The 57,671-nt window shown below is 43.1% G+C and carries 47 protein-coding genes (1 of these 47 running past the window's edge); 36 read left to right on the top strand and 11 right to left on the bottom strand.

Features of this window, described 5'->3' with window-relative positions:
- Positions 1 to 1,778 carry the 5' portion of an efflux RND transporter permease subunit gene (locus tag CXF86_RS10740; protein WP_102038953.1) on the bottom strand. Its footprint begins 1,312 nt before the window's first position, so only the first 1,778 of its 3,090 coding nucleotides appear in the window; the start codon lies at positions 1,776 to 1,778; the stop codon falls past the left edge of the window.
- A 5-nt stretch (positions 1,779 to 1,783) separates the two neighbouring features.
- Positions 1,784 to 2,896, bottom strand: coding sequence for an efflux RND transporter periplasmic adaptor subunit (locus CXF86_RS10735; RefSeq protein WP_101093324.1), 1,113 nt, complete (start codon positions 2,894 to 2,896; stop codon positions 1,784 to 1,786).
- A 162-nt stretch (positions 2,897 to 3,058) separates the two neighbouring features.
- Here CXF86_RS10735 and CXF86_RS10730 point away from each other — a divergent pair, with 162 nt between their 5' ends.
- Positions 3,059 to 3,673, top strand: a complete 615-nt coding sequence (locus CXF86_RS10730) for a TetR/AcrR family transcriptional regulator (RefSeq protein WP_101093381.1) — start codon at positions 3,059 to 3,061, stop codon at positions 3,671 to 3,673.
- A gap of 166 nt (positions 3,674 to 3,839) precedes the next feature.
- Positions 3,840 to 4,724, top strand: coding sequence for a DUF6268 family outer membrane beta-barrel protein (locus CXF86_RS10725; protein ID WP_102038952.1), 885 nt, complete (start codon positions 3,840 to 3,842; stop codon positions 4,722 to 4,724).
- Positions 4,725 to 4,739: 15 nt separating this feature from the next.
- Here CXF86_RS10725 and CXF86_RS10720 read toward each other — a convergent pair whose 3' ends face one another.
- Both CXF86_RS10720 and CXF86_RS10715 read right to left on the bottom strand, forming a co-directional pair.
- On the bottom strand, positions 4,740 to 5,297 hold the full coding sequence (locus CXF86_RS10720; RefSeq protein WP_101093320.1) for a chalcone isomerase family protein: 558 nt from the start codon (positions 5,295 to 5,297) through the stop codon (positions 4,740 to 4,742).
- Positions 5,298 to 5,325: 28 nt separating this feature from the next.
- Positions 5,326 to 5,805 (bottom strand): DUF2947 domain-containing protein, encoded by a 480-nt coding sequence (locus CXF86_RS10715; protein WP_102038951.1) that lies wholly within the window; start codon positions 5,803 to 5,805, stop codon positions 5,326 to 5,328.
- Between the two features lie 68 nt (positions 5,806 to 5,873).
- On the opposite strand from CXF86_RS10715, the gene CXF86_RS22720 reads away from it, so the two are divergent.
- The 9 genes from CXF86_RS22720 to CXF86_RS10670 all read left to right on the top strand — a co-directional run bounded on the left by CXF86_RS22720 (position 5,874) and on the right by CXF86_RS10670 (position 16,667).
- The gene (locus tag CXF86_RS22720; protein ID WP_180961052.1) at positions 5,874 to 6,038 is read left to right on the top strand and encodes a hypothetical protein; all 165 of its coding nucleotides are present in this window, start codon (positions 5,874 to 5,876) and stop codon (positions 6,036 to 6,038) included.
- A 230-nt stretch (positions 6,039 to 6,268) separates the two neighbouring features.
- On the top strand, positions 6,269 to 7,339 hold the full coding sequence (locus tag CXF86_RS10710) for a hypothetical protein (protein WP_102038950.1): 1,071 nt from the start codon (positions 6,269 to 6,271) through the stop codon (positions 7,337 to 7,339).
- Positions 7,339 to 9,936 (top strand): hypothetical protein, encoded by a 2,598-nt coding sequence (locus tag CXF86_RS10705; protein WP_102038949.1) that lies wholly within the window; start codon positions 7,339 to 7,341, stop codon positions 9,934 to 9,936. The genes CXF86_RS10710 and CXF86_RS10705 overlap by 1 nt, the downstream gene beginning before the upstream one ends.
- Positions 9,933 to 10,118 carry a hypothetical protein gene (locus CXF86_RS10700; protein WP_102038948.1) on the top strand — a complete coding sequence of 62 codons (186 nt, stop codon included), beginning with the start codon at positions 9,933 to 9,935 and terminating at the stop codon, positions 10,116 to 10,118. The genes CXF86_RS10705 and CXF86_RS10700 overlap by 4 nt, the downstream gene beginning before the upstream one ends.
- Before the next feature lie 2 nt (positions 10,119 to 10,120).
- A complete protein-coding gene (locus CXF86_RS10695) occupies positions 10,121 to 10,423 on the top strand; it encodes a hypothetical protein (protein WP_102038947.1) in 303 nt (100 codons plus the stop codon).
- 817 nt (positions 10,424 to 11,240) lie between these two features.
- Positions 11,241 to 12,059 (top strand): HNH endonuclease signature motif containing protein, encoded by an 819-nt coding sequence (locus CXF86_RS10690; RefSeq protein WP_101093308.1) that lies wholly within the window; start codon positions 11,241 to 11,243, stop codon positions 12,057 to 12,059.
- Positions 12,060 to 12,770: 711 nt separating this feature from the next.
- Positions 12,771 to 14,492, top strand: a complete 1,722-nt coding sequence (locus CXF86_RS10685; RefSeq protein ID WP_102038946.1) for a methyl-accepting chemotaxis protein — start codon at positions 12,771 to 12,773, stop codon at positions 14,490 to 14,492.
- A gap of 865 nt (positions 14,493 to 15,357) precedes the next feature.
- On the top strand, positions 15,358 to 15,687 hold the full coding sequence (locus CXF86_RS10675) for a hypothetical protein (protein WP_102038945.1): 330 nt from the start codon (positions 15,358 to 15,360) through the stop codon (positions 15,685 to 15,687).
- Positions 15,688 to 15,800: 113 nt separating this feature from the next.
- Complete coding sequence (locus CXF86_RS10670; protein WP_101093302.1) at positions 15,801 to 16,667, top strand: sensor domain-containing diguanylate cyclase; 867 nt, start codon at positions 15,801 to 15,803, stop codon at positions 16,665 to 16,667.
- An 88-nt stretch (positions 16,668 to 16,755) separates the two neighbouring features.
- Here the strand turns inward: CXF86_RS10670 and CXF86_RS10665 are convergent, their stop codons facing one another.
- Entirely contained in the window at positions 16,756 to 17,256 is a 501-nt protein-coding gene (locus CXF86_RS10665) for a glycine cleavage system transcriptional repressor (RefSeq protein ID WP_102038944.1), read from the bottom strand.
- Positions 17,257 to 17,436: 180 nt separating this feature from the next.
- Here CXF86_RS10665 and CXF86_RS10660 point away from each other — a divergent pair, with 180 nt between their 5' ends.
- The 6 genes from CXF86_RS10660 (at position 17,437) to CXF86_RS10635 (ending at position 26,086) form a co-directional block, all read left to right on the top strand.
- The gene (locus CXF86_RS10660; protein WP_101093298.1) at positions 17,437 to 19,692 is read left to right on the top strand and encodes an ABC transporter permease subunit; all 2,256 of its coding nucleotides are present in this window, start codon (positions 17,437 to 17,439) and stop codon (positions 19,690 to 19,692) included.
- An 85-nt stretch (positions 19,693 to 19,777) separates the two neighbouring features.
- Positions 19,778 to 21,430, top strand: coding sequence for a phosphate ABC transporter permease PstA (gene pstA / locus CXF86_RS10655; protein ID WP_101093295.1), 1,653 nt, complete (start codon positions 19,778 to 19,780; stop codon positions 21,428 to 21,430).
- 31 nt (positions 21,431 to 21,461) lie between these two features.
- Complete coding sequence (gene pstB, locus CXF86_RS10650) at positions 21,462 to 22,280, top strand: phosphate ABC transporter ATP-binding protein PstB (protein ID WP_101093294.1); 819 nt, start codon at positions 21,462 to 21,464, stop codon at positions 22,278 to 22,280.
- A 25-nt stretch (positions 22,281 to 22,305) separates the two neighbouring features.
- Complete coding sequence (phoU, locus tag CXF86_RS10645) at positions 22,306 to 23,016, top strand: phosphate signaling complex protein PhoU (RefSeq protein ID WP_101093292.1); 711 nt, start codon at positions 22,306 to 22,308, stop codon at positions 23,014 to 23,016.
- 502 nt (positions 23,017 to 23,518) lie between these two features.
- Entirely contained in the window at positions 23,519 to 25,495 is a 1,977-nt protein-coding gene (locus CXF86_RS10640) for a BCCT family transporter (RefSeq protein ID WP_101093290.1), read from the top strand.
- Positions 25,496 to 25,720: 225 nt separating this feature from the next.
- Positions 25,721 to 26,086: a YajD family HNH nuclease gene (locus CXF86_RS10635; RefSeq protein WP_101093288.1), complete on the top strand. Its 366-nt coding sequence runs from the start codon at positions 25,721 to 25,723 to the stop codon at positions 26,084 to 26,086.
- Between the two features lie 73 nt (positions 26,087 to 26,159).
- Here CXF86_RS10635 and CXF86_RS10630 read toward each other — a convergent pair whose 3' ends face one another.
- The gene (locus tag CXF86_RS10630; RefSeq protein WP_101093286.1) at positions 26,160 to 26,405 is read right to left on the bottom strand and encodes a DUF1289 domain-containing protein; all 246 of its coding nucleotides are present in this window, start codon (positions 26,403 to 26,405) and stop codon (positions 26,160 to 26,162) included.
- Positions 26,406 to 26,916: 511 nt separating this feature from the next.
- Here CXF86_RS10630 and CXF86_RS10625 point away from each other — a divergent pair.
- From CXF86_RS10625 to CXF86_RS10585, 9 genes are all read left to right on the top strand, one after another.
- Positions 26,917 to 28,077: a chemotaxis protein gene (locus tag CXF86_RS10625; protein ID WP_102038943.1), complete on the top strand. Its 1,161-nt coding sequence runs from the start codon at positions 26,917 to 26,919 to the stop codon at positions 28,075 to 28,077.
- A 129-nt stretch (positions 28,078 to 28,206) separates the two neighbouring features.
- Positions 28,207 to 29,520: a methyltransferase gene (locus CXF86_RS10620; protein WP_102038942.1), complete on the top strand. Its 1,314-nt coding sequence runs from the start codon at positions 28,207 to 28,209 to the stop codon at positions 29,518 to 29,520.
- Positions 29,521 to 29,780: 260 nt separating this feature from the next.
- Positions 29,781 to 30,830 (top strand): 3-oxoacyl-ACP synthase III, encoded by a 1,050-nt coding sequence (locus tag CXF86_RS10615; RefSeq protein ID WP_101093280.1) that lies wholly within the window; start codon positions 29,781 to 29,783, stop codon positions 30,828 to 30,830.
- A 79-nt stretch (positions 30,831 to 30,909) separates the two neighbouring features.
- Positions 30,910 to 31,815 (top strand): alpha/beta fold hydrolase, encoded by a 906-nt coding sequence (locus CXF86_RS10610; RefSeq protein WP_102038941.1) that lies wholly within the window; start codon positions 30,910 to 30,912, stop codon positions 31,813 to 31,815.
- 5 nt (positions 31,816 to 31,820) lie between these two features.
- Positions 31,821 to 33,524: an olefin beta-lactone synthetase gene (oleC, locus tag CXF86_RS10605; RefSeq protein WP_102038940.1), complete on the top strand. Its 1,704-nt coding sequence runs from the start codon at positions 31,821 to 31,823 to the stop codon at positions 33,522 to 33,524.
- Positions 33,525 to 33,530: 6 nt separating this feature from the next.
- Positions 33,531 to 34,637, top strand: coding sequence for a 2-alkyl-3-oxoalkanoate reductase (gene oleD, locus CXF86_RS10600; RefSeq protein WP_102039009.1), 1,107 nt, complete (start codon positions 33,531 to 33,533; stop codon positions 34,635 to 34,637).
- Between the two features lie 109 nt (positions 34,638 to 34,746).
- Positions 34,747 to 35,151, top strand: a complete 405-nt coding sequence (locus CXF86_RS10595; RefSeq protein ID WP_101093275.1) for a GFA family protein — start codon at positions 34,747 to 34,749, stop codon at positions 35,149 to 35,151.
- A gap of 52 nt (positions 35,152 to 35,203) precedes the next feature.
- The gene (locus CXF86_RS10590; protein ID WP_102038939.1) at positions 35,204 to 35,647 is read left to right on the top strand and encodes a hypothetical protein; all 444 of its coding nucleotides are present in this window, start codon (positions 35,204 to 35,206) and stop codon (positions 35,645 to 35,647) included.
- 50 nt (positions 35,648 to 35,697) lie between these two features.
- A complete protein-coding gene (locus CXF86_RS10585; protein WP_101093271.1) occupies positions 35,698 to 35,922 on the top strand; it encodes an amphi-Trp domain-containing protein in 225 nt (74 codons plus the stop codon).
- 266 nt (positions 35,923 to 36,188) lie between these two features.
- Here CXF86_RS10585 and CXF86_RS10580 read toward each other — a convergent pair whose 3' ends face one another.
- Complete coding sequence (locus tag CXF86_RS10580) at positions 36,189 to 38,072, bottom strand: alpha/beta fold hydrolase (RefSeq protein ID WP_102038938.1); 1,884 nt, start codon at positions 38,070 to 38,072, stop codon at positions 36,189 to 36,191.
- 960 nt (positions 38,073 to 39,032) lie between these two features.
- Between CXF86_RS10580 and CXF86_RS10570 the strand changes: the two genes are divergently transcribed.
- Positions 39,033 to 40,040, top strand: coding sequence for a DUF1254 domain-containing protein (locus CXF86_RS10570; RefSeq protein WP_101093265.1), 1,008 nt, complete (start codon positions 39,033 to 39,035; stop codon positions 40,038 to 40,040).
- 128 nt (positions 40,041 to 40,168) lie between these two features.
- Here the strand turns inward: CXF86_RS10570 and CXF86_RS10565 are convergent, their stop codons facing one another.
- On the bottom strand, positions 40,169 to 41,071 hold the full coding sequence (locus CXF86_RS10565; RefSeq protein WP_102038936.1) for a mechanosensitive ion channel family protein: 903 nt from the start codon (positions 41,069 to 41,071) through the stop codon (positions 40,169 to 40,171).
- 320 nt (positions 41,072 to 41,391) lie between these two features.
- A complete protein-coding gene (locus CXF86_RS10560) occupies positions 41,392 to 43,701 on the bottom strand; it encodes a peptidase U32 family protein (protein WP_102038935.1) in 2,310 nt (769 codons plus the stop codon).
- Positions 43,702 to 43,813: 112 nt separating this feature from the next.
- Here CXF86_RS10560 and CXF86_RS10555 point away from each other — a divergent pair, with 112 nt between their 5' ends.
- The 4 genes from CXF86_RS10555 (at position 43,814) to CXF86_RS10540 (ending at position 46,415) form a co-directional block, all read left to right on the top strand.
- On the top strand, positions 43,814 to 44,479 hold the full coding sequence (locus CXF86_RS10555) for a glutathione S-transferase (protein WP_180961051.1): 666 nt from the start codon (positions 43,814 to 43,816) through the stop codon (positions 44,477 to 44,479).
- A 51-nt stretch (positions 44,480 to 44,530) separates the two neighbouring features.
- A complete protein-coding gene (locus CXF86_RS10550) occupies positions 44,531 to 45,172 on the top strand; it encodes a Vat family streptogramin A O-acetyltransferase (protein WP_102038934.1) in 642 nt (213 codons plus the stop codon).
- Between the two features lie 203 nt (positions 45,173 to 45,375).
- Positions 45,376 to 45,783, top strand: coding sequence for a GFA family protein (locus tag CXF86_RS10545; RefSeq protein ID WP_101093257.1), 408 nt, complete (start codon positions 45,376 to 45,378; stop codon positions 45,781 to 45,783).
- A gap of 32 nt (positions 45,784 to 45,815) precedes the next feature.
- A complete protein-coding gene (locus tag CXF86_RS10540) occupies positions 45,816 to 46,415 on the top strand; it encodes a GNAT family N-acetyltransferase (protein WP_101093255.1) in 600 nt (199 codons plus the stop codon).
- A gap of 176 nt (positions 46,416 to 46,591) precedes the next feature.
- Here the strand turns inward: CXF86_RS10540 and CXF86_RS10535 are convergent, their stop codons facing one another.
- On the bottom strand, positions 46,592 to 48,664 hold the full coding sequence (locus CXF86_RS10535; RefSeq protein ID WP_102038933.1) for a TonB-dependent siderophore receptor: 2,073 nt from the start codon (positions 48,662 to 48,664) through the stop codon (positions 46,592 to 46,594).
- A 521-nt stretch (positions 48,665 to 49,185) separates the two neighbouring features.
- On the opposite strand from CXF86_RS10535, the gene CXF86_RS10530 reads away from it, so the two are divergent.
- Positions 49,186 to 49,935 (top strand): cytochrome b/b6 domain-containing protein, encoded by a 750-nt coding sequence (locus CXF86_RS10530; RefSeq protein WP_102038932.1) that lies wholly within the window; start codon positions 49,186 to 49,188, stop codon positions 49,933 to 49,935.
- Between the two features lie 116 nt (positions 49,936 to 50,051).
- Here CXF86_RS10530 and CXF86_RS10525 read toward each other — a convergent pair whose 3' ends face one another.
- Positions 50,052 to 50,888 (bottom strand): pseudouridine synthase family protein, encoded by an 837-nt coding sequence (locus CXF86_RS10525; RefSeq protein ID WP_101093250.1) that lies wholly within the window; start codon positions 50,886 to 50,888, stop codon positions 50,052 to 50,054.
- Positions 50,889 to 51,198: 310 nt separating this feature from the next.
- Between CXF86_RS10525 and CXF86_RS10520 the strand changes: the two genes are divergently transcribed.
- The 4 genes from CXF86_RS10520 to CXF86_RS22915 form a co-directional block, all read left to right on the top strand.
- On the top strand, positions 51,199 to 52,920 hold the full coding sequence (locus tag CXF86_RS10520; protein WP_101093248.1) for a phospho-sugar mutase: 1,722 nt from the start codon (positions 51,199 to 51,201) through the stop codon (positions 52,918 to 52,920).
- Between the two features lie 1,456 nt (positions 52,921 to 54,376).
- The gene (locus CXF86_RS10510; protein ID WP_102038930.1) at positions 54,377 to 55,324 is read left to right on the top strand and encodes a LysR family transcriptional regulator; all 948 of its coding nucleotides are present in this window, start codon (positions 54,377 to 54,379) and stop codon (positions 55,322 to 55,324) included.
- A 428-nt stretch (positions 55,325 to 55,752) separates the two neighbouring features.
- A complete protein-coding gene (locus CXF86_RS10505) occupies positions 55,753 to 56,532 on the top strand; it encodes a nucleoside phosphorylase (RefSeq protein ID WP_102038929.1) in 780 nt (259 codons plus the stop codon).
- Between the two features lie 875 nt (positions 56,533 to 57,407).
- On the top strand, positions 57,408 to 57,671 hold a 264-nt coding region (locus CXF86_RS22915), incomplete at its 3' end, for a hypothetical protein (protein ID WP_219622728.1).

Raw genomic sequence — 57,671 nt, 5'->3', positions numbered from 1 at the left:
TCAATACGGGTTATTCCTTGAGTTTTTCGCAGTTCCTTATCCATTTTTTCAACTTGGATACGGGTATTATCAACGCTCACGTGAGGTGCTAGATAGACCTCTATTTGAAACATATCTCTGTCTGATGGTGGAAAAAACTGTTCGGTCATTTTGCCGGCGGCAATAAAGCCCATCACGGGTAATACGCCAATGACCACGGCTGACAATAAAGGACGAGACAAGGCAAAAGACAAGCTGCGTTTAAAGGCATTGCTCATCATAGGTAGCTTTATACCATGATGATACCAATGGGTGCCTTTACCATCGACACCAAATCGACCCGCAAGTCCGGCGATAATGGTGTGCGAGATAATAAATGAACCGAGCAGGGCAAACATCACTGAGATAGCAATGCCGCCAACAAATTCTCCTGCAGCACCTGGCATCAACACAATAGGCGCAAACGCCAACATGGTGGTAATTGTTGAACCAGCCAAGGGTAGCCACAAATGTTGCAAGGTCTCTGTCACCGCTTGGATCTTGCCTTTGCCTTGCTGTCTGCGTTGAGAAATCGCGTCCACAATCACAATGGCGTTATCGACCATGATACCTAACGCGACTACTAACCCCGTGACGGACATTTGGTGAATAGGCAAGCCGATGTATTTCATACACGCTAGTGTAAATAAGGCGGTTAATGGCAGTGATAAGGACACAATCACGGCGTTTCTTATTCCGAGTGTGAGCATTAGCACGGCAAGAATAATGATAAAGCCGAGCAACAGGCTACCGACTAATCCGCTTAATCTGTCTGTGGTGTAATGCTCTTGGTCAAACAGCCATTCGATTTCGATATTGGCAGGGATCCCGGCTTGCATCTCATCAACCACAACACGTACTTTTTCAAGCCAAAGATCAACGCGGGTATTGTTAAGCATGCGAGCTGCAACCATGACTCCTTGCTGCTGCTCAACCAATGCAATACTGGTGGCGGGCATCTTAGGTTGTCGAGTGATCTTGGCCAGATCGCCTAAGCGAATAATCTGTCCATCGCTGGTCACTTTTAACGGGACTTGGCGTATACGTGCAATCGAATCCAGTTCACCAGAGACTTCAACCAGCGCTCTAAAATCATCATTATTAATTTCACCCGCAGAGACTTTTGCGTCAGCATTTTGCAGGATCTGGGCTATTGTCTTTGATGTTAACTGCAGTTGATTGACTTTATGGCCATCAAGTTGCACTAAGATTTCTTCAGTTGGTTGGCCATAAAGTTTGACAAAATTAGTGCCATTTAGCAGTCGCAGTCGACTCTGCAGCTCTTTTGCATAGCGGTTGAGCATGTCGGTACGCACTTCGCCGCCACCGCGCCAAGCAATACCTAAAATGGCGGTGTTGGCGTAACCCACTTTGTCATCTAAGATGGTATTTTGCGCCGAAGCTGGGAGTAATCCAGAGGCGTCGGCAATCATATCTCTGGCGCGAGACCAAACAGGAGCCGTTTCTAAAACGTTGTCTTTGAGCTCAAGCTGAATAACCGAAATGCCAGGGCGAGACGTTGACTGCACCAGCTTTAGCTCTTCTAAACGTCTTAATTCACTTTCGAGTACTTCAGTCACAAGGGCTTCAACGCGCTCGGCGGATGCCCCTGGGTAGTGGGTGATAACCGATGAAAAACGATTGGTAATATCGGGGTCTTCCATGCGTGGAAGGCTTGAAATAGCCCCTAAACCAGCGACCAGTAATAAGGCAATGACTAAGCTAATTAAGCGGCCATTTTCAACTAATGCTTTAACCATCGTTATTACCTCGTTGCCAAGTTAGTTTGGCGAGTCACTATTTGGCCTGCAACCAACTTATGTAAGCCTTGGTCGACATAGGCTTCATTAGCTTTAACCGCGCCATTGATGAAGGCTTTGTCTTTTAAGGTGTAGATGATTTCAACATCTCGACGCTCAATGCGGAAACGTTGTTCACTGTCTTGGGTTAACACATAGATATTCCACAGACCGCGGATACCATCGGTAAGCGCAGATATTGGCACCCAATAGCCAGCCGAATCAATCGCATGTTGGTAAGTGAGGTAACTCAGCTCGCCATTAATAACGTCGGCATCAGAGGGCAGGGTCACTCTTAGTTCGACGGTGCGTGTCACGGGATCTAATTGTGCGCCGATACCCGCAATATTGGCTTGGTAGTCTTTGTCTCTAACGCGTAAGTTCACCGTTTGACCTGTGGTTAAGGTACTAGACACCTCTACTGGCACGCCGATATAAGCTTGCACATTATTGTCTTGGATTAAGGTAAACACTGGGCTACCTAGGGCGATAACTTCGCCCAGATTACGGCTTCGTTTACTAATGGTGCCATTGAACGGGGCGAGTAGATCTGACTTTTCAATTTTAAGCTGATTAGCCTGAATTGAGGCATTAAAACGACTTTTAGCGGCCAGTAAACTGTTGAGTTGACCTTTTAACTCATCTAGCTGCTGCTCTGAAACATAACCTTGCTTTTTAAGCTCAAGACTACGATTTAATGTTGCTGTAGCAAGATCAACATCGGCTTTATTTTGCGCTAAACTCGCTACTAGTTCATTTTTTTCAGCCTGTAAAAGTCGAGTATCGAGTCGGGCTAAGAGCTGACCTTCGACAACGCTCTCACCACTGTCGACGGTGAGTGCATTAATTTTACCGGCTAACTCAAAACCGACACCTGTGGTGTTACCGGCGCGGATGGTGCCTGAAAACTCTTGGGAGTAGGGGTACGATGACTCTGCAATTAACTCACTGCTGCTGACGGATTGATAGTTGGGTAACTCGGGGGCTTCGATGGGTGCATCTTGGCATGCAGAAAGAAAACTTACGGCAACTAAGCTTGTAAGCAGCATACGGCGAGTCACAGCCCTTTTAATATTCATTTTATAAAATCCGTTTGAGTTAAGTTAATGGTTAACACAATGTATGAAAAACGTTAAACTAGACTGCACAGTCTATTTCTAAAGAACTAGACTGTCTAGTCTAGTTCGTGATTAAATAGTTAATTGAACTATTTCAGCCCCCTAGAAAGAGCGTAAATGCCAATGGATGCACCTGTGATGAGTCGTAGCGAGCAAAAAAGAGAGCAAATATTACTGGCTGCAAAAGAACTTTTTTGCGGACAAGGTTTCCCGCATACCAGTATGGATGAGGTTGCTAAGCTGGCAGGGGTTTCAAAACAAACGGTGTACTCACACTTTGGCTGTAAAGATGATCTGTTTGTCGCTTCAATAGAATCTAAATGCCTTATTCATGGTGTAAACCAAGAAATGCTGTCTGATCCATCGACTCCAGAAGACAATTTAGCCTTGTTTGCCAAGCACTTCGCTGAGGTTATCACCAGTGCTGAAGCGATAACGGTGTTTAAAGCCTGCGTATCGCAAGCCGACACTCATCCAGAAATTTCTAAATTATTTTACAGTGCGGGGCCAGAAAATATACTGCGCATATTGAGTGACTACTTTATTAACGTCACCAAAGTAGGGACTTATAAGTTCGATAATCCACATCACTGCGCGGTCAGATTTTGCTTAATGACGTTTGGTGAAATGAGAATGAAGCTAGAACTCGGCTTAGATGTCTCAGATCTTGTAGAAGACAGAGTGGAATATATCAGCGGCAGTGTAAGCATGTTTTTAAATGCCTATCGGGCTAGGTAAGCCCAATATTTGCCTTGAGCAGTTAATATCTGCTCTTTTTTACAAACATTAATCACCGACGGCGCCGGCCCTGATGTTACAAAGTGATCCTATTTTATTTAACAAACGTAATATACAGTCACAACTATAACGATAAGTCGTCTCCTTTTCTGCTAATGGAGTTAGCATGCACATAAAACCAATTTTCATGACCTCAATGGTCCTTTCAGCTGTGGCATTTTCCTCTTTCACTCATGCAAAACCGAGCAAACCCTATTCGCCATTGAGTGTGAGTGTGTCGCGAATAGCGAGCGGAACTGCGGCCGTCGGCGAGCAAGGTAACGAATTACAACGCGACCAGTGGATGTTCGATGTTAAGACCGGAATGCGGCTCAATAAGCAGTGGTCTATCGGGGCTAAGTTAGGTTACGACAATCTCGATTATGACTGGTCTTCAACCAGTATTAGTGGTCAGCAGACATGGGACAAGATTGAGCGTTATCGTGCTAGCTTATCATTGTCGTATCGTCCCGATCAGCATTGGATGTTTATGCTGGCGCCCAAATTACAGTATGCAGCGTCCGACAATGCATCATTAAGTAATGCGCAAAGCTATGGTGCTTTTCTATCGGCAATGTACCGCTTTAGCTCAGGCAATATGATTGGCTTTGGCGTAGGTTATCTCAACGATATTGATGAAGTCAGAACGGTGCCATTTATCGCGGTCAATTGGCAAATCACCGAACAGCTTAAATTGGGTAACCCATTCTCAGCAGGATTTAGTGGACCTGCAGGTTTAGAGTTGAGTTATACCTTGAACCCTGATTGGGACTTTGGTGTTGGTACCTCTAAAAGAACTAATCGATTTTTGATTGCTAATGATGAAGAAACGGCAGAAATTGATGAGTGGGTGAGCTTTGCGCGCGTAGGCTGGAAAATAAACTCCTCCTTTAGCGTTAATGGTTATGCCGGTTACTTCTTCAATGGCGAGCTTGAACTGAACCCACAAAACAGCAAAGAAGATATTGAAAACCAAGGCGCATTGGCCTTGGATTTTACCTACAATTTTTAAGCTGGAAAATGGATATTACTGGCCCAACATGGCTTCTTTTAAGCTGTTTTGGGCCGGTTCGTCACCTAACCAGATCTTGAGTAATGCCTGACGGAATGGCTCACTGGTGATGGTCGCTTGCGCTTCACCATTTTTAAACGCCGTGACGCCAGAGGTTTTACTTGCCAGTAAAGTAAACTGATCGCCGTCGACAATCTCTGCGCTAAAGAGCTGCATAAATTGTGCTATTTGCGTTTGAATTCCCGCGGTGTTTCCATCCGTTGCATCATCGAAGCCGTCATTGATGGCTTCTTTCATCTTATCGGCAGTAATCATACCCGAGGTAATGTTTAGTCTCACAGCAACGTTGTCAGCAGCTAATACCGCAGCGGTGTTATCGAGTACGGTCGGTACATATAAGCTACCGACATAGAGGTCGATAAAAAATTTACTGCGCACACCCGCGCCATTAAGCACTAGCGGCTGCTCGTTGAGCGTTAACGTCTTATTAAGCTCAACACCCGAGATCTCTTTAGCCTGTAAAGAGAGTGGCAGCAGTGCAGCAGCAATAACAATAGAACAGATAAACTTCATAAAAACCTCAAATAGAAAGGGACAGGGCTTAGCCACGCGTACCCAATTGATACTCGCCACTTTGTAGAAACATAATCGCTTGCTTTTGCTTCGGTGAAATAAGCAATGGACCATCGTCAAAAAACAGAAAGCATTTCCAGTTTCTAACAAATACATCCCAACGGGTTTCAATCACTTGATACTTTTCATAGCAAAAATATATCTTGGCGGCATCCTGCCAATTAATATGTTCGGCTATAGGCTCGGGTAGAGCGGGTTCTTCACTGTCCCAGGCACTTTGCCACGGCTCTGGTAATGCCCAAGCGTCTTGTTTGGCTGCCCAATCGCCTTTACCAAATTGCTCGGCGCAGCTACTTTTATTGCTTATCCATTTATTCCAAACTTCCATCGACGCCTTTTGAGAAAGTGGCTTAATTAGCGCTTTATCTTCATCGGTCACCGGCAGATCTTTATGATTAAAAATCCACTTACGTTTGTATTGTTCTAATGGAATATAGGTATCTGACACGCGACCTCTCTGTTGAATTTAATTAGCTTAAAACGCAGTGGTCAGCATTATATACGCAAGGGGCATAGATGGGGATATTTTTAATGAGTGTACTTGGTCATGGTTTGCAGTCGCGCGTGATAGGCCATTTTGATAATAACCCTAGAGCTGTCATGGTCGTTGCGCTACGTCACTGCCGTAAAGTGTGTTTTAAGATGACCACGTTAACAAACGCAATATCTCTTATTTTATGAAACCATTATCAGCCGCTTAGACTGTATTCCACACATTCAGCCATTTTAAAACCAAGCACTATGACAACACGTAGCAGGGGAGTTGATAAGTGTAACGACTTGAATTGGGTAAACCTATCCCTTGTAAGCGCACAATTCTAACACTTAAATGACGCATTTAATTACAACACGTTGCATTTATGTTGTAGGTGTATTATTTTGCCACCGATAATAATAAAGAAGGATTTTGTGTGTTGTTACTAAGGACTATCTCGCTATATTTTTTGCTGATTTTTTTGCTTTGGGGCTGCGCGGTAGATAAAAGACCTGATCATTATATCTCAGCTATTCCTGTCAGCCGCTCATTGGCTGCGCATGCAAGCCATCTTCCACAGCACAGTCAATTACAAAATGCGCTAAAGCAGCGAAACCTCATCATCTCAGAGACGGGTGAAATACTGCCTATTAACCAAAGTGTTTGTAATGGGGCGCTGTTTTATCGCGTTACTGACGCTACTTTTCCACAATATGTCGGTAAACATCAAGACTTACTCTCGGGGTTTTATATTGATGTTATAAGAGTTAATAACGACTGGGTAGTCGTTGATACTGACAATGATTTTACTCAGAGCCAAAGGCGGCTCACTTTACCTGCATTGGCGCTAGCGTTAACGCCAAAGCTTATGAGGCATGATGCGATCATCATTAGGCCTGAACCTGAGACAAGGCTCTCAGATCTAAAACAGTTGCTTCAATCAGCTAAAGCCCAATTTCCACAGCATTCATTGCAATTTGTGGTAGCAGAAAAGTATGTAGTGCAAGTCGAAAAGTCTGGCGTTAAAGGCGTATCAGACAGCCCTGCTCAATCTCATCCCTATCTTGCGGCAACATCGCTGACTTCAAATGCGCGTAAGCGAGTGCTCATGACCGTCGATAGTTTTGATGTCGCCGAGCCAATCGCCATCATCGTTGACACCCAGCCATTAACAGCCTGCATGCAGGCCAATAAAAGTGTGGTACTTGCACCAACACAAAAAATTATAGCGCCGCCATTGACTGTGGATGCGGTGTTACTTGCCAACGTATTGCCGTCTAATGCCGATTTTAACCGTCTCGATGAGCAACAACGGCTACTGAGTGACGGCCAATATTTAACGATTGATAACCAGCAGCAAAGTTATCCGCTGAGCAATAAAATAGACACCAATCGCTGTCGCCAGTTAACGCCCGGCGATGAGCTTTATCAATACTGCATAGATAGACAACAAGATGGCGACACAGCCGTTACCACTCAAAAATACATCATGAAGAAACAACAATAATGAACTCAAGCAAGTTTTCAAACCATGTAAAAATAGTGCTGTTACTGTTGCTCTTTGTGGTTTATGTCTGTTTAGAGTTATCGCTAAACATCTTACTCATCGATATGTACGCCCAACCTATTCAAGCGGTCTTTGGCGAGCATAGAATCACTGCGGAGAGGTTAGAGTTATTTGGTCGAACCCTTTCTGGATTTGGCTTAGCACTGGCTGTGGCCACCTTTATCCCGGCGACGTTGTTTAATCGACTTATTCGCGATGAAACAAAAAAGGTAGAAGCGGGTAAAACACTGGACCCCAAAACCGCTCAGCTTATCAATGGGGTTTTCCGCCCGTTGATACTGGTATTGGTCTGGGCCATAATTATCCCTTGCTTGAGGATCGCGGTTGATGGCGTTGTCGATACCACGTCAAATGATAAAAAGCTCAGTGCAGTCAGAGCCATTGTTTATAAAGAAGCCTATTTAGCAGAAACGGTCGCGATTGAAGGTTTCCCCGAGTTTGATGACATTGTTAGCGACCCTAAACGCAAAGATTTAATGGTGGCATTAATTCCCTCTCTGGCTTACTTCTCAGCAGGATTCAATAAGTTGATTGAATCTAACCTCGAAAATATGGCCGACCAATTTCTACTTAATCGTCAAGAAGTGGCTTTTATCACTGAGGCCATTCCGCGTATTAGGCAGTTTGACCGTACCTATAAACAAGAGTTGGCTCGCTATCAAAAAGCCAATAAAGCGTATTTAGTGGCGCTCAAGAAAGAGAATAACTACAGCCTGATTGAGCAAGAGCGGGTGGCGTTACTGAACCAGGCAAATGACAGTATTACCAATCATTGGAAAAGCTATTCGCAAGCGCTGCTCGACGCCGATAATTACCGTAAGGATGTGGCTGAAGATGCTAATAATCCGATAAGAAAGGGCTATAGCTCAGTCAAAGATGACTATTTTAGCTCAAGCTGTAAATCAGATTGCCGCCAACAACTTAAAGTCGACTTTGCTAAGTATCTAAGCACACTGAAATACGACACTGGAGAATCCTTTGGTGTTTACCTGACGGCAGATGATATCACCGTTGCCAAAATGCTTAAGTCAAAGTACTACCTTATGTCGATGTTCGAGCGTGGGCGAATTAAGTACATACACCGGCTGTATGGTATTCCTGAAGAGATGGAGTACGAGCAATATAATGACTCACCGCAAGCGTTAACGGTGGCGGTTGATGTCTTTAACAAGCAGGGCGTTAAGGTGGCTAACGATTGGACATTGAGTGACCAAAGAGGATTACATCAAGCCATTGAAGCCAAATATAAAGGCCGCGCCAAAGCGTTGTGGAATGAGTACCGCAAAAACGCTCGTTTTTCTGTCGCAAAACCGCGTCTAGACCGAGTTGGATTTGCCCGTTTACCGCAGGTGACTAAGTACGCTAAAAAAACACTGGGTAACTACTATTTAGCCGAATTCACCCCCAGTATTTCAGAGCGAAAATACAAGAAGCTGTGGCTCGCTAAGCAAGATAACATCTCCTTTATCAAAATGGTGACCTCTACGGCGGCCACTGCGGCTTTCTCACCTGGTGGCAGTATGTTCATGCTGGGTAAAGACGCTGTTAAGCTCGCGGTTATTCCGCCAATGAGCATAGCTGCAAGTTTATTGGCTATCTTTTTGTTATTTATCAAACTGGGTGTGTATTTGTGGTCAAAAAGCAAAAGCTATCTCACTCTAGCGATGCTTGCTGGTGCGATTGCTTTTGGGGTTCCGGTGGGCGCCTCTGTGACGGACAAAAATGCTTATCACGTTATGATGGGGAATTTTGCTGAAGCCTTCAGTACTGTTGACCCTTTCGATCGATTTTTCACTCTTGGTTTTGGTTATGTGCTGGATGTTGAAAATGGCATATTCCAAACTTATCGGGATCTTAGTGTGGTAAGGCTGGTGGGCCAAATCATCAAATATCGCCCGCCTTATCAACCGCAAGAGTCAAATCAACCGGTTGAGACAATTGCGCTTGAACATGAGCAATATTTTTTAAGAGCTTATGACGATCTTGCTTATGCGTGGTTATCATTTCTGCCTAAGCATTACGGCTTTGGTGAAGTGATAAAACCGTTCGACACCAACATTACGGTACTGAAGCAAGATATGAATGTTGGTGCTTATATTGGGGTTCGATTGGAAAATGAAAAAGTGGCAGCAGTTAATATGCCTAACTTTTTACAAAACTCTGATATTGGCTTGCTCGCAGAGCAAAAGTTTTTCTATAAACCGGATGTGGTTGGACTGGTTTCTGAGTTTGCTTCTAATTTTGACGATCCTCAATATTGGCTTCAACTAGGCCAAGGTGATGTTGGCAAAGAGTCGTTAATACAGAAGCTTGAAGTTAACATGACCGCTTATCTTAATCATCAGCCATCCACGTTATCGCTGCTGAATACACTGCATAAAAAGGGTCAAAATAATTTAATCTTACTTGAGCTTAAACGTACCAAGAAATACCGCTGCTTTGTACTTGGGGTCGTTGATGCCCAGATGATCAGTGACTCGATTAACGTTAATTTCTTCGATTATGAAGAGCTGCCTAAATGTAAGGCCATCCTATGATAAAAAGTATTACTATTTCGATTGTTGAATGGCTGGCAGAAAACCTAGTGCTGCTGCTCCTTGTCGGTGTTTTATTTATTGTCATTCAATTTTTTAACTTACAAGAACATCAAGCAATAAGTGATGCGGCTAAGCACGCTGAGATTATAAAAATTAAACTTTCACTGATTACGGAACAATAACCATGACCACGGAAACTAAGCCTAAACGGTTCTCTTTCAAGTTTGATGTCTTTAGTCTAATGACGTTGGGAGTGGTGTTATATATGGCCTTTAGCGCGCATACGACCAACATGAAGAACGCAGAGAAGTTAAATGGGTTACTGAGCAAATATGAGCAAACGCTAGATGCGGCCATTGCTAACGATAAAGTGACATTGGATCGCTACCAAAAAAACGTGAAAAAAGCAGTGCAGTCATTGTCGCCAAAAGAGCGTCAGTTGATGTTAGCCTTACTTGAAATTGAACGGAAGAAAGAAGCACTTTAAGCATTAAAGACAAGGTGTCGATGACGCCTTGTTCTTGCTAGCCGGCAAACGTGAGCGTGCACTCACGACTGTGCAACCGCTATTTGATATGCTTGAACTTCAGTTCGTCAACCAAGCAGGTGATAGTTAGTTGGTGAAAAATTAATCAAGCGATATTCAAACCAGCTGTTAAGTCTATTTATCAGCCAGAATGACTCGTGTGTCGACAGGCTGCATTCACGCTATTGAGGTTAATCGCCAGCTTAACAAGCTCACTTATCAATCTGTCTCTGTTCGAAGTTCACTGCTCATATTAATGAATTTGATGTTCGCTAAGCAGCAGAATAAGTTCTTTTTGTCATTTTAAATAACTGGCAGACAGATAATACGAACCTAAAAATCTCGAGGTCAAACGACAGAAGGTGTACGTCTTTTCCGCTAGTTACCCCTTCCACATAACAGAAAAGTCGAGTTAGGTGAGTTTATGCTGGCATATTAACCGATTGAGTCGGCTTAGAGCTGTACGCATTAGGGCAAAAGTGTCACTATCGATCATCTAAGCTGAACGATTGCCCGTTAGAGCGTCATGGGTGGGTATATTTTATATTAAGATGCAAATCGCGAGTAAGCTATTGGGCCACACCCACCTGTCGATAGACAGAGCTCTTAACAATAGCCTGTATCACTGCAAGCAACTATTTCTACTTAAATGTCAGGGACTGATATTTAAGTATCTAAAGTGCTAAGTTAGTAAAGGAGATAGCACTGCTTTCAGATTAAGACTGGCAAAAGATGTTTAATCGTTTATTTATTAATAATAAAAATTACAAGGAACAATATGTTACAGCTAACTAATTCTGTTTGCGAAGCCCTTATTTGTGGTGTTTGGCGTTTAATCCCAGTGGAATCAATTCATGGGGTTAATAACGTAATGCGTAGATGTCCAGAGTGTCACGCATCTATCAAGTTAATGAAGGGAAAAGAAGGACAACGTGCGTATTTTGAGCATGAAAAAAGAAACCCTGATTGCAGCCTTGTGACGTCAAAAGGGAAAAAAACTCTGTATGTTCATGCGTCAGTTAAAGTATCGGAAAAGGATAGAGAAGATAGTGAGAAACTTGAAGATCTATTATCCCTTTGTATCGGTAATGACCAAGTGATCAACGACGGTGACATTGGTGAAGATCTTATCGATGCGTGTGATTCGCCTTTATCTGCTCTAGAAAAAAGACATGAAATAAATGCTCGCGTAGGCCAAGGTCAATTTAAAGAAGAAGTGATCAAGGTATGGGGCAGTGAAACCTGCGCATTAACACTGACGCCTGTAAAAGAGATACTGGTTGCTTCACATATTAAAGCTTGGCGCAATTGTGAAAATACCGCTGAGCATTTAGAAGGTGCAAATGGCATTTTGTTGTGTGCTCATATTGATAAGTTATTCGCTAAACATCGCATCACCTTTAAAAATGTTGGGCGTGAATTTAGATTGAAACTGGCTGATGATTTAGACAGATCACTGATGACTCAATTGGGTATCAATGAAGGCGATGCACTCGCCACTGGCAGAATGAATGCCGCAGACCTTGAAAAGTTTGAAGATTATTTATCTCAACACCAAAAGATTTTTAATCTGTTAAATGAAAATAATATTGTTTAGACCCAATAAATAGCACAACAGTTACTTTAAGTTGGTCTATTTGTTGTTTTACCTACAACCGAGTTGATAAGCAGTCAAATGAATAGGCCGGTCATGATAGCGGCCTGAGTTTTTGAAGCTTGGTTATGGTTAAACCTGCTATTTTGGATGTTTGAGGATGCTCATCAAGCTTTTGTCGATGATGCCATTGCCTGAACCTAGTTCAACATACGCTGGTCTTGAAATACGCCCTTTTATCACTGTGTTAGTCACACAGTGAGGAGGGCTTTTTTGTATATGGACCGGCAGGATTGATTAACATTGAGCCTGTAGCGTTAGCTACTCCAATGAATAAAGTGTTAAAAACGACTCCTGAGGCTAACCGCTTCACTTGAATGCGTCGTGGTGATGGGTTTGTTGAACTGCACCGATACGCTTATCGATAACCGTGTAGTGGACATTATTGTAGGACTCAGTTTCTGATGAATTTCTCTGTTACGGATAATTTTGACAGTAATATCATCATCGGCACTATCAATCCCCCCCTTTCATATGTGTGATAATCATCATTATTATTAGTGACTTGATGGAGATCATGTCTTTTTAGAGCCTTTATACTTTAAACTACATCATTATGGGTATTACTCTATGTTGATACTTTTTATTTACATCAAGAATAATTATAAAAGCAATATTTTGCTGGACTGTTTTAGGTCTTAATAGGGAATTATTATGTCTGCTTTAATAGCTCAAGCGGAGAATCGCAGTATTCAAAGCTCCAACACACAAGGGACGGGTTTTATTCAGCAAGTAAGGTCGGTTCGGTTTCAGCTCAAATTAATTGTTTTTCTTACGGTTATCTCTTTTATACTCCTCGGGTATAAGGGGATCACTGGCATGCAAGATGCGGGAGATTCTATCGAGGAACTTTACACTCAGGGCATGCAGCACAGCATTAGAGCGGGTAAAGTTCTTAATGAGCTCGCAAGTGCACGCAGTGGGCTTTTGCTGGCATTTCAGCATGACCCGAGTAGTAAGTTCTCAGATATGCATAATCACCCACTTGAAAAGCACATCAAGGCAACCCAAGCCTCTATCGTTCTGCTGCATCACATCGTTGATAATGAGATTTTAAGCTCTCCTCTTGAGACAGACGAACGTGAGCAAATTAATCGATTAGCAGATCTACTGGATAAGGTTACCATTTCGGGATTTGAGCCCGCTCTCGAGGCATTAAGACGCGGCAATTATGAAGAGTCGAATCACATCTTACTGACTCAAATTAACCCACTGTTTAAGAATATTAATACAGAAGCGCAGTCATTTTTGGAACTACAGGTAGCCGAAGGGAAAGAAAGTTTTGAACTGTCTAAGGACAATATGGCTTTCTACATCTTATTAGTCGCGATGTTTTCCAGTATCAGTATGCTGGTGATCAGTATCAGTTCTACTCTTATTATTAGACGCGTTAGCCAGGCGGTAACGCAGCTTGAAAATACCGCTAACGATATCGCTAATGGGGATCTGACCAAACGTATCAATCTGGGTGGCGATGATGAATTTTCACATATTGCAGCGTACGTGAATCAGATTACATCCAGATTTCAACATGCGGTACAAAATACCCATGATTCGACGTCTAGATTGGCAAGTTCGGCCGAAGAAAACTCCGTGGTATCGACTCAGACTCAACGTAATGTGGTCGATCAACAGCAACAGACCCAGCTGATCGCAACTGCCATTCATCAGTTTTCCGCAACAGTGCGTGAGGTGGCTCAAAGCGCAGCAGCCGCTGCAATGACCTCGGAAGAGGCGAACACCGCAGCCAGTAATGGTCAAGCGATTGTTGATGAGAGCATTAAGGTGATTGAAACCCTATCTACAGAGATGGACGATGCAACCGAGGCGATGAAGCTCCTGTCGCAACATTCAGATGAAATTGGCTCTGTGGTCGATGTTATTCAGGGGATCTCCCAGCAAACCAACCTGTTAGCACTCAATGCCGCTATCGAGGCAGCCCGTGCCGGTGAGCAGGGACGAGGTTTCGCGGTGGTGGCCGATGAGGTGCGTAATTTAGCCAAACGGACGCAGGACTCCACGGAAGAGATCCAAAAGATGATCCAGCGTTTACAGCAAGGTGCTCGTGATTCTACGGTGATGATGGAGCGTGGGACTGAGCAAGCGAAGTTGAGTGTCGATAAATCGCAGCAAGCCGGCGATGCACTGCAGCAAATTATAGTCAGTATCGAACAGATTAACTCTCTGAATGCGCAGATTGCAACGGCTTCCGAGCAGCAGAGTTCGGTAACCGAAGAGATAAATAAAAACATCATCAATATCAGCGATATCTCAGATCAGACTGCAGCTGGAGCGGAGCAGAGCAATGTGGCCACCCGGGAGTTAGCTATCCTAGCGGAGTCGATGCAACAGCAGATCGCGCAGTATAGAGTGTAGTTATTCTCATCAGAAGTACTAGGGGCTGTTGATCTTTCGAGCTTAGTTTTTGTTCGACTCTTTGTCGTAAAGAATCATGGTTTTAGTACAAGGCTTGAGCTTCTTGCTTAGCTGGCTAAGTAAGAAGCTTGTAACGCACTTTAGTTGTAAAAGAATAGAAGCATTGAAATGAATTCGAAGGGCCGCACTTCTTGGCTATTTTTACTGTGTTGCCGGCTGTTTGTGGAGAATGACTAAACGATATCGCTGCCGCCTTGCCAAAATAGCCAATAAACTGCGGTAAAAACAACCGTGAAAGATCAACATTCCCTAATTGGCTATGTAAGGCTTATGGGTACTTCAAGCTTCGCTTGCTAACCCAGCGTAAAAACTTCGTCGCAGTAATCCATAGCCTCAAATATTAAAATTAACGCTCTACACGATCAGTCAGTACAGTCGTTAGATTATTGCGGCTTTGTATCACTAGCGGGGCAATCGCTCTGCTGGTGCGACTATCAGCATCTATGGTAGCGGTTCGCTTGCTTTGCCCTGTTAAGTTGGTAAGGTATTGTTCATAAAGAAAATCAAAGCGTTATTGTTCTGAAGTGTTCATGATGATACACCTAGTATAAGAGACTTACATAAGGCCTACTCTCGTCAGTATTTAGGTTGGGAAGTAGAGATGGATTTTATCTTTCTACTGCCAAACACTCTTTATTCATGCTTGGTATTCCAGATTGAACTCGTCACTGTAGTGGGGGAGTCACAAACACCAATTTTAAACGGACCAAATAAAGTGAGTGTTTATGCGTCCCTCAACTTTTGAGCCAGCAATGCTTAGTTGCTTAAAACAACGTTTTAGTATCAGGCACTTAAGGATATATTAATGAATAATCTTCACACTTACATTGCAGTTACAAAAGGTGAGTTGAACGGGGTGAAATTAGAAGCCTCGGAATCATTTGATAAATCATATACCGATCAAGGTATCGTCGTTAATTGCATCGAATCAGTATTTCATTTCAACAATGGGGTGGTGATGAAATGTTGTAATGAAGCTGATATGTTGGAAGAGAATGAACAAATATGCGCAGAGTGTTGGATATCATATGAAGTGATTTCCGAATCTGACGATACGCATATATGTCCTCAAAGAAAGACGTTCTTAAATCATTGCCAAGAGGCTTTTTGGCTGAAAATTAACAAGCAACAATAGGCACGTAAAAAGCGAATCAATAAGGACAAAAAACAATGGACTGTTTTCGTTGCTCAATATTCGCCCATTAGCAGGGCATTTTATGCTTCATAATTGAAGGTGTAGACGAAATAATGAACTCGCACATACTTAAACCACGCGCTAAGGCCTTCGATTACCTGTTTGATTCAGTGGTCGTCACTGACTCACAAGGCATCATTACTGATTGGAACAAAGGTTCTGAAGCACTCTATGGCTACTCCAAAGAAGATGCTATTGGTCAATCTGTTAGTATGCTCCATGTTCCAGAGGACACCGATCACATCACATCAGAAGTGATATCAGCGGTGGGAGAATTGGGGCAATGGACTGGTGAAATCAGGATGTTACATAAAAATGGCGATATTGGCTGGATCGAGTCGATGTGTGTCCCTATTTATGATTCAAATGAGCAGATGGTCGGTGCGCTAGGGGTCAATCGAGATATCACCAGTCGCATAAAAGAAGCCGAACGACTTCAATACCTCGCACATTATGATTACCTCACAAAAATCCCTAATCGTTACTTGTTGTTCGACCGTGTGGAGCATTTAATTGCACAGTCTAAACGTCATAAAATGAATTTTGCGCTGCTTTATATTGATTTGGATAAATTCAAAACGATTAACGATACCAAAGGTCATACTTTCGGAGATCAGGTCTTGATAGAAACCGCGATACGCCTCAAACAATGCATTCGTGGCTCAGATACCGTCGCCAGAATAGGGGGGGATGAGTTTGTTATTTTGCTAGAAGAAATGGCGAATAAGAATGATGTTTCGATAGTCGTTGCAACTTTAGACAAGGCATTTAATAAAGCATTCATTGTCGATGGTAACAATATTGAGGTTTGTTGTAGTGTGGGGGTCGCAATCTACCCTGACCAAGGAACCACGATGGACTCATTGCTCGCAACTGCTGATAAAGATATGTACCAAACCAAGCGGCGTGATCGCGATTAGCTCAAAAAAGCCTGCACATGGCAGGCTGATGCTTGTCTGATACCGATAACGTCAGCAGACGTTTAAGCTTGAATGTACGTCATGCTCACTAAGTCGACACGTTATCCAACACCACATCGTCTCCAATAGCGTGCAGTGCCTCTGTTAATTTATCCTCATGGCTGGCATCTTTAAGGCCTAAATCAAACTCAGCCCTAAACAGGGCGATACCTGTGTGGCTAGCACTCTCATATCGAGTACTCATGTGCTCAATATTGATCCCTAGTGCACTGATCTTATTTGAGATCTCGTGGACTAAACCCGGTCTGTCATAGGCAACTAGTGAATAACTGAGGTGGATATCTTCATTGGTGGCTTTCTTCGTTTTTGCGTAAGTTAACGCAACACCTTCTAAGCATTCTAAGCTTTCAACGAGTTCATCCCACTGTGCCGAAGGCACCTCTAATAATAGGATTGCAGCAAATATGCCATCGATGTGGCGTAGCTCAGAATCTAACCAATTACCGCCGTGTCGGCTTACTGCATGGGCTATTTGCTCTACTAAACCTTCACGGTCCATCGCTTGTAACGTAACCAGATACCTTAACATATTGATATAGCTCCATTAATTAATAAGTTAACCACTGTAACACTAGTGTCATTTTTGCGTAATATAATGCACAGCATTAGAATATGTCAGCGTAGTGCTTATTTGGTAACACTACAGTTAGCATAGTCGTGGATACAATCCCAGTTTATTTTACTGGCTTTTAAATAATCGAGGTTCTTAATGGAAACTCAGGTATCTCAGCCTGGACCTGCTGCAAAAAACCTATTGATAAACAATGGTACATCGCGCAGAGCAATCATGGACAAAGCTGCCCAAATAGGTGTCACCATTGGTGGAACCATGGTATTTGTGGCCTTGCTACTGATCTTCTTTTATCTACTTTATGTGATTAAGCCGCTATTCGATAGCGCTGAGGTCACACCGGTTGTAAGTGCTAAATATCATGATACTCAACCAGCGTTAATGGTCGGTAGTGATGAGCAGAATGAGATCATGTACCGCGTATCACAGCTAGGTAAAGTGGACTTTTTTGATACCCAAACATCACAACTGATCCGGACTGAGCAGATTAATACGCCTGCTGGCTCTCATGTTGTGAGTAGTTCAGTTGCCATGCCAAGTGAGCAGCGCTTTGCATTAGGGTTGAGTAATGGCCAAGCGATTATTGCAGGGGTGGAGTTTGGGGTTACGTACCCTGATGACAAGCGCCTCATCACACCTAATCTTCGTTTCTTAAATGGAAACGCGCCGCTGACCGTGGATACTGAAGGTCATGCACTTAACCATTTAGTATTTGATGTTAGCAGTGACAAAATGAGCTTTGTTTATCAAGACAATGACAAAGTATGGCGCATCTCTCGCCAAGAAGGCGAAGAGAACATGATGACCGAAGAGGTTGAATGGGTGACGTACACAGGCATTATTCCTGATGCTCCCGTCAACGTACAACAGAGGTTGATGACTCCCGATCACCGCCAATTAATTTTGAGCTCAGATAACAAACTGTTTGTTTATGATATTCGTGATGCCGAAGATGTGAGCTTACGACAAGTACTTGAACTCGGACGTGCCAAAGCCAAAGTGACTAATGTAAGTTTGTTAGCGGGTGCCAGCTCTTTGCTTGTCAGTTACGACAGTGGTTTGGTGCAGCAATACTTTCAAGTTAATGGTGAACAAGGACGTCAATATCAAGAAATTCGTGACTTTAAAAATAAAGCGGGGATCAAGAGTGTCGCGTCAGAATTCTATCGTAAGAGTTTTGTCACCATTACTGACGAGGGTAATTTAAGCCTGCTTTATACCACCAGTCAGCGTGAGCTTTTCTCTGAAAAATTTAAGCTTAAAAACCCAGGTACAATCGGGTTTAGCCCACGTTCTAACGCGCTGGTTGTGGAAGCCGACGGCAAACTCAACCTGTTTAGCGTATCCAACACCCATCCAGAAGTATCGTGGAGTGCGATGTGGAGTAAGGTTTGGTATGAAGGTTATCCAGAACCTAAATATGTGTGGCAGTCAACTTCAGGTTCTGACGACTTTGAAGCAAAGTTAAGCCTTATGCCATTGGCGTTTGGTACGATGAAAGCGGCATTTTATGCCATGCTATTTGCCACTCCGTTGGCCATTGCGGGTGCGATATATACGGCATATTTCATGTCTCCCAAAGTACGTGCGGTTGTTAAGCCAACCATTGAAATTATGGAAGCTTTACCGACGGTTATTCTGGGTTTCCTTGCTGGCCTTTGGCTCGCACCGTTGATTGAACATAATTTGCCCGGCATTTTAACCCTGCTCATATTATTGCCCTCCTCGGTATTGTCTACCGCATTTGCTTGGCATAAATTGCCCGCTAAGTGGAAGCAGCGCCTACCTGATACTTACCAAGAGATTATGTTAATCCCGGTGATTTTGTTTGTTGGTTGGTTCTCGTTTGCGATTAGCCCAGGTTTAGAATCTGCGTTCTTTGGTGGTGATACACGTATGTTTATCACCAATGAGCTCGGCATCACCTTTGACCAACGTAATGCGTTAGTGGTGGGTGTTGCAATGGGCTTTGCGGTTATTCCTACTATCTTCTCAATTGCAGAAGATGCCGTGTTCTCTGTTCCTCGTCATCTCTCTAACGGTAGTTTGGCACTGGGTGCAACAACGTGGCAGACCTTAACGCGGGTGGTGTTGTTAACGGCAAGCCCAGGTATTTTCTCTGCGGTAATGATGGGATTGGGGCGTGCAGTAGGCGAAACCATGATTGTATTAATGGCAACGGGTAACACCGCGATTATGGAATGGAGTGTCTTCGAGGGAATGAGAACCCTGGCTGCCAACATTGCTGTTGAGATGCCTGAGTCGGCCATTGGTAGTTCGCATTACCGGGTGCTGTTCCTGGCCGCCTTTGTACTGTTTATCTTTACGTTCTTCTTCAACACGATTGCAGAAGTGGTAAGACAACGTCTACGTGAACGCTATAGCTCACTGTAATTGTAGATTTATATGGATGTTTTGATAATGATAAATACTAATTTCATAAAGAGTAAGTCGACAATCGCCGTAAGAGGTTTAGCTAATGGGTAAGTGGTTTAAATCTGGCTCTCCTTGGATTTGGATGACCAGTGGCGCCGTGAGCGTTTGTTTAATCGCGGTACTTGGGTTGCTATTGCTAATTGCATGGCGTGGTTTAAGTTACTTTTGGCCTGCTCAGATCTATCAGTGGGAGATACAAGATCCTACCGGTGATCGTTACAGCATTATCGGTGAGATATACGATAGAGAAGAAGTGCCTATTGAGCGTTTGTTGTCTGCCGGCCATACGTTTGATGCAGACGTTGGTGATACTGTTACGCGCTACCTGATCAAAACCGGTAACCGTGAGTTTGTTGACTTAGATTTTCGCTGGGTGATGGAGACCAATATTATTTCGCGCACTAAGCCGAATGATATCGCGGTCATCGAACGTAGCAAAAACGGTGACTTCTATGGTTATCCAGTGGGGATCATTGAAGATGGCCAGCGGTTAACGCCTGATAATATTGAAACTGCTTTTGCAGAGCATATCGAACGTGCAGTTGCGCTAAATGACAAAGCGCTCGATATTCAAAAAGGCGATATCGGCACGATAAACTATGAGCTAGAGAATCTGCGCTTAGAGTCACGCCGCTACGAGTTGGATAATGCGCTGACTGATAGTCGAAAAGCTGAAATTGAAGCGCAACGTTTAACGTTAGATGCTGCATATCAAGTTGTTGAAAAAGAGTTCTTTGCCCTTAAAACTGAAGCGGGTCGTGACTTTGTCATCATTCGAGACATGCGCGGCGAAGAGGTGACACTTAAACTTGATACCATTTTAGATGTTACTTACGCTAACCGGCTCAGCATATTAGGCAAAGTCGGGCATTGGTTTATCGGTATCGGTAAGTTTGTCAGCGATGATCCACGTGAAGCGAATACTGAGGGTGGTGTATTCCCCGCTATTTTTGGTACCGTGTTTATGGTGATGTTGATGGCAGTGATCGTGACACCATTTGGGGTGATAGCGGCTATTTACCTGCACGAATACGCCAAGAAGGGGCCGGTGACTAAGATGATCCGTATCGCGGTGATTAACTTAGCGGGTGTGCCATCAATCGTTTATGGTGTGTTTGGATTAGGTTTCTTTGTTTACATGTTTGGTGGCTCAATTGACCAACTGTTTTACCCTGAAGCACTACCAGCACCCACTTTTGGATCACCAGGTGTTCTCTGGTCGGCATTAACTTTGGCCATTTTAACCCTGCCAGTGGTGATAGTATCGACGGAGGAAGGCTTAAGCCGCATTCCAAGCTCGGTGCGCCAAGGTAGTTTGGCACTGGGCGCGACGAAAGCCGAAACCTTGTGGCGCATTATCGTGCCAATGGCCAGCCCTGCGATTATGACGGGCTTGATTTTAGCGGTAGCCCGCGCTGCAGGTGAGGTTGCCCCCTTGATGTTAGTCGGCGTGGTAAAGCTTGCCCCAACACTGCCAGTGGACATTAATTTCCCATTTGTGCATTTGGAACGAAAGTTCATGCACTTAGGTTTCCACATCTATGATGTCGGTTTCCAAAGCCCTAACGTAGAAGCAGCGCGCCCCTTGGTATACGCTACTTCCTTCCTTTTGGTCTCGGTGATCGTGGGGTTAAATTTAACCGCCATTGGTGTACGAAACCACTTACGCGAAAAATATCGTTCGCTTGAGCATTAATTGACGATTATCCTAAGTGATAGGAAATAACATGATTTCAATAGATCAATCGGTAATGAAGACTGAAATGCTAGACTTAGAAAACTTGAGTAAAGAAGACACGGCATTAGAGATCCGTAACCTCGACCTTAAATATGGCGATAAGCAGGCACTGTTTGATGTGTCTATGCATATCCCTAAGAAAAAGGTCACGGCATTTATTGGCCCAAGTGGTTGCGGTAAATCAACCCTATTGCGCTGTATTAACCGCATGAATGACTTAGTTGATCACTGTCATATCAGTGGTGAAATTTTGCTGCACGGTCAGAATATCTATGACAAAAAAGTCGATGTTGCCGCACTGCGTCGTAATGTCGGCATGGTATTCCAACGTCCAAACCCATTCCCTAAATCAATTTACGAGAATGTGGTGTATGGATTGCGCCTGCAAGGCGTAAAAAATCGTCGTGATCTTGATGATGCGGCTGAGCGCTCTTTACGTGGCGCTGCGATTTGGGATGAAGTAAAAGACAGATTACATGACAATGCATTCGGACTCTCTGGCGGTCAGCAGCAGCGTTTAGTTATCGCACGTGCGATTGCGATTGAGCCAGAAGTTTTGCTGCTTGATGAACCCACATCGGCACTGGATCCCATCTCAACGTTGACGATTGAAGAGCTGATCACTGAGCTTAAATCTAAATATACCGTGGTGATTGTGACACATAATATGCAGCAGGCTGCACGTGTGTCAGATCAAACCGCCTTTATGTATATGGGTGAGCTGGTTGAATATGCTGACACTAACACCATATTTACCACACCGCGTAAGAAAAAGACTGAAGATTACATTACCGGTCGTTACGGTTAAATTGAACTGATAGAGGTTTATTACAATGGAAAACATGAACTTAAATAAACATATCTCTGGTCAGTTCAATGCTGAACTGGATGATATTCGTAATCGTGTATTGACGATGGGCGGGCTTGTTGAACGTCAGCTAGAGCAGTCTCTTGATGCTTTAGCGGCACTAGACTCTGAGCTAGCTCAGAAAGTAATTGAAGGTGACCACAAAGTGAATGGCATGGAAGTCGCCATTGACGAAGAGTGCACCCGCATCATTGCTAAGCGCCAACCCGCGGCAAGTGATTTACGCCTAGTATTGGCGATATCTAAAACCATTACCGATTTAGAACGTATTGGCGATGCGTGTGTGAAGATAGCAAAAGCGGCGCTGGACAAGCGCTCTAAAAATCAACAGCCTTTGCTGGTGAGCATTGAAAATATGGGCCGCCATGCGACGCGTACTTTGCATGCCACTCTGGATGCGTTAGCGCGTATGGACGCTGATGTGGCGCTAGAGCTGCATAAAGAAGATGCCAAGCTCGACAAAGAGTATGAAGGGATTATTCGTCAGTTGATGACCTATATGATGGCCGACCCTAGATCTATCCCAGAAGTACTTGATGTGCTTTGGGCGGCTCGTGCTGTAGAGCGTGTTGGCGATCGTTGTCAGAATATTTGCGAATACATCATCTATTACGTTAAAGGTAAAGATGTACGTCATATCTCCTATGAAGAGATGGAGAGAGACTTGAACTTCTAGTTTTGTTTGTTGATAAAGCAGACAAGGCCTGACAGCATTGAATGAATAATGAGACAAGCCCCACAGATTGATACTAAGTGGTTACTTGTTAAACTAAAAAACAGCATTTTGCTGTTTTTTTTGTATTTGGACGATAGACGAAAACCTCGGCTCAATGAATAATGTATCCGCATTAATGAATTTTGTGTTGAAAATCCAAATTTAAACCCAAACCTAAGCCAAATTCTATTAAATAGCTGGATCGGGCCTTACACGGCAGACTCTAGGTTGAGCTATTCAATACGATTTTAAATATGCGAGTGGATCAAATTCACTGAACAACCATCCGTTCAGTCTATTGATTTATTTACATGTCTTTGGTGAGTACAACTCACGGGCTTAGGCACAAAATGATAAGCCCGCCAGTGTATTCTTATATTAGCTTATAGGCTACTAACCTCTGCCAGGCCCTGTCATGCCTAGCGAGAATAGAGGCGTATACTTCATTAACTGCGGTAACTGTATGTCGATTAAATCGAGTATTAATCCACCTGTTTTTTTCTCTTCTGTTTTCCTGATCACTTTAATGGTTCTGACCACCGCTATTTGGCCGAACCAAGCGCAAGACTTCTTTAAAATTGTACAATCCTGGTTTGAGTTAAAAGCTGGCTGGCTTTATATCCTAGGCGTCGCAGTGTTTTTAATTTTTGTCATCTTCGTGATGGTGTCACGTTTTGGCGATATTAAACTTGGCCCTGATCACTCTGAACCTGATTACAGCTATAAAAGCTGGATAGCCATGTTGTTCTCCGCGGGCATGGGTATTGGTTTGATGTTTTTTGGTGTTGCAGAGCCGGTGATGCACTATCTTGCGCCGCCAGATGCCGATCCACAGACGATACAAGCTGCAAAAGATGCCATGAAGATTACGTTCTTCCATTGGGGCATTCACGCATGGGCTATATACGCCGTAGTGGCGCTGAGTTTAGCGTACTTCTCATATCGTCATAAACTACCATTGCTGCCTAGAAGCGCACTTTATCCAATATTTGGTGAGCGTATTTTTGGTCCTATCGGCCATGCTGTCGATACCTTTGCGGTATTGGGTACCATGTTTGGTGTGGCAACATCGCTTGGTTTTGGTGTGCTGCAGGTCAATTCAGGCCTTAACTATCTACTGGGTGTGCCTGTAAATGCTTACGTCCAAGTGGGCTTAATTATCGTTATTTCGCTTATTGCCACTGTATCGGTGTTCTCCGGCCTTGATAAAGGGGTGAAACGCTTAAGTGAACTTAACTTAGGTTTGGCGATACTATTACTTGTTTTCATATTGATATTTGGCCCAACAGTAGAACTGTTACAAGCTTTTGTACAAAACACTGGCGGCTACTTGAGCGACATTGTTGGTAAGACATTTAACTTATATGCCTATGAGCAGAAGAACGATTGGCTCGGTGGTTGGACGTTACTTTATTGGGGCTGGTGGATCTCATGGTCACCATTTGTAGGGACTTTTATTGCTCGTGTGTCACGTGGTCGTACTATCCGTGAGTTTCTAATCGGTGTGCTATTTGTGCCATCGGCGTTTACCTTCTTATGGATGACAGTATTTGGTAATTCTGCCATTGACGCCATAATGAACCAAGGCGCAACTTATTTATCTGATGCGGTTTCATCAGATGTATCTGTAGCGCTATTTGTGTTTTTTGAGCACATGCCATTTTCTACCTTGTTATCGACAATCGCATTATGTTTGGTAATAACCTTCTTCGTCACTTCATCAGATTCAGGTTCGTTGGTGATTGATAACTTAACCTCGGGTGGCGATCACAATGCACCCGTATGGCAACGGATTTTCTGGGCCATGTTACAAGGCATAGTGGCGTCAGTACTGTTGTTAGCAGGCGGGTTACAAGCCTTACAAACAGCAGCGATAGCCAGTGCATTGCCGTTTCTAATTGTGATGCTGCTGATGTGTTTTGGACTGTTTAAAGCATTGCAGGATGATTGGTTAAAGATCAATAGCGTGCAATCCCATAATACCAGCGTGCAATTCACCAAGACTAACGTCAGTTGGGAAGATCATATCGATGTTCTTGTCTCACATCCTAGTGAGGCTCAAGCGTTAGGTTTCTTGGAAGAAGTGGCAAAACCCGCATTAAATAAGGTCTGTGAGACTTTTAATAGCAAGGGCGTAGCGGCAGAGTTAAAGAACTTTGATAGTCGTATTCGCTTCGTCATTGCTAACGAGGAACATGATGACTTTGTTTATGGATTGCGGATCCGTGCCTTTAGTATTACCAACCCGATTGAAAGCGAAGTTGCAGAAGGTGACTCTGAGTATTATAGGGTTGAAGTATTTTTAGAACACGGTGGACAACATTACGATGTGATGGGCTTTACTCAGGAGCAAGTATTGGCTGATGTGGTTACGCAGTACGAGAAGTACCTGCATTATCTCCATCTTTCCAGTTCTGAGTATTTAGGCAGTGAAGTCTAGCGACCGATATATGACTGAATGCAAATTCAATAATTAGCGCAGTTTTAGGGTCGTAAGTACATTGAAAAAGGTTAGCTTCAATACGCAATTTAACAGTGTAATGGGCTAGCCTTTGTTATTTCAGCAAAGTTTGGCTGATTGATCATCGAACTCAGTTACAGCTGATATATTTCAGTGTTAGTATTAGATTCATAGAGACATTAAACCGAAACGAGATATACCAACATGGCAGCAGCACCAGGGCAAAGTAAGTTAGATAAAGTACTAGCCGAAGCACGAGATTATAAAGCCAAGCGTGAAACGGGTTACCGTGAGCAAGCACTTAAGCTTTATCCTTGGGTATGTGGCCGTTGTACTCGTGAGTTTAACAATGCGAACTTGCGCGAATTGACAGTGCATCATCGTGATCATAACCACGATAATAACCCATCCGATGGTACCAACTGGGAATTACTCTGTTTATATTGTCACGACAATGAGCATTCAAAGTTTGAAGAATTGATCCAGTACGGCGCCACGACCGAAGTTAAGATGGACACTGCGACGTACAATCCCTTCGCCGATCTAAAAAGTATGCTCAACAAAAAGTAATCGCACTTTAAGTTAAGACACATAAAGCCGTCGATTAACGATGAAAAAAGCCGCTAATTGCGGCTTTTTTACGTTAAATTGAACCGTCTTCGGTTGCTTTAAGTCTTGCTTCGGCTTCCAACCATTTAGCGCGGCTTAAAATAGCACTATTTTCGCCATCAAGCATATCGGCCTTACGTTGTTCAAGTTTGGTCCACACTCGCGCTTTGGTCTCATCGCTGGCGTTACCCCATCCTACTATTTCGTCAATATGGCGATAACAACCCATACAGTAATCATCTTCATTTAGCCCACAGCGAGCCACGCAGGGTGATTGCATTTTATTGTGCACCTGTTCTAATTTGCGACGAAGTGTAATACCTATTACGTTAAATTTATAGTTAACTTGAACTAGGCGATCCTGTTTATTAATATTATTTATATATTAATTCTTTTAAATCATAACGTTGATTTCTATTGGTGGTAGAGAAGTCGTTGACTTCACTGCATCAATTCAAGGCATATTGATGGGGTCGGTGACTTGAACCATAATGTGTGCCGAGGGCTTAGATTCGCCTCGGTGTTTTGAAGGCCTACAGAACGCCGACAATATGATTAAATTATTAATACAACGAGTATAAAGTAGCTAGAATTAAGTGACGAGGTTATCTGTTCGCGAGTGATTTACTTAACGTGAGCTCTAGGTTCTTATCGTAACCATTAGTTTATGTAAGCGATCTAAAACCCTAATGTGTGTTAGTTGTAGGTCTAGCAGAGAACGGATGTTAGAATTTAACTAAATAATTTATTAGTTGATAGTATTCAATATGTTGTATTTTAATGGAGGCTTTATGAAAGCGGTGTTTCGCTTTTGCTTTGTCATTGTTACGGCTGTGTTGGTTGCCGGGTGTTCCCTGTTAGAGATCAAGTTAGAAAGTGGCATTGAGCCGTTACCTAAAGATCAGTTAAATATGCGCGTTTTTAGCCGAGATTTTAGTACGGTATTTTATAGTCAGGTGGAAAGTGCCGCCGATCTAATAGAGCGCAACAGCGACAGTGTTCCCATTAAGTCGAATACACTGATGTGGAAAATTAACGCCGAGCAGAATCTGCAACATACCATATTTCAAGCATCTCCTACTGCAGCCATGGTTGATACCTGGGTGTTTACCGAACAAATGGTGCAATTCTTTGAATCCGGCGCCGGTAAGAATGTGTTTGGTGAACAGCAGCAAACGGCTATCGACGTGAGTCAGCATCTGAGAGATCAGTTTGAACGCACGATTAAAAAATTTGGTGCGGCAAGTTTCCAAAAGAACCAGAATTTCGTTAAGCAATATGTTGCACTGTACCCGATTAATGATATGTCATTTACGCGTCAGTCAGCCTTTACTGATTGGTTAGAGTACAATGAAATCAATGAGTTTGATGCGGTAACCACTTTTGGTACCGTGCCTGAGGTAATGAGTGATATTTCTGACAGAATGGCAATGATTGCCGAGCAAATGCCAAAGATATTGGGCTGGAAAGCAGAGCTTTATGCATTACATTCCAATATTAACGCCGATGAAGTGCAAGCCACTTTAATGAGTATTAGTGATACCTCAGCCAAGTTTCAGCAACTCATGGCGCAAAGCCCCGAGATGATGCAAGCGCTAGCGGTCGATCTGCGCAGAGAGTTAACGCCACTGTTAGTGCAATTGAGTGCATCAACAGACGATAAGCTGGCGCAATTGTCAGTTGAGCGACAAGCGCTAGAGTTGATGGTGAAAAACGAGCGTATTGCATTAGAAGCCATGGTGACGAGAGAGCGCGCTGCAGCGGCAGTTGATTTAGAGAAAATATCTGAGCAAACCGTTAAAGTGGTTTTTGAAGAGGTCACTAAAACGCTCAAGAGCCTAATACTCTATTTTGTATTGTTCTTGCTGGTGGTCTTTTTTGCTCCGCTGGGGCTTGGCGTATGGCTGGGAAGGCGGATGCAAGTTAAAAAGCAAGATTCAATAGCGCCATAACCCTTGCGGTAAAGAGCTGTGATAAACTGGCGTTACTTATCTAAAAGGAGACTTAAAAAAGTCTCCTTTTATTGTTTAAAGCGGTTCTAATGTCTTTTAACATCAACGTCGAATCAATGTTTATCTCATATGCAGCAAAATAATAGCCCAAGATCAGCCTTTGCGACTCAATTCAAACAGCTCGACAGTTTGCTGAACTTGAGCCGTACACTTTGGCAAAACCGCAGTTTTGAATGTCGTGAATTACCCTGGGGTGATGCTTTTCCGACGCTAGCGAGATCGGTTTGGCAAATTGCAGATGATGAACTTGATACTATTGATGCCTGTCAGTTAAGCCTAAGTGAGCGATTACTACCGTCGTTAAAGCAAGATCTACAGGCCGCTGGAAGCGATTGGGACTTAAACTTATTACTCCCGGAGATTGCAGCGGCTATATCCACTGAGCCTGCAGAAATAATTCCATCATTAAATGATGTAAGCACTGGGTCATTTAATGATGAAAGTATTCGGCCATTAGCATTACTGCAAGCGAATGATATGGCCCATTTTAGTGCGCATATAAAAGGGCGTAAGTGGCAACAGATCACGGCTTTTGTTGAACATTTGCCGGATACTAAACTGCCTGTGCTTGAATGGTGTGCTGGAAAAGGGCATTTAGGGCGCTTGATCGCAAAAGCGACAGGGCGCAGCGTGGTAAGTTTAGAGTGGCAGCAGAGCCTGTGCGCTGCAGGCGAGCAGTTTGCAGATAAATGGCAGTTACCACAGCGTTTTGTCTGTGCTGATGCGTTTGCGGAGCAGCAAGGCCAGCTTGAGGAGCAACAGCTGGCTGTAGCGCTGCATGCTTGCGGTGATCTGCACGTTACCTTGTTACAGCACGCCAGTAATGCTGGGACTCGGCAAGTGGTGATATCGCCGTGTTGCTACCATCTTATTCAGGCTCAGTATTACCAGCCACTCTCAATGACGGCTAAAGCAAGCGATCTGCTGTTGACTAGAGCAGATCTGCAGCTGCCTTTGCAACAAAGCATGATAGCCAGTGCTAAAGGTAATCAATATCGGCTGCAAGAGATGGCATGGCGCTTAGGATTCGATTCTTTGCAACGTGAGATGCGTCAAGTGGATGAGTATTTGCCCATTCCATCTATTAAGCAAAGTCAGCTCAATGGTGAGTTTGAAACGTTCAGTCGCTGGGCCGCAGACACCAAGAAAGTGCCCTTGATTGATTCGATAGACTGGGCACATTATCAAGCCAACGGGCGTGAACGACAGCGACTGACTCGTCGCATCGATTTGGTGGCCCATCTTTTCAGAAGCGTATTCGAAAAATGGCTATTACTTGACCGAGTTTGCTTTTTAGAAGAGAGCGGTTACCAAGTAAAGTTGAGTGAATTTTGTTCAAACAGTATTACGCCTCGAAATGCGATAATTAGTGCATTTAAATAGAAAAATGACAGTTTGATAATTTAATAAGTGCGTAACAAATTGTTTATTAAGTTGTAATTGAGTCAGTGATGATTGAATCTGACGGTAAAGTGGTGCCATTTTTAGAGCAAAGTTGATGATAGAGTGGATTTAAAGGTCTCAGTTATGAGGTTTTTTATTGAATCATCTGCTTTTTCTTGCTCAAATGGCTGGTTAATAATAAATAATTATCTTCATTGGTCGTAAATTGGCCAGTTTAGTGAGCGATTAAATACAGTTTCATGAAATATTCCCGCGTTTTTATCAATAGCATGGCCTACGAATTAGCGCCTGAAGTTGTTTCAACTTCGGAGCTTGAATCTCGTTTAGCGCCGTTATACAAAAAGTTTCGTATTCCGATGGGGCAACTTGCTGCATTGACTGGGATCCATGAAAGACGTTGGTGGCCAAAAGGGCACAGATTGTCTGACGGAGCATTAGCTGCGGCGCACAAGGCGATTGATGAAACTGGCGTCGATATCAGCGATTTAGGCGCAGTGGTTTACACTGGCGTTTGCCGTGACCAACATGAACCCGCAACAGCATGTCGTATCGCCGCTGAACTTGGCGTCTCTAAAAATACGGCAATTTATGATATCAGTAACGCGTGTTTAGGCGTGTTGTCAGGTATTTTAGATATTGCTAACCGCATTGAGTTAGGCCAAATCAAAGCCGGTCTGGTGGTTTCTTGTGAGTCTGCTCGCCATATTGTGGATATCACCATCGACAAAATGCTTGCTGAACCGACGATGCAAAACTTTGCATCGTCGCTAGCAACATTAACCGGTGGCTCTGGTGCCGTTGCTGTTTTGCTTACAGATGGCAGCCTCAATTTAAAAGGTGATCGTCAGCATCAGTTGTTAGGTGCAAGTCATCTTTCAGCGCCGCAACATTACGATTTGTGCCAATGGGGACTCGAAGAAGCGGGTCCGCAGTTATACCGCGAATTTATGCGCACCAATGGTGTGGCTTTGCTTAAAGAGGGTGTTGAGCTCGCGCGCCATACTTGGAGCCACTTCTTAGATCAGCGCAGCTGGTTAGTTGAGCAAGTTGATAAAGTTATTTGTCACCAAGTGGGTTCGTCAAATCGTCGTAATGTTCTGCAAGCACTTAACATTCCTGAAGAAAAAGAGTTTCCGACTTATAGATTACTGGGCAACATGGGCACGGTTTCATTGCCCGTTACCGCTGCTATGGCACATGACCAAGGCTTTTTGAAAAGCGGCGACCAAGTGAGCTTTTTAGGCATTGGTAGTGGCTTAAATTGCATGATGTTGGGGCTTAAGTGGTAACACCACTGACCAGCAGCATTCGTCGCTGGTAAGCCTTACGCATTTATCATAAGTCCAGTATAAAATTATAGGAAGCGTCATGTTAGACACCCTACACCCATTTAAACGTAATTATTTAGATAGAAACGGCAATAAACTTCAGTATGTGAATGAAGGTTCTGGCGACCCGGTCGTGATGGTTCACGGTAACCCGAGCTGGTCGTTTTATTATCGTAATCTTATTAGCGCGCTAAGCGGTAAGCATCAATGCATAGTGCCTGATCATATTGGTTGTGGCCTTTCTGATAAGCCTGATGACAGCGGTTACGATTACACTCTGAAAAGTCGTATAGACGATCTTGAAGCCTTGCTTGAGCATTTAGACGTTAAAGATAATATTACCCTTGTTGTCCACGATTGGGGCGGCATGATTGGTATGGGTTACGCTGCTCGCTATCCTGAACGTATTAAGCGTTTAGTTATTCTCAATACGGGCGCGTTTCACCTTCCGAAAACAAAACCTTTTCCGTGGGCGCTTTCAATCTGCCGTAATACCCTTCTAGGGACATGTTTGGTGCGTGGCTTTAATGCTTTCTCATCGGCAGCGTCTTATGTGGGTGTGAAGCGTAAGCCGATGCATAAAGATATCCGTCAGGCCTACGTTGCCCCGTTTAACTCGTGGGCAAACCGTATCTCCACTTTACGTTTTGTGCAGGATATTCCGTTAAAGCCGGGCGATCGTAATTATGAGATGGTGTCAGACATTGCCGCAAGCTTAGATAAGTTTGCCAATGTGCCCACCGTGATCTGCTGGGGACTGCAAGATTTTGTGTTTGATAAGCACTTTTTGGATGAATGGAAACAAAGAATGCCCCATGCACAAGTGCATGAGTTTGCTGATTGTGGCCACTATATTCTTGAGGACGCTAGCGATGAAGTCATTGCTCATATCAACACCTTCATCGATGAAAATAGCATTGAAGCAGTACAAGACTCGGTGGCGTAAATAGAATGATTAGCCCGCTTGAGCGTCAGCACGTTGGTGCCAATCTTTGTCGTCATCTTGTCGACGCTGCCAACCACATACCTGACTCTCTTGCTGTTGCTGTACAACACTCCCGCGGTCAAGCACTTGACCGCTTAAGCTATGAAGAGATGGACTTTCAAACGCTTAATGCTAAAAGCGATCACATCGCTGCCGCATTGATCCAGTTTGGGCTGACTCCAGGCATGAAAGCGGTGCTGATGGTCACTCCCAGTATCGATTTCTTCTGTTTGACCTTTGCGCTGTTTAAAGCGGGTATTATCCCTATTTTGGTCGATCCTGGAATGGGAATTAAAAACCTCAAACAGTGTTTTATTGAGGCCAAACCAGATGTGTTTATAGGGATCCCTAAAGCGCATGTCGCTAGACGTTTGTTTGGCTGGGGCAAGCACAGTGTCAACCACCTGATCTCAGTGGGTGGTGGTAGGCTCGTTAATGGCTTAACGGGTGCCGTTAACCTAGAACAAATAGTCAAAGAGTGTGATAACACCGCCTTTAAACTGCAATGGCTAGCGGATGACGCTATGGCGGCGATTCTGTTTACCAGTGGCAGTACGGGCACGCCAAAAGGGGTGGTCTATTCCCATAAAATGTTTGAAGCACAAATTAGTGCGCTTAAACATGATTACGCCATCAAATCGGGTGAGCGCGATTTGGCTACTTTCCCGCTATTCTCCTTATTTGGGCCCGCGTTGGGCATGGCATCGATTGTGCCAGACATGGATGCAAGTAAACCCATTACAGCCAATCCCGAATTTATCTTTGCTGCTATTGAAAAGTATCAATGCAGCAATATGTTTGTTAACCCGGCATTGATAGAGCGTTTAGGTCAAGCGGGAAGTCGCACCAATCACCAACTCACCAGTATCAAGCGAGTGATATCGGCTGGCGCCCCCGCAACCATCTCATCGATTAAACGCTTTAGCGCTATGCTCAATAGTGATGTTGAAGTGCTTAATTCTTATGGCGCGACAGAGTCTCTACCTTTAAGTAAAATTGGCAGCCAATCGCTATTTAATACCACCACTATTACCGACAATGGGGGTGGGATCTGTGTTGGAAGTGCCATTTCAGGCGTTGATATCTCGATTATCGATATTGATGAAAGCCCAATTGAAAACTGGCACGACACACTATCGCTCCCCCCGTATCAGATTGGCGAAATTGTGGTTAAAGGCCCGATGGTGAGCCGCGCTTATTACCAAAGAGAAAGCGCGACCATAGCGGCTAAAATCAACGACGGCGGATTCATTCGACACCGAATGGGCGACTTGGGCTATCTTGATGATAAAGGCTTATTGTGGATGTGTGGGCGTAAAGCGCATCGCGTAGATGCAATAACCGCGGATAACGGGATTCAACGTTACTACTCCATTCCTGTTGAGCGGATTTTTAATACCCATGCTGAGATCAAACGCAGTGCGCTTGTGGGTGTGATGATTGCGGGTAAATTAACCCCGTTAGTCTGTATTGAGCTTAATCAAGCAGCGGCCTGTTCAAAGTCGAGCTTATTGTACGCTCAATTACGAATGTTGGCAGAGCAACACAGCCACACACAGGGGATTGAGCGTTTTCTCATTCACCCTGATTTTCCCGTCGATATTCGCCACAACGCCAAAATATTTAGAGAGAAATTGGCCGTTTGGGCCCAGAAACAGATCAAGGAATAGTTGATTGTGTCTGACAATAACCCGTTAGTCCCCCCTTTGAGTGTCTTTGCCCTAGAAGAACAAACGGCACTGATTAATCTAAAAAATTACGCATCGCACGCATTTGTCACCGGCGCGGGTGGTTTTTTAGGTAAAGCCATTTGTGAACGCTTGCTTGCGATTGGCATTAAGGTGACAGGGTTCGCCCGTGGTGATCACCCCTTGCTGTCAGCGATGGGCGTGAAGATGGTAAAGGGCGATCTTGCTGACGAAGCAGGGGTATTAACGGCGATGCAAGGCTGCGATATTGTATTTCATGTGGCCTCTAAAGCGGGTGTTTGGGGTAGCAAGCAGAGCTATTTTTCACCCAATGTTGATGGAACTCGATTTATCATCAAGGCTTGCAAAAAATCCAATATCAGCAAACTTATATACACCAGCACCCCAAGCGTTACGTTTACAGGCCATGATGAAAATGGCTGTGATGAATCAGCGCCGTATGCAGAGCAATATCTTAATCATTATGGTGAATCTAAAGCGGTTGCCGAAAAGATGATGATCAGCGCCAGTGGTGATAAAACCGATGCAGGACAAATGCTGCAGACGGTGTCATTAAGGCCACACCTTATTTGGGGGCCAGGTGACCCACATTTGGTACCACGGGTACTTGAACGTGCTAAAGCAGGGCGTTTAAAGCTGGTGGGTCAGCAAGATAAGTTAGTCGATACTATCTACGTTGGTAACGCGGCCTTTGCACATATCTTAGCGGCAGAGCGGTTATGCAGAGCAAATGCAGCAGGACTAAAAGCGCAGTGCGCTGGCAAAGCCTATTATTTGAGTAATGATGAGCCGATTACCATGGCTGAGATGCTGAATAAAATTTTGGCATGCCAATCACTGCCAAGCGTCAGTAAGCGGGTACCCACTTCACTTGCTTATGGCGTTGGCGCAGTATTGGAAACGGTTTACCATCTATTAGGTAAAACGGAAGAACCTATAATGACCCGTTTTGTTGCAAGGCAGCTTTCCACCAGTCACTATTATAATATCAGCGCCGCGAAACGCGATTTAGGTTATAGCGCAATAGTAAGTATTGATGAAGGTATGCAACGACTTAAAAAATCGCTAAGTTAGTGTAGGCTTGAACCTAGCAACTCCTCGTACAGGGTCACAGACCAAATAAGGTCACTTTTATGAGCCACTAATAAATCCACATTTGTAATGCAACCCAAGGAATGGTGTTATGCACAAAGCGAGTTGTAACTGTCGTCAGTTATCTTTAACGGTCATAGGTGAGCCCATTCGGGTGTCTGTGTGTCATTGTAATGCCTGTCAAAAACGGACTGGAAGCGCTTTTGGTGTTCAGGCTCGCTATCAATTGAGTCAAGTCACGTTTAGTGGCGCCAGCCATCACTATCAACGTACCGGCGATGAAGGCGCGGTGATCACTTTTCAATTTTGTCCTCATTGCGGTGGGAATCTGTGGTTTACCATGGACGTAATGCCAGAGGTGGTTGCTATTCCACTAGGTAACTTTGCCGATGATGCAGTGTCAAAAGCGCAGTTAGCCTCGCCTACAATGACGGTATATCAAACTCGTTGTCATGATTGGGTTAAGCTTGAAGGTATCGACGAGGTTTATGATTAACCTTTTAACCCTGTTTTCAAATTAAGTAGATTGTTAATTTCAAGGAACAGAAATGAAACGAATCAAACCTAAGTCGATGTTTGTTATTACGCTATTGATATTGGTTGCATCTTCCTTGAGCGCCGCTGAAAACCCCTTTATTGGTAGTTGGAAGTTAACTTCTGGTCAGTACCTCGATGGTAATGGAAAATGGGTGCAATACGGCGACCTAAAGCTGAGTGCGATTAAAGTTATCTCTGAAAATCATTTTAGTTTTACTACCATGAAAAATATCGGCACAGAGGCTAAACCAGAGAGTGAGTTTTGGGCTGCAGGCACGGGACGCTATACATATACAGCAACGGAATATGTCGAATACCCACAACTGAACTCATTTGGAGTAGCTGCAGATACGCCGTTTGCTTTTACTTACCAGATTACAGGTGAAGAGTGGCAAACTAAGCGAACAGAAAATGGCGAGCTGAAAGAGCAAGAGCTGTGGTTAAAGCTCGACTAGTGTGGCGGTAAGTATTAGAACATAGCAGCAAAAACACAGGGAATATCGACATGAACAAAAAAGCACAACGGGACATTGAGAAAGGCTATAGCAATGCCGACTTCGCCGCCAAACTTAGGCGTTTAGCTGATTCATTAGAGTCGGGCGAAAAGTTTGAAATACAGATTGCTGGCGAGAGGGTCTATGTCCCCGTTCGCGCGGAATATAGCGTCGAGCACGAACGCAGTGATGATGAAGAAGAGATTGAGTTTCAAATTAAGTGGTCACCTAAATAAACTTTAGCGACTGCAGATAAAAGGCACTGTATTGAAAGTACCTCTTCGACATTGTGCCTATTATCCGTTAACTATGTCGTATCAGACCGATTATTATAGGATAAATGTATTCCTTGGGGTAATTGGTGATTATGACTCTACCATCATCACTAAATAGGCTGGATACTAAAGCGGATTTGAACCCTATTCTGGAGTTTGTATATCACAATATAAACAGCGTTGACTATACAGCGCCAAAATACGGATGTTTTTTTTATGCTAATAATTTAATTTTTCATAAAGAAGACTAATTTATTGACGACAATGTCTCGATGTTTATCTTCTTCAATAAATAGACCATGCAATGCCCCTTTAATCACTTCAATGTAGCTATTAGGACAAGTTTCATTAAATTTATCTTGCGCTAAATTACTTACTACATAGTCATGTCCGGCTTGTAATATCAGGACTGGAACATCAACCTTATGTGCATTTATTAATGCTTTATCACACGCTTTAATTGATTCTTGGATCCATTTAGTACTCGGGCCATTTAGCTTTAAATTTGGCTTTTCATTATAGCTATCGGTATAACGTGAGTAGCGTAATTTACTGTTAGTCACTACGTTTTTATCAAATTCAGGGAAATCATAAAAAGAACGACCTAATGCGTAATTTGGCTTTTTAGTAAAACGCTCAACGATGGAATGACTAGAGGTATCTAACTTACTTTTAATCGATAAACCAAGACCAAACATAGGCGCACTTAATAATAACTTTTTAACTTTATGTTCATAAAGTTGAATGTATTGAGTGCAAATGTTCGCGCCCATAGAATGTCCTGTTAAATAACACTCCCCATCACAATTTGGATAAACAACTTTATCCATAAATAGTTGTAAATCAACAATATAATCTTGAAACTCGTTTATATGCCCTAAATCAAGATCAGATGCCCATCGCTCAGATTCGCCTTGACCTCGATGATCATAAGTATAAACATTATAAAAATGTGACAGTTCATAAATGAGTTCTAAATAACCCCAATAAGATTCATTTCTGCCGTTAACAATCACCAAGGTATCTTTCTTATTATGTGGGTTATAATTAATCCAATTAATTCTGACCTTGTCAAAACCATTAAAACTGCCGCGTATTAAATTTTTAATGACCTCTGCACATGCCTTCTCTGCGGTATGAACATCATCTTTGGTTTTTAGGGGGAACTCGGCCACATTTGAGAGATCAAATTGACCTTTATGTATTTTATCCGCAATCAGATTAAGGTATTTTTTACCCATCTCAAACCCTAATGCATAATCGCTATCCACTGCCTTTTTAGTAGAATTAACCAAAGATGTTTTCAAATGGGTCGCTGGATGGATTTCATAAATAACAACATCATCAGGTGGGTTTTCTAAAAATTTCTGGTCCGCTCGATATGCATCTTCATGAGTCATTAATAAGTGGCTTAAATGTTTAATTTTATTAGGGCCCACTTTTTTTAAAAAATTCAACCACTCATGGTTATAACTTGCATCGATAGGGATGGTTCTAATGACAACGATATGCTTATAACCAAGCTTATATGCTTTTCTAACCGGAATCGGTGCTGTAACGCCACCATCATACCAATCATCGTTATCAATTTTTATCGGATTGATAGTCAATAGAGGAATGGCACAAGTGGCTTTTAATGATTTTTTCCAAGAGCCTCTTTTTAAATCTAAACATTTAGCTTTCATACTATTGATATTGGTTGCAACACAATATAACTCGCGATTCTCTAAGTTTTTTAATCCAGTCTCCCAATCAAGAGCCAGATGCGTTTCAGTAGCATGAATTAATAGATCTAAATTTAAGCTGTTTTCACCACGGAATATATTTTTAATATTAAAGAAATTGGGATCACGAGTCACTTGATTAATGACATCATAAGCATGTCTATATTGACCACATGCGTATGACGCTAGGTTCAATGCGCCTGCTGATGTACCAATTAAACAATGAAATGGATTATAATTTGCTTTCAAGAATGCATCTAATACACCAGAAGTGAATACACCTCTCTGGCCTCCACCTTCACAAACTAATGCAAATTTGTCGACATTTTCATGTCGTAAAGGGTAAGCGTCAGTATCGATCTGAGAAATAGAAAAGTGATTAACCATAAATTTATATACCGATGATTTAATTCAACATTTGTAACAGCGGTGAAATATTCATTAAGAACATCCAGCCTAATGATGGGGTATCAAAAAACAGAGAAACTTAAAAATAGTCCATATACATAATTATAGCACTATCGTATGTCAGATACAGATCGCTAGATCTCAGCAGTAAGTGACACACGCTTGTTGGTTATAAATGCATAGGGACTTAGATGCCCTAAGGCTTTTAGCATCCTCATGTTAATCAATAAATTGATTTTAAATTGTTGCTCTACTGATTGTAACCTCTTGGTATTCCTTATTAAACGATGTTGCAACATCACTAACCCCTTAAAATAGAGTTTCAGCAGCATGGTTGACCATCATTTTTTATGGCCAATGACAGATAAATAGACATTAATTGTTATCATTGCTTAGCCGTGTAATTACTTTGTTTTTGATTGAAATTTAAGTTTTACGAAATGCTTAATAAAGTATAGCGGATTAGCTTATATAGATAATTAGACAGAGGTAGGTAATCTTCCATTTTTATAGACACTTAAGATTTTCTATAAACAGTCTTTAAATCTGAACAGGATATAGTTCATTGTTGCCATATACATCAGCGCCGCGGTGTTTTTTAGATAGTTTGATTTCTTTGCTTAGATTAATAGCTTCATCTTCAACGGATTATTTTGTACCTAGCGTGACTATCGTCGACAGTATCAGTACTGATCGATTACCTTCATTTTTGCACCAGCTTAGCGCCTTATACTCGGGTACCGATCTTACGGGGCAGCTTGAGTTATTGACCTTAATAAGGCGATTATCCAAGTGTTAGCTAAAGAAAAGACTGAAAGGATTTATCTCATGTTGGGTGATCAGCAGAGTATTGATATCTCTGCTTGAGCAACGTATGTTGGCTATTCGTGGGTGACGGATGTTATTTTTAATAATTAACCAAATAAGGAAATAACTAGAATGAGTAGAAGGAATTTTTTGGCCATTATCGTCTTCAATATCGCAACGATTTCACCGGCTATAGCAACTGAACTCGTTGTAACGACCAGTAATTATCCTGTGGTTGAAACTCATCGGCAGATGGCAATTACTCAAACAAATGCGGGTGGCATAAATAAATTTTATCACAAGCGCCAAGTCCCTCCAGTGGATAATCAACCGGTTATTCGCATGAACCGCGATACACTCTATTCAATGGCACTGATAGATACCGTAAAGGGGGCCACTGTGACATTACCTGAGACGGTTGGTCGCTATATCTCACTTATGTATTTAGATGAAAATCATCGTGTCTATGACATGGTTTATACGGCAGGAGAGCATGAGATACCATCTTATACGGATTACATGTATGTATTGGTTCGCATTGGAGTCAAAAGCGGTGATGAGCAAGATCTTGCGGCTATTCATTCAATACAAGATCAAATTAAGCTCTCTGCGACGAGTGCTAGAACATTCGAGCCGATAAAGTACGATCAAGTGTCTTACGACAAGATTCATCATGCAATATTAGAAAGCTTCACTCAGTCAGGGTTGCGTGATACAGAAAAAATGTTCGGAACGTCCGCTTATGTTGAACCGGATAAATATCTGATGGGGACCGCGATAGGTTGGGGAGGGGCTACCTGGAAAGATAATATTTATCAGTTTTCTAAGTTTTACGAAGGGGCTGAGTGCCAAGCAACAACTTTTGACGATCCTGATAATGTTGGTGGCTTCTGGTCGATTACTGTTTACGACAAAGCTGGCTTTATGTTTAACGACGTTGCAAACATCAATTCAGAAATCGCTGAACGCAACAAGGATGGTAGCTTTACGGTCCACTTTGGCTGTAATGACAAAATAAACAATATTCCAATTGAGAATGCGTCTGGAGTGTGGAATGCGGCTATGCGACATTACACGCCCTCTAAAAAAGTCATCAGTGGTAGCATAAAACCCATGGATTCAATTTATCCCGTTCAATAGTTGTGAGCAACGTATGCAGTCGCACAAGAAGGTTATGTGCGACTGGTGCGAGCGTTAATGCCGAAGTTGTTAATATTGGCCTACATTCAATGGCTAAATGCTCTGTTTTGATAAGGTAATAGCAATAGCTAACGACTTTCTAGCGACGAGCTATCAATACTGAACCCTTCTTTTGGCCCGCCCTTTAGCTCACTTTGCGGAGTAAAGTGTTGGTGATAGGCAATCATAAAGTCTTCTCTTATCAGCTGCTCTAAGTGCATGGCGCGCTCAGTGGGGCAAAAAATCATGATATGCACATTTTGCTCGCCAGTTGGGCCACTATTGATATGAATATGCGGTTCGCTGCCGGGTAAGTCGACACCAGCATGCTTTTCTATTACACCGTTATAGCGCTTGGCCACTTCAATAAAGTCTTCACAGTGTTGTTCTATTTGAAGGGTTAACGCAGGAAACAGCGGGTAGAGATTAACGAACTCAACCACGGTAATCGTAATACTATGGTAAACATAGCGCTTCATAAAGTTGAGGTTTTTGACCGCATAGGTAAAAAACATACTGTTAGGCAGCGTGGCGGTTTTACCGGTGAAATGATATTGACCATGGTGCAGATCGATCTCTTGGATCACCGTGGCCATTAAATTGTGTTCAATCACTTCACCGTATATTTTTCCGACTTCAATCCAATCCCCAATCACAAATGAACGTGAACTCGCACGCTGTATGGAGCCAGTAAAGCAAAGAATAATCTCCTTTGATGCTACCACCAACGCAATTGCAATCGCCGTTACCGACAGGGCAAACTTGCTGACTTCGGTTTGCCACAGCATGAATAGAATAATGACAATGAGAAAGAAGGTGCTGTTTTTAGTGCGTGACATCCATTTACGTTGCACATCAGAAAGAAAAGCAACATCGCCACGAATGCGTGCAATGATAAAACGCTTTATGACTGAGATAGTCATTATGATTAACACGGTTAATAATAATTTGTGTTCGAAAAGGAAATCGACTGCTAATGCTATGTTATCCACTTATTTTGTTACCTTTATTTTTGTTTATTATGCTGCTGGATGACGGTTTTCTGTGCCAATACTCTATGGGGAATATAGCCAGAAAACAAGATGATTAACACAGCACTTATAACGGGGGATAATTGAAGCAGGAGCGAGTCGAGATACAAAGTCATAGGCGCTAGCAGTTATAGGATTAAACTGTTAAGCCAGAACGACTCTAGCTTAACAGTGGTATAGCGCTTTATATAATTGTGCGTTTAATCTACCTAATTTAATCGTGTTCTCTAATCTAATAACGTCCAGTGACTCTTCTGGCGTTATTAGATTAATGCGACTGTTTATAAACCGTTGTGATATTGCAGTACAGTCGATTGCGGCACCATGTTGTCGAGTGTTGCAACCGCTGCCGATTGGCCATCGAGGAGCTGCTCGAACTGTTTGATTAACACTGCTTTATCAGGTGAGGGCTTATCACCGGCGCCAATGTTGGTTAGATCAATCATAAAGCCATCAAACAGATTGGCGAGATCGTCAATGATCTCAGTATTTAAGAATTGATCTTGATTGTAAATACTTGGATAACCGGCTTTTTGCTTATCAATAGCAAACTCGTCACCTTTAAGATTGGTGATGCTGGTCGATTTGTCGCAAGACAGCATACAGCCGTTATCGATACGCGGTTTTTCACAACCGACACTTTGCTGGAAGAAGCACTGTCTGCTGGCCATCAGCAAGATGGGGTGATAGATGCTGTAAAACATCTTGAAGTTCTTAGGCCTAGCAATATGCTTGATCTGCTGCTGGTTTATCTCATTTGAGATAAAGGCGCCGTGGCAGTCAAACTGCTCCTGCATCGCTAGCAGTGCATAAGAGTTGGTGGTGTTTAAAAATGGCCCTGCAATCCACTTGATGCCGAGTTCAAAGGCACGATGTGCAATACCGGTATTGTTGGTCACAATCAGCTCAGGTTTTACCTGCTCTAAAATGTTTAAGGCCACATCATAGTCTTTACCGATTAATACCGATGGGAACCAGGGGATCAATCGCGGGTTTTGCTGCAGAAAACTCACATACTGAGTGCAGCCACGCTTATAGGCATCAGGCAGCTTGAAATAGATATCGGCTTCAGTGTTATCTGCTAATGCCACATCGGCCTCATCACAGATCAAAATAGATAACTCAGCCCGTAGACTCTCGCTGCCATCACGCTTGAGCGGTTTTGGGTGCTTAGTGAGCTTAGGCAGCTCAACAGCAGGCAGTACCGGCGTACCATGGTTGAGTGTTAACAGCAGCTGTTTTTTAAGGGTAGTGAGCTCTTTAAAGGGAATACTTAACCCTGTGGCTAAGTCATCAATTACTATCGGCTTGAGTGCGAATTCTGCATTGTTGAGACTCTTAAAGCGTTTTTCAATGGCGCCAAGGTCAATACAGGCATCGTCGCTTTTAGTCAGTAAACTGCGTGAATGCAGCACAAATGAACGTGGCTCAAGCTCGGTTTTACCGACAACGAAATCGAGACTAGTCACCTTAATCGATAGTGGGGTATCTAGCTGACCCGAAAACGCCAGAGTGAGTGGCAACTTATCAATCGTCAGGTGCTTAATCTTATCATCTACACTGGCTTGAATTTGACTCTTTTCGACTTGCAGCGCTTGCTCTGCATCGTGAATTTGTACCACTGAAATAGACTGGCTACCGTTTTGAGTCAGCTTGTCTTTGAGATGGTTTTTCGAGTTATCACGTGGATTGTCGATAAACATCGATTGGTTCAAGTCACCCTTTAAGAATGAGTTGGTGAGATCGCGGTTAAACACTTTATATAAGCGCTCGCCATCTTCCAGCAATTCACCGGTTTTGAGGTAGCCATCAATCTGTTTTCGGAAGCTATCAATGACAGTATGAACGTAGCTGGCGCCTTTAATACGGCCTTCAACCTTAAACGAATGTACGCCGGCTTCAATCAGCGCAGGTAGGTCAAAGAAAGCTGAATTGTCTTTAATGTTGAGCGGGAAGTTATGACCCGTCTCAGTGGTTTCATACTCTTCACGGCAAGCTTGGCTACAACGGCCACGATTGCCGGAGTTACCGACGCTGGCGGAAGTGGAATAACATAAGCCTGAGAAAGCGATGCACAGTGAGCCATGAACAAACACCTCGGTGGTAATGTCATGTTCTCGGCCAGTGGCTGTCAGCTCGGTGATTTCCCGCAGGTTAAGCTCTCTAGAGAGGTTAACCCTTGATGCACCCAATTTCTTTAGAAAAGGCAGCTGGCCGCGGTTATGCGTTGTGAGCTGAGTGGATGCATGCACATCCAGTGTCGGAAAGTGCTGTTTAATTAGCTGGAACATGCCAATATCTTGCACTATCACACCGTCTAATGTGGTGTTGGCAAGCTTGCTGAGTAGCTTGGCTAGTGTTTTGAATTCGTTTTCTAAAATCACGATATTCAATGTGAGAAAAATCTCACATTGATACTGGTGTGCTAAACGAATGATCCCAACAAGTTCCTCAAAGGAAATATTAGCGGCACGGTTACGCGCATTAAAGGTGTCTAAGCCACAATAAACAGCATCGGCTCCGGCAATAATTGCCGCTTTAATCGCATTGATATCTCCGCCTGGTGCTAATAATTCAATCTTTGGATCCATGGTTACAACTTGTTGTCAGAAATTTAATGGGGGGATGTTACCCGTATATTTTGTGAATGAATATCGTTAAAGTAAATTATTCGCATTTGATAATTGAGCTGATTGAGCAACAATGAACAAAATCATGGCATTACCCGTACTGTATTCCTTGAGAAATTGCCCCTACGCGATGCGCGCTAGATTGGCCATTTATGCATCCGGCCAGCAAGTACAACTGCGCGACTTAGTGCTAAGCAACAAACCCGCAGAGATGCTAGAGGTATCCCCAAAAGGTACGGTACCGGTTTTGGTGACCTCGAATGGTCAAGTGATTGAAGAGAGCTTAGAGGTGATGTTATGGGCATTTGAGCAAAGTGACCCCGATGATTTTTTAGACAAAGCAAACCAGAACGTACTTGATGAGATGCTTGGGATTATCGCGATATTTGATAATGAATTTAAAGGCCATTTAGAGCATTACCGCGCCGCTAAACGCTATCATGAACCGACATTGCCAGAGCATAGGCAAGCGTGTGAAAGCTACCTTGTTCAGCTTGAGCAAAGGCTCTGTCAGCAAGAGTATCTAATGTCAGATAAGCCTACTATTGTAGACTTAGCTCTAGTGCCCTTTATTCGACAGTTTGCCCGTGTTGAACGCCAATGGTATTTACAATCACCTTATCCAAAGCTCAGGCAGTGGCTCAATACTTATTTACAGAGTCGAATGTTCAGTAAAGTCATGACCAAATATCCAATGTGGTTAGACTCAAAAGAGGTCGTTGTTTTTGGTGAACATTAGTCTTACGCTAGAAAGTAAGCGATAAAATTATACTCAGTAGAAGGAGGCACCATGTTTGGTCCAAATCCAAATGATAAAGAGCCTATGGAGGGGTTTCCTCAGGTAGGGTTTCTAAAAAATTTCATCGAAAGTGACAATATCATTGTTGGTGACTATACCTATTTTGATGATCCGGACGGGCCAGAGCACTTCGAAAAAAACGTCTTATATCATTTTCCTTTTATCGGCGACAAACTCATCATAGGTAAATTTTGTGCGATAGCTAAAGATGTAAAGTTTATCATGAACGGAGCCAACCATAAGGTGGATGGCTTCTCCACCTACCCATTTCAGATTTTTGGTAACGGCTGGGAAAAGGTGACGCCTAATGCAGGGGATCTCCCCTATAAAGGCAATACCGAGATTGGCCATGATGTCTGGATAGGCTACGATGCCACTATTATGCCGGGAGTTAATATTGGACATGGCGCAATTGTAGCCAGTAAGTCAGTAGTGACGAAAGACGTGCCGCCTTATTGTGTGGTGGGAGGGAACCCTGCGATGGTGATAAAACAACGATTCGAGCAGGGCACTATTGAACAGCTATTAGCGATTGCTTGGTGGGATTGGCCAATAGAGAGAATATCGGTGCATTTATCTGCAATAGTCGGCGCAGATCTAAGCGCACTGGCGAATACAGCTGAAGAAAAATAAAAGAAATAGGTCGTTTTGTGTCTGAAGAGAATCGGAGCTAAGGTTAAGCTGGTTTTTAGAGCGGTTCAAGCTGAGGGCTGCGAAAGCTGTCTAGAGTCTTTTGTGCGGTAATGATAGGGCTGACGATGAAGTGGTAGTCGCTAGAACTCAACAACAGCAATCGAATAAGAACCACAAAAGAATAGTCAAAGGAGCAAACTGATATGTACGCAGGACAGTGCTTATGTGGCGAAATTAAAGTACAAATAGTGGGTAGTATTACCGACATCATTCATTGTCATTGCTCGTTATGTCGTAAAAACAGTGGCACAGCGTTTGCGACCAATGGTTTTGTACAGAGCAATGCATTTACTATTTTAACTGGTGAGAGTCTGCTCACTACTTTCTCTTTTAAGCCTGGTCGTCATCGCCATTTTTGCAGTCGATGTGGTTCACCAATCTACAGTTCAAATGAACAAGACCCTAGCCGTATTAGAGTCCGTCTTGGCTTACTTGATTCTGATATTATAGAACGGCCGTTATCCCACAATTTTGTGACGTCAAAAGCAAATTGGGAAGATTTAGATGCTAACCTACCAAGGTACCAGGCGTTTGAGCCCAGCCGCAGCTAATGCAGATTAACGCGAAAAAAGGAATGATTTAAATGGAAGTAAGATTAGCCACTCAGAATGATATGCCAGCCTTTTTTGAATACCTTAATCGGCAACTACAAGAAAATGGTGTTGATGATTCTCCGGTGTTTCAGCCCTTATCTCGAGCCCAATCCGAGTCGCAGATGACGGATGCAATGAAGCGCCGTTTTTCAGAGGGTATTGAGCGTGAAATAGGCCAGAGTGGCTGGCGTAGAATGCTACTTGCTTTCTCTGAGGTACAGGGCAATGTTGTCGAGGGTGAGACCGTTGATGGAGAAGAGAGCAAGATTATTGGGCATATTGATATTCGACCGCACTCAGAGTCTCATACCGAACATCGGGCGCTATTAGGCATGGGCGTTGATTTATCAGTAAGAGGCAAGGGGCTTGGGCGCAAGCTTATTGAGTCGATTGAGAGTTGGACCTTACAAAACACTGGCCTTGAGTATATCGATTTATGGGTGTTGTCGAATAACCTTGCCGCGATTAAACTCTACCAACGCAGTGACTTTATTAAGTGCGGTGAAATAACCGATATGTTCAGAATTGATGGAAGAGCACTGGCTTACAGTATGATGTGTAAGCCGTTAGCGGATAATCAGCATAAGTGAGCATCAGTCACCTGCCATTTGTGATGTAACAAAGACTGCTCTAATAGAGGTTATTGATCTAGCAAACAGGCGATAAACGTATAACGTAATAAAGCGATAAGCATAAAAAAGCCTAGAGAAGACTCTAGGCTTTTTTGCTTAATGGCATATTGCCAGTCTTAAGCTAAGGTGCCGCGTTAGAAAGTGTAGCTTATACCAAATTTAACTGTTCTTGGTTTACCTACGTTCACTTCACCGTTTTCACCGCCACCTAAGTAGTCAGTATCAAATAGGTTTTCGATATTCACTCTAAGCTGTAGATCTTGGCCTGCCACTGGAATAGCATAACTAATGCCGGTATCAATGCGAGTATATGCATCCTTCTCGAAGGTATTAGCGGCATCGCCAAAGCGTTCGCCCTCGTAGAATGCGCCTAAGTTAACGGCCATTCTGTCATTAAGTGAATATTTAGCCCAAATAGAGGCGGTCCACTCAGGGACATCTTCAGGGCGGTTACCATTATATTCATCACGTGATTCAAATTCAGCATCGAGATACATGACCGAGGTGATCAAAGAAAGGTCATCGTTTATTTGGCCCATAGCACCAAACTCGAAACCTTTATGACGTTGCATACCACCTTGAGTGGTAATTGGATCATCTGAAGTTCCTTCATTGATGAGAATATTTTCACGTTCAATGTTGAACACTGCAGCGTTTAAGCGGATCTTACCTGACAGCAACTCCCATTTAGTCCCCAGCTCTAGCATTTTTCCTTTAATAGGATCGAGCTCTAAGCCATAACTGCCATCTTCATCGTCAAGTACGCTGCCCTGTGGCTCAAAACTCTCGCTGTAGTTGGCATAAATAGACGCATTATCGACTGGATGATAAATGACACCGAACTTTGGTAATGCTGAACTATTGTCAGCATCTGTTTTATCTTGTTGGTCGTAGCGCACACCTAATAACACTTGCCACTCATCATTAAGTGAAATTAAATCTTGAGCAAACACGCCGTAGTATTGGTATTCTTCGCTAGAGGCTTTGGCATCAGCATAATCTAGATCTTGCTGAGGAACGGTTAACCCAGTGCCGATGTTAGCATCAAAACTATCGCCTTTAACTTTTAGCGAGCTGTATTGGTGATCAACATAGTTGCCGCCGAAAAGTAGATCATGCTGCATTCCCGCTAGCTCAATTGAACCGACAACATCGAAGTAAAACGCTTGTTGTTGCCAATCTTCAAGCTTGTTGTAAGGCTTGTTTTTATAGCTGCCAGTGTCAGGATCATAACTGCCGGTCTGTGGTTTACTTTCCCAACGCTCACGTTCGTTGTGTTGTTTGTTATAACCTGCCGCGAGCTCCCAATCATCGGAGAGCTGATAGCTAATATCGGCCCCATAGTTTTCGCTTTGAGCATCAATCTTGGTCCAAGGCATGTCCCAAATCATCTCGTCGCCACCGACAACATCACCATTATCGTCAATTAAGGCACCGCTGTCTTGGCCTGCCAGTTCATCTGATTTGTCATAGTGCAAAGAGAGGGTTAGATTGTCGCCGATATCAAAATCGGTCATCAAACTACCCACTAGGAAGTCACTTTCTGCCGCGTCTCCATCTTGGTATTCACGCCAGTTTTTATTTTGCTCTTTCTCAAGTACGGCGCGATAACGAATAGTTTGCTCTTCATTTAAGCTGCCACCAGCATCGAGTGATCCCCGAATAGAGCCATTCTCATCGCCCTTAAGACCCATGGTTAAGAATGAATCATAAGTGGGCTTTTTAGTCACTAAATTGACTAGACCACCAGGTGTTGATTGTCCGTAGAGTAGACTCGATGGGCCTTTTAACACTTCTACATTCTCAACTAATGCCATCGGTAATCTGTACTTAGAAAAGTGCTGGTGGCCATCTTTAAGCAGGTTAGTGCTTTCATCCAAACTAAAACCACGCAAGCTAAAGCGTTCTCTATCTGTGGTTACGCGACCAATTGACACACTGGCATCATTTTTAAGGGCATCACCTAATGTGCGTACTAATTGATCATCCATTATCTCTTTAGGAATAACCACCACTGACTGGGGCGTGTCTAGTAATGACACATCTGAGCGCATGGCCCCATGAGCTTGATCGGTTTTGTAATGCTGTTGGTGACCCATCACGGTGATGACTTCGATGTTGGCATCATCTACGGTCGTTGCCATCGCAGCGCCTGAGTGCAAAATGCCAGCAATAAGTGCGGTAATTAGCTTTACTTGGGTATTCATATGGTCAGCCTTTATAGCTCTTTGCGATGACAGCTCTTACGTAAGCCAATCCCGATATTCCGTATCAAATGTTAAGCGCAGGTTAGAGTTAATTTGGTTATGTTGTGTAAGATTCTCAATTAGGCATGGATGGTAATGAGAATGTCTATCAATATCAAACACATTTGATTATTAAGTAAGCACTTGAACGGGCTGATGATAATTATTGTGAAGCCTGTCACTCGGGGTATTATTTAATGTTAAAGATGTTTATTGGCGTAAGGCCAACCGTGGCGGGGGCTGTGGCTAGGTTTGCTTGAACAGCATTGAGCGAAAACGTTCTGTTGAATATTAATGAATATTAACTGAAACTTAAACCTGACAGTTTATACTGGTTTTTTCTAGTAGCAGTTTGATAGCAGCGTTGTTCCAAGTTGCTAGCAATAATATAACTAAAATGGTGGCTTTAACGGGCGTTTGTACTTTAGGTCATCAATTACCTTTATGACAACTCAGCAATGTTAGGGCGTTAGGAATACCGTATGAGTAATAAAATGAATAATAAAGTAGCCAATGAATTGGTTGAACACCAAGTTTGGGATAAACCTGTGCGTGTTTTTCATTGGGTCAATGTCGTGCTAATCACAGCATTAATGTTTGTCGGTTTAATTATGCTATTTAAGTCTGAACTTGGGATCAGTGGTTTGGCTGCAAAGATTAAACTTAAAGAGTTACACACCATTATTGGCTATATGTTTGCCGTTAATTTGATCATCAGGTTAGTGTGGGGCGTTGTCGGCACTGGATTTGCTAAATTTTCCACAATGCGTCCCAAAATAAGTGATGTAACTGCCTATAGACACCGTTTGAGTAAAGGCGAAAATCCGCAATATATAGGGCATAATCCTATCGGAAAGTTCGCTGTTGTAGCAATAATGACTCTGCTGGTGGTGATTATGACGACGGGGTTGATGCGTGCGGGAACCGACATCTATTATCCGCCTTTTGCGGGAGTGGTTACTCGTTACATCGCCGCTGATAACGTCGATCCTACCACCATAAAAGCCTATGACGATACTGGAGTGAATCTCGATAAAAAAGCCAGTATGAAGCCTTATAAGAGTCTTGCTGGCGACATTCATCTCTACAGTGTTTATCTATTAATGTTGCTTATCTTGCTGCATATCATCGGTGTTGTATTGGCTGAAGTACGTCATCAACCAGGTATTATTTCAGCGATGTTTTCTGGCAAGAAAAGAATCGCGGGTAAGTGCGAAGACAGGACTGATTAAACAATAATCATTGAGACGGTACTGATTAAAATCGTACAGACTTAGAACGACTTTAGTGTTAATGATTAAAGCCACTTTCTAAAATAGAACGTGGCTTTTTTGTCTCTATAGTCAACTTAAAAGTGCGGACGATAAGCTTGTGGTAGTTCAAAGACTTTATCTTGTTGAGTGATAGGGCAGATAAAGTTTAAATAGCATGAGGTGAGCTGTAAATTTGGCGTCGCTTCACTGCCATTGCCGTGTAATCTATCGCCCACCACCGGGTGCCCGATACTTGCCATATGCACCCGTATTTGGTGTTTTCGGCCAGACTCAATCTTCACCTGTACTTTAGATTGATTTAGCTCGGCGTTGTATTCAAGTCGGTGGGCGTATGACAGCGCCGACTTACCATCAACTTCGCTGTCGATAGTGACCTTTGCGGCAGAAAACTCGCCCTCTACGATCACCTGATAATATTTATCTAATGCGCGTGTTTCAAATAACTTAGCAATGGCGGCAGTGATCTTTTTACTGTGGCCCAATACGATAAGCCCAGTTGCAGCAAGATCGAGCCTATGGATAATATAGGCGCTACGAGCAGGCTCTAGGTGAGTCTCGGCAAAGCGATTAATCGTGCTATGGTCGCTCCACTTAGAACCTTGGCAGCGCATGCCAAATGGCTTAAACCATACACTGTATTGACCTTCGTCAAATAATAACTCAGCCGCGTCGACTTGTTCGTCTAACACTGCTTGATTGTAATAGAGGTGCACCTCATCGCCTTGATTCAACGCTTTTTTGGCGCGTCTTAAGCGATTAGTTTGTTTACCGTGAGTAAGCCAAACAGCGCCTTTTTGCATTGCCTGTTTTATTGTCTGTTTACTGAGTTCAGTTTGTTGTGACAGCAGACTCACCGCATCAATTTCGGGATCTGTGACCTTGATATGGCATTCAGTTTTAAGCAGGCTCATTTTTCTATTACGCAGTCATCAATGTTTGTGCGGCCATTTTACACTATCAGTGACCTTCGCTGCGACCACTATCTATTGGCTGTGTTTACCAATTGTAATGCGTATTGGAATTTGGACGGTTGATAAATGAGTCGCGTTGAGCGGACATTTACTTGATGTAAAAACTTTAATGCAAATTATCTTGTTCTCTGTTTGGGCTAGGCTTAGTGTGGATACTAATCGTTTTCAATTGCAGTAGCCGTTTATGCTTATCGAGTATTGAGCATAAAACTAATAACGGTTATCTAGCGGGTACAAACTGGAGTGAACCATGGATACGCAGTTAAAATTTAGAGTACAGCATTGGCTTAAGAATGACCCTGACCCACTAATGCGTGCAGAGCTACAAGCCTTGATTGACGCGGGTGACGAACAAGCTATCACTGCTCGCTTTGCTGGGCGTTTAGCATTTGGTACCGCAGGGCTTAGAGGCGTAGTGGGCGCAGGACCGACTCGGATGAACCGTTTAGTTGTACAGCAAACATCTGCAGGGCTGGGGAAGTATTTAATGGCACAAGTCAGTGACATTGCCACGCGCGGTGTAGTGATTGGATATGACGGCCGCCATGACTCACAACAGTTTGCTGAAGATGCCGCCGGTGTGCTGTGTGGATTAGGGATTAAGGTTTACCTTACGAAAAAAATTGCCGCGACCCCACTCGTCGCATTTGGTGTGCTACACCTTGGTGCAGCCGCTGGCATTGTGGTGACAGCCAGCCATAACCCCCCGCAATACAATGGTTATAAGGTGTATTGGGGCAATGGCGCGCAAATCATCCCACCGCATGACAGTGGTATCGCGGCGTGTATTGAAAAGGCCGCCAACGAGCAGATAAAGGTCACCTCATTAGATGACGCATTAATCGCGGGTCATTTACAGATTTTGTCAGATGATTTTTATCAGGCTTATCGTGATGGTGTGCATCAATCACCGGTATTACAACATCAAACAGCGCCAGAGCAGGTGAGTCTCGCCTACACCGCTATGCACGGCGTGGGCAATGAAATGGCACTTGATGTGCTCAAAGACGCTGGCTTTACCAAGGTCTATTCTGTCGCGGCTCAAGCGCTGCCCGATGGTGATTTTCCAACGGTAAACTTTCCAAACCCTGAAGAGAAGGGGGCGATGGATATGGTGATGGCGGAGGCTAAAAAGCACAACGCAATGTTAGCTTGTGCCAACGATCCAGATGCTGACCGCTTTGCCGTTGCTGTCCGTAAATCGGATGGTGATTACCAAATGCTGACTGGCGATCAAGTCGGGGTGTTATTTGGCCACTATCTACTGACACATGCACCCGATAATCAGCGATTCACGTGCACCACGATTGTGTCATCGAGTCTTTTATCTAAAGTTGCCACCAGTTTAGACGCGACTTGTCGCACAACGTTAACCGGCTTTAAGTGGCTGACCAATGTCGGTATGACCGAACAAACAGACGATAATCGATTTTTGTTTGCCTATGAAGAAGCGCTCGGTTACACGCTTGGCACCATGGTGTGGGACAAAGACGGTTTATCAGCATTAGTTGGCTTTGCACAGTTGACCGCAGAGCTTGCAAGCAAAGGGCTAACGATTTGGGATAGATTAGAGTCAATATATCAACAGCATGGGTTCCATCTTAATAGCCAGGTAAGTATTGCGCTAAAACCGACAACGCCCAATATTGGCGCTTATTTACGTGACAATCCACCACAATCGATAGCAGGCCACAAAGTGGTGTCGACCGACGATATCAGCCTAGGTAAGCGATTGTTTGCAGACGGAGGCGAGGAAGATATTAGTTTGCCTGCCAGTGATGTACTCATCTATCGCCTTGATAATGACGCCAGAGTCATTGTTAGGCCATCAGGCACTGAGCCAAAAATTAAGTGTTACTACGAAGTGGTAGTGGCAATGACGGCTAGCGATACGCTAGCTACAGCTCAATTACGGGCGCAAGTTGAAATGGATGAATTTATCCAAGCGCATCAAGCGTCACTCCCTAAGTAGTGGGTTAAAAGTAAATTTCGATGAACAGTCTATAAAGCCACCGAAAGGTGGCTTCTTACTTTTAAAATAGTGGTTATGCGAGTGTCAGCTCAACAGAGTTTGATGCAGTTGGTCTAAATTGAAATTGGACAGAGATGAGATAGCTTAGCAGAACAACTTGGGAATAATTGGGAGTCATCCCGGCAAGGCTTCTGGGCTGGGATCTAGTGCCATTACCTAAAACATCTACTTATGATGGAAAGCAGCTCATCCACTATGTTCCTTTGCAAGCCGCCGTGAATACCTCCATGTAGGCTCTGCTGAAAAATCCCTTTTTCAGAAGCTTGCACGTTCCACAGCAGATGATCTGCCAGCGAGTTCAGAGTAGCGTCTAGCTCATTTCTGGACATTAACAGTTTAGGGCTTGGGCTTTAAATCGGTTAGTTTGCATTACAAAAAGTATGACTGAATTGAGATTAACGCCCCAAATTATCGGTATTGTTAGCTATTTTTTCTGTATAAGAACCGTGGGTAAGGCAGAATATTAACATCAGATTTCACAAGCTCACTCTGCGCATTTCTGCCAATCCATTTTGCAGACTTACTTTCGAACATAGGGATTCTATTCGCAACTATGATAGCCGCATTATTGAGGTCGGTGTTTCGCTTGCCAATATTGCGAAGCGTCAAATTTACGGCCTTTTTAACATAAATCCTGTTGTCAGTTGGTTCTTTCTCAATAACAACTATGATCGGGCTTAGAAATCCCAATTGAGGTTTCAGAATCGATATTTGATCTAGTCACATGTGGTAGATGTAGGTGTGATTGTTTGAAATGCAAAGACGTGAGCTTTGTAATGTAGGTGAACTCGCATACTTTCAAGCGTTTTCTTTACAGAATAAGCATTTTTTGAGTAATAAAAACATAAATAAGTTTCATGACATCAGTTAGCATTTTTTAATTCAGTTTTGCGAATTACCGTCATTGTTTCCAACCAAATACTTACCCCATTTCCAGTTGGAAATATTGGCAAAAACATATTAAGTAATTGTTACGTAACACATCTTTTGTTTTCAATACCCCCCCACTTTTACATAAATAAAATCCCATTTAGGATGGGGGTATTTTCGGCATTATGCTACATTCGTATAAAACTTTTTTGTGGGCGTTATTGCTATATTTCACGCTGTGAAACTAAAAAGGCCTTTTGCTTGATTAAGTGTGGTTATAATATGTATAACGCGGTCATATCTGGGGTTGATTATAAAAAGGCACCTTGGTGATTATTAACCCCATTTCATAGTGACGCTTTTGGCTATTCATTGTTTTGCTATTAACGTTCATGATTTGTTGAGTTTATTGTGATGTTTTAATTAATATATACAACAGGACAATTGCGGCGCTGCGACGTATATAAAGCTGTTATAAAAACGAGAGAAATATGAAATTCAATTTTATACGATATGAGGTTGAAAAATGAAGGACGGTCTGCAACATGAAGCCTACCAAATGGTCCTCTTTAACGCCTTAGCGACCACCGGGAGTCTCACTAAGGCTGCTGAGAAGCTCGAAGTCTCTGTATCTCACGTCAGTAAGCAACTGCATATTCTGGAAGAGAAGCTTAACGTTCAACTCATCAATCGCAGCACCAGAAGTCTCGCTCTGACTCAAGAAGGCAAAGATTTTGCCGATTATTGTGATCAGATTGTAGGTTTGATCCATAGCGCCAACACACTGATGACGGACTCCAGAGATGAGGTTTCCGGAAATGTTCGCCTGGCACTCTCTTGCTCATTTGGCACTCTGCACGTGTTACCGGCATTAGATGATCTTCAGAAAAAATATCCTTCACTCACTACCGAAGTCAGCCTGTTTGATTATAAGGTCGACATGTTAGAGGAGGAGATCGACCTCTGGTTCACCACTTTTGAAGAGATCAATGCCGGTTATGTCGCACAAAGAATCGTCGATACACACTTTATACTATTGGCATCCCCTGACTACATACAAGAACATGGCGCGCCGACACACCCTTACGATTTAGAGGGGCATAATTGCGTCACCTACCACAGTAAGAATCGCAGCTACACTCACTGGCTATTTGCAAAAGATGAAGAACAGCTTGATGTACAGGTCTCAGGGAATTATCGGGTAGACAAGGCCGAAGCCATTCGTGACGCCGTTCTGGCGGGCAGAGGCATAGGCTATATCGCCAGTTACCTGTTAAGCGATGAGCTGGAGAGCGGAAAACTCATTCCGCTGATGTCAGACTGGAAACCAACGCAAAAGATGCCTGTCTATGCCGTTTACCCGAAATACCAACACCTCCCGGTTCGACTGAAAACCATCATAGATTTTGTCAAACAGGTCATAGGCCAACCGCCCTACTGGGACAAAAACTTATCAAAATGTCTTAAGCGTTAACCATTAAATCAAACTAAGTACTCACTATTCACTACATTGGGTGGCAGCAAAATCAGACTCACTTGCCACCCTTACGTTCTCCCTATTCTTTCGCTACCAGCTCCGTGTACATAATTCTTTTTATACAGCCGTTCTTTTCTCTCCTCAAACAGTATTGTTAAACCCTGATTAAGTGACTTAATACTAATCGGTATAAAGTTTTTCTCTTCTCAGATGGAAAAACTGTTTCAAGTGATTGGCAGTAGATGTAAACAGTCAACTTTAATACCATATTGTTATCGACGGGATATTTAATTTCTGCAAATAGGATGAAACTAAATATCTATTATCTTATTTACGATGAATTACGTATATAAATCATCGAGAAAATAGATCTCGACCAATAATTTAAAAACACAATCTTTTAATCATATTTATAGAGGTGACTAATGTCAGTCGTTAATAAAAGCGAAAGAACCAATGGAATTAAGCAGTATCATATCGGCATGGTTGAGGGAGACGTCGCCGAATACGTTTTGCTCCCAGGCGACCCATTCAGAACAGACATCATCGCCCAATATATGGATGATGTAGAGCTGGTTGCTCATAAGCGCGAGCATAAAACTTATACCGGTTATTACAAGGGGGTCAGAGTCTCAGTTACATCAACTGGCATGGGCTGCCCATCTACCGCTATCGCAGCTGAAGAGCTAGCTAACATCGGCGCCAAGGTATTCATCCGTTTGGGAAGCTGTGCTGCGCTGCAAGACGATATCAATATTGGCGATTTAGTTATCACCACCGCAGCGATGAAGAATGAAGGTACATCAAAATTTTATGTACCGGACAATCTACCGGCCGTCGCCGATCTTGAGGTTACATCCGAGCTGATCCGCGTCGCTAAAGAGATGTCTATCGGTGAATACTATCAGGTTCACTGGGGGATCAGCTCAACTGATGACTCATTTTACGGTGAGACCCCTGAATGGATCCAGAAGCTTATCGATCTGAATTTGAAGAATATTGAAATGGAAGCATCGGCACTATTTACCGTCTGTCACCGTCGAGGTTTAAAAGGCGCAACCATCTGTGCGGTAGCCGCGAACCATAAACGAGGCGAAAACTTTTGGGGTAAGCGAAATATTCTACTCGAACAAGGTATCGAGAAGGAAACAGAGGTTGCACTGGAGGCTATCTATCGCTTCCATCATGGAAAAAACCTATTTTAAGCAATAATTCAAACGTGGTGCTTATGCCATAGAAACGGCTTGCAGTCATTTTAATAAAAGCACCATTCTCCATAGTTTAATAAAAGTTTAACTAATGGTTTTATAAAAGGTAAATATAATGAGCTATGAAATTATCGGTTACTTGGGCTCGGCCGTTATTGCAATATCCTTACTGGTCACTAATGTAACCCTACTTCGTTACCTTAATTCAATTGGTTGCGCAATAATGGTGACATACGCACTGTTAATTAGTGCATACCCCGTCGTTCTGATGAACTGTATATGCATTATCATCAACCTCTATCATATAATTAAAGTCGTAAATTTAAATAACCAATTTAGCTCACTATTTAAATTTGGTAAAAAAGATCGAAGTTAAGAGCGAAGTAATACAGTTCCGCTTATCTACATTATTTTCAGTCTTGCGTTCACGTTTGCATTCCGGTTTACGAAGACTTGAAAGATGCTTGCCGTATCCATAGGGTTCTAATGTGCATAATAAGCCGATCCCACAATCGGCTTTGTCATTATCGCTCCTTTGTCTCTTGTCGATAGCTTATGACTAATCAACCTTAAAAGAGGGAGGTTGTATCCAATATGAACTGCACCAGGACATAAGAGATAATCAAATTAGCGATGCCACTACAGTGTGAAACATTGTTTGATTGAAAAAATAACAGCCAGCCATTGTTAATCCTAAGCTTTTTGCTCAATCCAAGTTAGACGTCAAGGCTTTTGTAATGAGGCTGATGACCGTTAATTATTTAAGTTGTTAGTATTGTTGAACTCAAGGGGGGCTTGTTTATATTGTACTATTAACAAGCCATTACTATAAGAGGTTGTATGAAGTGTCCATGCTGTAGTTTTACTCGAAAATGTCACTAAAACATAAAATGTTTGGCACTTCTGATTCAACTTGTGTAAATTGTGGTGGAAATTTGAAGCGTTATGTTAATGTGGCGTGTATTGCATTTATCCCTGTCTTTTTTGTCGGTCACTTTTTTATTAGGCCTCAAGCCGTAAGTTTGGGACTACCAGCTAGCATTGTGACTGGTCTTTTGTGTGTTTTTATTTCTTTGCGATGGAAAAAACGGATTAGAATTTTTATTTTAGGTGGGGAGGGGGAGAATGATTCGCTT

Source organism: Shewanella sp. GutCb (genome assembly GCF_002836135.1).
In the GTDB taxonomy this organism is placed as follows: domain Bacteria; phylum Pseudomonadota; class Gammaproteobacteria; order Enterobacterales; family Shewanellaceae; genus Shewanella.
This window is presented reverse-complemented; position numbering and strand designations above follow the sequence as displayed.

Coding starts and splice junctions, on each gene's coding strand:
- CXF86_RS10625 (WP_102038943.1), top strand. CDS start 26,917: ATGAAAGCGGTGTTTCGCTTTTGCTTTGTCATTGTTACGGCTGTGTTG.
- CXF86_RS10570 (WP_101093265.1), top strand. CDS start 39,033: ATGAGTAGAAGGAATTTTTTGGCCATTATCGTCTTCAATATCGCAACG.
- CXF86_RS10615 (WP_101093280.1), top strand. CDS start 29,781: ATGAAATATTCCCGCGTTTTTATCAATAGCATGGCCTACGAATTAGCG.
- pstA (WP_101093295.1), top strand. CDS start 19,778: ATGGGTAAGTGGTTTAAATCTGGCTCTCCTTGGATTTGGATGACCAGT.
- CXF86_RS10640 (WP_101093290.1), top strand. CDS start 23,519: ATGTCGATTAAATCGAGTATTAATCCACCTGTTTTTTTCTCTTCTGTT.
- CXF86_RS10530 (WP_102038932.1), top strand. CDS start 49,186: ATGAGTAATAAAATGAATAATAAAGTAGCCAATGAATTGGTTGAACAC.
- CXF86_RS10735 (WP_101093324.1), bottom strand. CDS start 2,896: ATGAATATTAAAAGGGCTGTGACTCGCCGTATGCTGCTTACAAGCTTA.
- CXF86_RS10690 (WP_101093308.1), top strand. CDS start 11,241: ATGTTACAGCTAACTAATTCTGTTTGCGAAGCCCTTATTTGTGGTGTT.
- CXF86_RS10630 (WP_101093286.1), bottom strand. CDS start 26,405: ATGCAATCACCCTGCGTGGCTCGCTGTGGGCTAAATGAAGATGATTAC.
- CXF86_RS10560 (WP_102038935.1), bottom strand. CDS start 43,701: ATGGATCCAAAGATTGAATTATTAGCACCAGGCGGAGATATCAATGCG.
- CXF86_RS10545 (WP_101093257.1), top strand. CDS start 45,376: ATGTACGCAGGACAGTGCTTATGTGGCGAAATTAAAGTACAAATAGTG.
- oleC (WP_102038940.1), top strand. CDS start 31,821: ATGATTAGCCCGCTTGAGCGTCAGCACGTTGGTGCCAATCTTTGTCGT.
- CXF86_RS10665 (WP_102038944.1), bottom strand. CDS start 17,256: ATGTTAAGGTATCTGGTTACGTTACAAGCGATGGACCGTGAAGGTTTA.
- CXF86_RS10585 (WP_101093271.1), top strand. CDS start 35,698: ATGAACAAAAAAGCACAACGGGACATTGAGAAAGGCTATAGCAATGCC.
- CXF86_RS10510 (WP_102038930.1), top strand. CDS start 54,377: ATGAAGGACGGTCTGCAACATGAAGCCTACCAAATGGTCCTCTTTAAC.
- CXF86_RS10700 (WP_102038948.1), top strand. CDS start 9,933: ATGATAAAAAGTATTACTATTTCGATTGTTGAATGGCTGGCAGAAAAC.
- CXF86_RS10535 (WP_102038933.1), bottom strand. CDS start 48,664: ATGAATACCCAAGTAAAGCTAATTACCGCACTTATTGCTGGCATTTTG.
- CXF86_RS10505 (WP_102038929.1), top strand. CDS start 55,753: ATGTCAGTCGTTAATAAAAGCGAAAGAACCAATGGAATTAAGCAGTAT.
- CXF86_RS10670 (WP_101093302.1), top strand. CDS start 15,801: ATGAACTCGCACATACTTAAACCACGCGCTAAGGCCTTCGATTACCTG.
- CXF86_RS10705 (WP_102038949.1), top strand. CDS start 7,339: ATGAACTCAAGCAAGTTTTCAAACCATGTAAAAATAGTGCTGTTACTG.
- CXF86_RS10730 (WP_101093381.1), top strand. CDS start 3,059: ATGGATGCACCTGTGATGAGTCGTAGCGAGCAAAAAAGAGAGCAAATA.
- CXF86_RS10635 (WP_101093288.1), top strand. CDS start 25,721: ATGGCAGCAGCACCAGGGCAAAGTAAGTTAGATAAAGTACTAGCCGAA.
- CXF86_RS10620 (WP_102038942.1), top strand. CDS start 28,207: ATGCAGCAAAATAATAGCCCAAGATCAGCCTTTGCGACTCAATTCAAA.
- CXF86_RS10525 (WP_101093250.1), bottom strand. CDS start 50,888: ATGAGCCTGCTTAAAACTGAATGCCATATCAAGGTCACAGATCCCGAA.
- CXF86_RS10725 (WP_102038952.1), top strand. CDS start 3,840: ATGCACATAAAACCAATTTTCATGACCTCAATGGTCCTTTCAGCTGTG.
- CXF86_RS10720 (WP_101093320.1), bottom strand. CDS start 5,297: ATGAAGTTTATCTGTTCTATTGTTATTGCTGCTGCACTGCTGCCACTC.
- pstB (WP_101093294.1), top strand. CDS start 21,462: ATGATTTCAATAGATCAATCGGTAATGAAGACTGAAATGCTAGACTTA.
- CXF86_RS10550 (WP_102038934.1), top strand. CDS start 44,531: ATGTTTGGTCCAAATCCAAATGATAAAGAGCCTATGGAGGGGTTTCCT.
- CXF86_RS10590 (WP_102038939.1), top strand. CDS start 35,204: ATGAAACGAATCAAACCTAAGTCGATGTTTGTTATTACGCTATTGATA.
- CXF86_RS10580 (WP_102038938.1), bottom strand. CDS start 38,072: ATGGTTAATCACTTTTCTATTTCTCAGATCGATACTGACGCTTACCCT.
- CXF86_RS10685 (WP_102038946.1), top strand. CDS start 12,771: ATGTCTGCTTTAATAGCTCAAGCGGAGAATCGCAGTATTCAAAGCTCC.
- CXF86_RS10675 (WP_102038945.1), top strand. CDS start 15,358: ATGAATAATCTTCACACTTACATTGCAGTTACAAAAGGTGAGTTGAAC.
- CXF86_RS10660 (WP_101093298.1), top strand. CDS start 17,437: ATGGAAACTCAGGTATCTCAGCCTGGACCTGCTGCAAAAAACCTATTG.
- CXF86_RS10555 (WP_180961051.1), top strand. CDS start 43,814: ATGAACAAAATCATGGCATTACCCGTACTGTATTCCTTGAGAAATTGC.
- CXF86_RS10610 (WP_102038941.1), top strand. CDS start 30,910: ATGTTAGACACCCTACACCCATTTAAACGTAATTATTTAGATAGAAAC.
- CXF86_RS22720 (WP_180961052.1), top strand. CDS start 5,874: ATGGGGATATTTTTAATGAGTGTACTTGGTCATGGTTTGCAGTCGCGC.
- CXF86_RS10595 (WP_101093275.1), top strand. CDS start 34,747: ATGCACAAAGCGAGTTGTAACTGTCGTCAGTTATCTTTAACGGTCATA.
- CXF86_RS10695 (WP_102038947.1), top strand. CDS start 10,121: ATGACCACGGAAACTAAGCCTAAACGGTTCTCTTTCAAGTTTGATGTC.
- CXF86_RS10520 (WP_101093248.1), top strand. CDS start 51,199: ATGGATACGCAGTTAAAATTTAGAGTACAGCATTGGCTTAAGAATGAC.
- phoU (WP_101093292.1), top strand. CDS start 22,306: ATGGAAAACATGAACTTAAATAAACATATCTCTGGTCAGTTCAATGCT.
- CXF86_RS10540 (WP_101093255.1), top strand. CDS start 45,816: ATGGAAGTAAGATTAGCCACTCAGAATGATATGCCAGCCTTTTTTGAA.